Origin of the sequence: Burkholderia arboris (genome assembly GCF_902499125.1) — a bacterium.
Classification (GTDB): domain Bacteria; phylum Pseudomonadota; class Gammaproteobacteria; order Burkholderiales; family Burkholderiaceae; genus Burkholderia; species Burkholderia arboris.
In genome coordinates this window covers 1-55,549 of sequence record NZ_CABVPX010000040.1, presented here as the reverse complement: position 1 = coordinate 55,549, position 55,549 = coordinate 1, and the positions used below count along the sequence as shown (strand labels likewise).

The window sequence follows — 55,549 nt, the reverse complement described above, 5'->3', positions numbered from 1 at the left end:
ACCGGCAATCAGCAAAAGGGCTTTCTTCATGGCGCTCACCTGCTTGGGTTCGATATGAAACCCAGCATAGCGAGCGCCACCAACACCGGCTGTAAGCGATCGTTTCCCTGTTGCGCAATCCGTAACGGCGGATTATTCCGGTCACAATGACCGTAACAATTAGCCAAACAGCAGACGTTTTCAGGTGGTGACGACCCTGTTGCGCCCCGTATCCTTCGCACGATACAGCGCGGCGTCGGCGGCTTCGATCAATGCATCGGGCGTCGACAGATCGTCGGCCGACACGGTCGCGCAACCGACGCTGACGCTCACGCGCCCGGCCGGCGAGTCGGGCATCTCGAGGTCGAGCCGCAGCACGGCTTCGCGCGCTTCGTCGGCCACCACCCGCGCACCGCGCGCACCCGTGTTCGGCAACACGATCGCAAACTCCTCGCCACCATAGCGCGCGACGATATCCGCCGGCCGCCGTACCGCACCGGCGAGCGCATTCGCAACCGCGATCAGGCACGCATCGCCTTTCACGTGACCGAACGTGTCGTTGTAGGCCTTGAAGTGATCGACGTCGACCATCAGCAGCGACAGCGGTTCGCCCTGCCGCCGCGCCTGCAGGAACAGCATGTGGAAATGGTCGTTGAAGTGGCTGCGGTTGAATGCACCGGTCAGCCCGTCGCGCGCGGAAGAGCGGATCAGCGTCGCATGCGCCTCGAACAGCTGCTGGTACAGCATCGTCACTTCCCACGCGAGCACGCACACGAGCACGCCGGGCGTGAACATGCTGAACACGCGCGCGACATACCAGCCGACCGTGTAGCGGTTCGTCGTCAGAAGGTTCAGCGTCGTGTCGGTGAGGCACGCGAGCACCGCGATCGCCAGCCACAGGTCGAGGGTCGTGCGCAGCCGGCCCGTGACGAGCACCGCGACGAGCGCGAGCGCATTGAGGATCCACACGACGAGCGCGATGCCGTTGACGGGCAGTACGGCCGTGTCGCCGGGCGGATGGAACGCGGGCGGCAGCGATACGTTCAGTGCGAGCGCGCACAGGAGCGCGGCCGCGACGGCCGGCCCGCCGACGAGCGCGACCGTCCAGCGGCGCGTCTCTTTCTCGCCGACCGGTGCGCGCGTCAGCCGCTCGCGGGCGAACAGCGCGGCCATCACGAAGCACGGGAAGCCGGCATGCCAGAAGACCCACATCCACGCAGCGCTTTGCGGGCGCGCGCCGAGCAGGCCATGCGGCGCGAACACGCCGGGAAAGGTGAGCAGCTGCAGCGCGACGGCGAGCGCGGTGAACGCATAGGCGCCGCCGAGCGCGCCGAGCACGGGCTGGCGCGTCACGGTGAACTGCGCGCCGAGGAAGAACGCGGCGATGCTCGCAGTCGTGAACACGGTGAGCGCACACATCGGCATGAACGGTTCGACGGCCGGCAGCGTGACGTTCGCGTGCGGCACGGCGATCCCGAGCGCAAGCAGGATGACGAGCGCCGTCAGCGCGCCGAACCAGAGCTGACGTCGCGACGTGTGCTGGATCAGGATGCCTTCCATGGAGTCCCCCGGACACGCGTGCCCGAACGCCCGTTCTTGCGCCGGGCGGCACGCCTCCCGATCGCGGCGCGACCGGTGCGGCCCGATCCTATCGCGTTATTGGCATCCGCTCAAATGCCGAGCCCCGGGCCGAAGTTGCCGGCGACCCACTGCGTGACGGCATTGACGTCCGCGTAGTCCTGTTCGGGCAGGCCGTCGAGCATCGACAGCACCTCGTTGCTGGCGCCGGCGTCGCGTGCGGCGTCGACGATTGCATCCTTGTTCGCCGGGTAGCGGACGGCTGCCAGCACATCGGCGATCTGCAGGTCGATCGTTTCGTGAGGGATATCGTGAGCAGGGGCAGCAGGCTTGTCGTTCACGTTGGCGTCTCGCGGGTTGGGCGGGAATGGGATCGAAGCGGAAGGGTCGCGCACCGCGTGTTACCCGGCCCGGGATGGCCGGCCGGCGCGTGCTGCGAATCGAGGACGAACCGGCTCAATGACCGCGTCGCACGCGGCGCCACGGATGCTTCCAGTCGATATGCGGTGCGTCTTCGTCGCGCGGATGCTGGCGCCGGTGTTCCTGCCACAGTTCGTCGGAAAACAGCGCCGCGACAATAACGAGCGGCAGCACGAGGAATATTCCGAGTATGACTTGCTCGATCACGATAGCCTCCTTGCGGTGGCAGGAACCCTTGCTCCCATTCTAGGCTCTGAACCTCGCCCGCGTTCAATTTCTTACAGTGCGAAACGGGCCCGAACGCGGCCGTGCCGCGCGGGCGTACCGCACGTGCGCCGGCATCAAAAAGGACATGAACATGCAACTCCAGAACGATACCAACACGCTCGCGCTGCGGCCGCTGGAGCGCCAGGACCTGCGCTTCGTCCACGAGCTGAACAACGACGCGAAGATCATGCGCTACTGGTTCGAGGAGCCGTACGAAACCTTCTCGGAACTGTCGCAGCTGTACGACCGCCACGTGCACGACCAGCGCGAACGCCGGTTCGTCACGGTCGATTCGCAAGGCGAACTGGTCGGCCTCGTCGAGCTGATCGAGCTCGACTACATCCATCGCCGCGGCGAGTTCCAGATCATCATCGCGCCGCAATGCCAGGGGCGCGGCTATGCAGGCCAGGCGACGCGTCTCGCGATCGAGTACGCATTCAAGGTGCTGAACATGCGCAAGCTGTACCTGATCGTCGATACGTCGAATGCGGCGGCGATTCACGTGTACGAGAAATGCGGATTCCAGCACGAAGCCGAATTGAAGGAAGAATTTTTCGGAAACGGCGCGTATCACAACGCTTATCGGATGTGCATTTTTCAGCGCGATTATTTCGAGCGCCAGCAAACCAGCCCGAATAAGGCAGGGTAAACACGCTGGCGAAGGGCGCTTGCGGCGGGGCTTCTGCCGGCATCGAATACATTCGGGGAACTACGGATAAATACGGATTCGCTTATACCTGGCATTTTTCTTGTATCAGGTATTTGCGATTCCGCGCTGCGGTAAAGTCGAATCGTTTCGAATGACTTTATGTGCGGCGCATCAAAATGATCCGGATGACGAAATGGATTATCCAAACCGTTCAACCGTCACACTGTAACTTGGATGAAAGCCTTGCCGGATAACGCTTCTCGCCCGGCATGAAGGGTCTGTCCACCACGCAACAGGTTTTGCGCGCCGCGCGCGCCGCGTGAAAAACGGGCTGCGCACGGGGTGCGACAATCCGCCGCTATTGCGGTCGCACAACAAATGTGCTTGCTATCGTTTACCGGTCTTCTAAAGTGAAAAACGCGGGTTCACGATCATCTTTAAACGCATAGCTAACCCAAGCCTGGTGTCCGCAGCCTGGAGACAGAACATGATGAAGCGTACCGGTATCCTTTTTGCCCTTGTCGGCGCATTTTGCGCGGTGTCGATTGCCCAGGCCGGCGGCGATTCGGCCGTCAAGCCGAAGCAGGAAATCCAGTTGACGAAGAACGCCTGGGGCTGCCTGTCGAAAGACAATCTGGATTCCGTACTGAATCACGAGCGTGACGGCAAGTCGCAGGCGAAGCAGCAGTACTTCGACGACTACCGCTGCCTGTCGGTGCCGGAAGGCCAGCGCTTCCGCGTGGTGTCGGTCGACCAGGGCGACGTGCAGTTCGTCAGCGCCGACAACAGCGACCAGCAGGGTCTCTGGACCGATTCGCGCTTCGTCAAGCAGTAACCGGTCGATCCCCGCGCAGTCGCACGACGCGCGAGCGCGCCGGCCGAAGTGCCGGCGGCGCGAACCGAACACGGCCCGGCTGATGCCGGGCCGTTGTGCTGTGGCGGGAGCATGACACGCGCCGGACGGCGCGCATTCGGTATCATCACGGCCCGACCGAACCGAATGCCCGCCCGGGCCGACTCCGCATGGCGCTGAAATCCACGATCTACAAAGCCGAACTGCAAATCGCCGACATGGATCGGCATTACTACGCCGATCACGCGCTGACGGTGGCGCGCCATCCGTCGGAAACCGACGACCGGATGATGGTGCGCATCGTCGCGTTCGCGCTGTTCGCGCACGAGCGGCTCGAATTCTGCAAGGGGCTGTCGGACGTCGACGAGCCCGATCTGTGGCAGAAGGACCTGACGGGCGCGATCGACGTGTGGATCGAGGCCGGCCAGCCCGACGAACGGCGCATCTCGAAGGCGGCCGGCCGTGCCGGCCAGGTCACGGTGATCGCGTATGGCGGCAAGACGTCGGATATCTGGTGGCAAGGCGTGCGCAGCAAGGTCGAACGGCTGCGCAACGTGCAGGTGCTGTCGCTCACCGACGGCGTCGCGACCGCGCTCGGGCGGCTCGCGGAGCGCACGATGCGTCTGCAGTGCACGGTGCAGGACGGCACTGCGTGGATCTCGAGCGCCGACCATGACCCGGTCGCGGTCGAATGGACCGTGCTGAAGGCGCGCGCGGACGCGTGACGGCCCGCGCGCCGGCCGCGTTCAGCCGATCGCGGCCGGCGGCCCCTTGAATTCGACCATGTTGCCTTCGGGATCGAACAGGTAGATCGACGGCCCGTAGCCGCCGGCGCCGTAGCGTTCCGCCGGGGCGCCCGGCCGCGCGCCATGTGTGGCGAAATGGGCGATCAAAGCGTCGGGATCGAACGGCTCGACGCGCAGGCACAGGTGATCGAGGTTGCGCCCCGTGCCGGGCGGGCCGCTGTCGGGGCGGTCGATCGGGCCGCCGACCGTCAGCAGGTCGATCAGCGCATCGCCGGCGCGCAACTGCACGAGGCCCAGATCGGGCTGCTCCTTTTCCACATGGCAGCCGACGGCGTCGCAGTAAAAGCGCGTCATCGCCGCCATGTCGGTCACGCGCAGCACGATGTGATCGATCCCGCGGATGGTGGGCTTCATGAACGGATACTCCTTCGCAGTCGACGAGCATCGAGTGTAGACGCATCGCGCCTGCGCCGCCGGCCGGAACACGGCACAATCGACAGACGAAAAAAAGCCCGCTCACGCAGTGCGGAGCGGGCTTAATCCATATCAGGAGGAGACATGGAGGAGACAGTTCCAACTATACACACGGCGATGGTGCGACGCAATATTCCGAATGCAAAAAAACGTCAGGACGGCGATTTGTCGCATCCGCACTGCAGCAAAAGGGTGACGGGGCGATGACGAAAACCGCGCCGGAGCAGCCGCTTCGGGCGTTTTGTCGGATTTATTTCTGATCGATGTGTCCCCGGTTCGCCGCCGCGAATCACAGAGCAAGATTCAGGGCGCGACGGCATGCGCCGATGTCTAGAGTAGGCACCATCTACACTAGAGAGTGCGAGGTTCAGATGAAAACCGCCTATCCGACCGACGATGCCCGCTGGGGCGCCGTGACCGAGCGCGATCCGCATGCGGACGGCGCGTTCTTCTATGCTGTGCGCACGACCGGCGTGTTCTGCCGCCCCACCTGCGCGTCGCGGCTGCCGCGCCGCGAGAATGTGTCCTTCTTCGCCGATCCGGCGGCCGCACGCGCGGCCGGCTTCCGGCCCTGCAAGCGCTGCCAGCCGGAAGGGCTGCCGCGCGAGCTCGAGATCGTCAACCGCGCATGCGCGGTGCTCGACGCGCACGCGGAGCGGCTCACGTTGCAGGAACTGAGCGATGCCGTGCATGTGAGCCCGTTCCACCTGCAGCGGCTGTTCAAGCGCGTGGTCGGCGTGTCGCCGCGGCAGTACCAGGCCGCGCAGCGCGGCGCCGCGCTGCGGCAGGCGCTGCAAAGCGGGCAGCCGGTCACGCAGGCGGCCGTCGACGCGGGGTTCAACTCGCCGTCGCGGCTTTATGCATCGGTGCCGCGCGAACTCGGGATGGCGCCGTCCGCGTTCCGCCGCCAGGGCGCGGGCCTGCGGATCGAGTATGCGACCGCGCCGACGTCGCTCGGCACGGTGCTCGTCGCCGCGACCGATCAGGGCATCTGCCGGATCGCGTTCGGCGACGAACCGGCGGCGCTCGTCGGCGAGCTGAAGGACGCATTTGCCCGCGCCGAACTGGTCGAAGCGTCCACGCGGCTCGCGCCGTTCGTCGCGCAGATCCGCGCGTACCTGGACGGCACGCGGCACGCATTCGACCTGCCGCTCGACATCGCGCCGACCGCGTTCCAGCAGCGCGTGTGGGAAGCGCTGACGCATATTCCGTACGGCGAAACACGCAGCTACTCGGAGATTGCCGAGTCGCTCGGTTCGCCGCGCGCGGTGCGGGCGGTCGCGTCCGCGTGCGCGTCGAACCCGGTCGCGCTGGCGATTCCGTGCCACCGTGTCGTGCAAAAGGGCGGCGCGCTCGCCGGATATCGCTGGGGCGTGCGCCGCAAGGCGACGCTGCTCGCGTCCGAAGCGCGTCATGTCCACAACGATGAAGCCGAAGCCGTGACGGAGGGCAGTGCAGTTTGAGCATCGATCAAGCAACGATTGCGTCCATCGCGAACGGCGGCCAGGTGCCGCCGTCCGCGCAGATGGAGCTGCGCTACAAGGCGCCGTACGACTGGGCGCGCGTGCTGCGTTTCTTCAGCGGGCGCGCGATTCCGGGTGTCGAGCAGGTCGCGGACGGCGTGTACCGTCGCATCGTCGACCTGCACGGCGATGCCGGCCGGCTCACCGTCACGAAACATCCGCGCAAGCATTGCCTGATCGCGACCGTCGAAGGGGCCGTCGCGCGCCATGTCGACGATGCGTTCGCCGCGCGCGTCGCGACGATGTTCGACCTCGGCGCCGATCCGGCCGCGATCGGCGGCGGGCTCGCGCGCGATCCGTGGTTCGCGCCGCTCGTCGAGGCCGCGCCGGGGTTGCGCGTGCCCGGCGCGTGGTCGGGGTTCGAGCTGGCGGTACGTGCGATCGTCGGCCAGCAGGTGAGCGTGAAGGCCGCGACGACGATCGTCGGAAGGCTCGTCGAACGGGCCGGCGAGCGGGTGATTCATGAAGACGACGGCGCGCCGGCGTGGCGTTTCCCGGCCCCCGACGCGCTGGCCGCGTGCGATCTCGACAAGATCGGGATGCCCGGCAAGCGGGTGGCGGCACTGACGGGCGTGGCGCGCGCGGTGGCGGCCGGCGACGTGCCGGTCGATCGCGCGCATGCCGATCTCGCGACACTGCGCAGTGCGTGGCTCGATCTGCCGGGTATCGGTCCGTGGACCGTCGAATACATCGCGATGCGCGCGTGGCGCGACCCGGACGCGTGGCCCGCCTCCGATCTCGTGCTGATGCAGTCGATCGCCGCGCGCGATCCGGCGCTCGACCGGCTCGCCAGCCAGAAGCGCCGCACCGACGGCTGGCGGCCGTGGCGCGCGTATGCGGCGCTGCATCTGTGGAACGAAGTGGCCGACCGGGCGGGCGGCGCGCGCGGCGGGTGAGCGCGGCGCCCGCCCGGTGCGGCCGGGTGCGACCGGACCGGGCCGCGATGCAACCCGTTGCGCAGGCCGGGCTGGCCTCGTCAAGCTACCCGCCGAATGCGGGCCGTCGAGGCGATTCATCGAATCCGGCGCCAGCCGGAGGTCGCGCGCGCGATGCAGGCGCATGCATCGTTTTCCGGTCGGTTCGGCCGCGCGGTTGCACCTGCCGCCACCTGTTCGCTGCTCGCGTTCCGTCCGACGAATTCGGCCGGCCGGCGTGACGATCCGCGCCGCCTGGAACCGGTCGCACCGGTTACGACAACCGCGATCGCCCCGTCCGGCGGCCCGCTCCGGCCCGCGCACCGTGCCTGGAGCCACCTCAAGCGCGTGTTTCGGCGAGATGTTAAAGTGCCCGCTACCAACGAAGCGACCAACAATCCAGCCGGCCGCGCGCGGCGTTCTGCGCGCGGCCGTCACGCACTTGCGTCTCCATGTCGAACACCATGACTCACCGCCAGTCCGAACTGCTGCTGAATCGCCTCGAAGCACTGAGCTCGGGCCCGACGCGGCAGCATCTGCCCGACGGCCTGCGCGGCATCGAAAAGGAAAGCCTGCGCGTGACGCGCGACGGGATGATCGCGTTCACGCCGCATCCGCGCGCGCTCGGTTCGGCGCTCACGCATCCGGCGCTGACGACCGACTATTCCGAGGCGCTGATCGAACTGATCACGCCTGCCGAGCGCGACGCCGCGATCACGCTCGAACGCCTCGACGATCTGCATCGCTACGTGTATGCGTCGCTCGGCGACGAGATGCTGTGGAACGACTCGATGCCGGGCCTGCTGCCGGCCGACGACCAGATTCCGATCGCCGATTACGGCTCGTCGAACATCGGCCGCCTGAAGACGGTGTACCGACGCGGCCTCGCGTATCGCTACGGCCGCACGATGCAGTGCATCGCCGGCATCCACTACAACTACTCGCTGCACGAGGAAGTGTGGCGGCGCCTGCACGCGGATGAAGGCTCGACGGCCACGCTCGTCGATTACCAGTCGGAACGCTATCTCGCGCAGATCCGCAACTTCCGCCGCCGCAGCTGGCTGCTGATGTACCTGTTCGGTGCGTCGCCGGCGCTCGACACGAAATTCCTGCGCGGCAAGCCGCACAAGCTCGACACGTTCGACGCCGATACGTTGTACCTGCCGTATGCGACGAGCCTGCGGATGAGCGATCTCGGCTACTCGAACACGACGGCCCAGGCCGCGCTGCACGTCGACTACAACACGCTGCCGGGCTATCTCGACGCGCTGTCGAAGGCCGTGAGCGAACCGTATCCGGCGTACGAGGCCATCGGCACGCATCGCGACGGCGAGTGGATCCAGATCAACACGAACGTGCTGCAGATCGAGAACGAGTTCTACTCGACGATCCGGCCGAAGCGCGTCACGTATTCGGGCGAGCGGCCGCTGCATGCGCTCGCGTCGCGCGGCGTGCAGTACATCGAGGTGCGTTGCCTCGACATCGATCCGTTCGAGCCGACCGGCATCGCGCTGGAAACCGCGCGCTTCATCGATGCATTCCTGCTCGCGTGCGCGCTGGACGAAAGCGCGCCGCTCGACTGCGAGGCGTACAAGGAAGCGAACGCGAACTTCGGCAGCGTGACGATGGAAGGCCGCAAGCCGGGGCTCACGCTCACGCGCGACGGCCAGTCGGTCACGATGCAGCAGTGGGCGGACGAGCTGATGGCCGATATCGAAACCATCGGCCGCCGTCTCGACGAGATCCGCGGTGGCGACGAGCATGCGCGCGCGATTGCCGCGCAGCGCGAGAAGCTCGCCGATCCGGAACGTACGCCGTCCGCACGCGTGCTGCGCACGATGCGCGAGCACGGCCAGTCGTTCCTCGGGTTCGCGCTCGCGCAGAGCGAAGCGCATGCCGCGCATTTCCGCGCGCATCCGCCGTCGGCGGACACGCTGCGCACCGAGCAGGCGCTCGCCGCGAAGTCGCTGGCCGAGCAGGCCGAGCTCGAAGCGAAGGAGGCCGGATCGTTCGACGCGTTCGTCGCGGCCTACCGCGCTTATACGCTGAACCGCTTCAGCGTCTGACGAGCGCACACGCGGCCGGCGCAGGTGCGCCGCGCCGCTGCCGTGCGATCCATCCGGTTCCTTCAGTCATCGGTCAGTGATGCGCGTACGTGCCGCGATCGATCGCATGCGGCAGCGCCGGCTTGCCTGATTCCACGTTTGCCCGGCTGTCGCTGCCGTAGCCGGCATCCTCGCCGCGCGCCTGCGCGGCACGCTGCATGATCGCCTGCATGTTCTCCGGAAAGTCGGGACTGCTTGCGAGGCTCGTGCGGTAGCCGGCGGCCTGCAGTTCCACGAGTTCCTGGCGGACCTGCGCGCGCGTTACCGTCGAGGCCGACTGCGCATGGGCGGCGAAGGCTGCGCCGATCAGCAGGAATGCGCATGCCGCGTGTTTCATCGTCTTCATCGTGTTTGCTCCGAGCGGTTCCGGTGCCGCGCCGTGTCTGGCCCGGCCGGAATCGATGCAGCCAGTCTAGGCTTCGGATGCCAAACGAAACACCCTCGTTGCAGTCAGTCACCTTTGTCGTGCGCGCAACATTGCGCGGGCGGCGGCATGACCGGGCTGCCTGTCGAACGTGACAGCCGGCCGCCATCCACCGGTCATCGTGCGGCGCAACGGCCGCATCGGGTCGTCACGCATCGGGCTTGTCCCCCTTGTACAAGCGCCGCGCGCCTCCTAACCTTTTTTAAGCGACCGATCGGTTGGCTGTGCGATGTCGTTGCGCGCACAAGCGCCTGATCGCCGTCGTGATTGCAGGACATCGCCTTGTACCGAACCCGGGGCATCGGCATGCCAACCCGGGTCGACCGCACAAGGCATGGGACCCGAGTACGCGCTGAAGCGCCAACCCGGGTCGACCGCACAAGGCATGGGACCCGAGTATGCGCTGAAGCGCCAACTCGGGTCGACATCTGGAGACACGATGAACCCTACCGACGCCCTACCGCCCGGCATCGTCTTCGCGCAGCCGTTGACGCCCATTGCCAACTCGCTGTTGCTGTCGTTCCTCGTCGCCGCGATCCCGATTGCCGTCGCGCTGATCGCGCTCGGCGTGCTGCGTCGCCCCGCGTGGCAAGCGTCGCTCGCCGGGCTCGTGGCGGGCCTCGCGGTTGCGATCGGCGCGTGGGGTATGCCGGCCGGGCTCGCGTTCAATGCGGTCGGCGCCGGCATGGCGCTCGCGGTCGTGCCGGTGATGTGGATCGTCTTCAACGCGCTGCTGCTGTACAACATCGCGGTGAAGTCGGGCCGCTTCGACCAGTTCCGGCAGTGGATGCTCGACAACCTGCCCGACGACCGCCGCCTCGTGCTGCTCGTCGTCGCGTTCTCGTTCGGCTGTCTGCTCGAAGGGATCTCCGGATTCGGCACGCCGGTCGCGATCACGAGCGCGCTGCTGATCGCGCTCGGCTTCCCCGCGCTCGAAGCGCTCACCTATACGCTGCTGTTCAACACGGCGCCGGTCGCGTTCGGCGCGCTCGGCGTGCCGATCACCGTGCTCGGCGCGGTCACGTCGTTGCCGCCCGCGACGCTCGCGCAGATGGTCGGCCGCCAGTTGCCGTTCTTCGCGCTGCTGCTGCCGTTCTACGTGGTCGGCGCGTATGGCGGGCTGCGCTCGATCTCGAAGCTGTGGCCGGCGCTGCTCGTGTCGGGTGCCAGCTTCGCGCTCGCGCAGTTCGTCACGTCGAACTTCCTCGGCTACCAGCTTACCGACGTGCTGTCGTCGCTCACGTCGCTGATCGTGACGATCGGCTTCCTGCAGGTGTGGAAGCCGCAGCCCGATCCGCAATACGCGCTCGCGCGCAGCGTGCCTGCCGCGGCCGGCGCCGCGCGCGCGGGCTTCGGCGGCTGGCTGCCGTGGATCGTCGTGTCGGTGGTCGTGATCGTGTGGGTGCACGCGAACATCGCGGCGATCGGCGACGTGAAGATCAAGTGGCCGGGCCTGCACAACGCGGTGTTCGTGTCGCTGTATCACAAGCCGTACGCGGCGATCTGGGACTTCCAGCCGCTCGGCACGGGCACCGCGATCCTCTTGTCGGCGATCATCACGGCCGCGCTCACGCGCACCGGCGCCGGCGCGTTCGTCGAATGCGTGGTGAAGACATGGCGGCAGACGTGGATCGCAATCGTCACGGTGATGATGATCGTCGGGCTCGCGTACCTGCTGAACTACTCGGGGATCAGCTACACGCTCGGCACCGGCGTCGCGTCGACGGGGGCGCTGTTCCCGCTGGTGTCCGCGTCGCTCGGCTGGATCGCCGTGTTCCTGTCCGGCAGCGACACGTCGGGCAACGCGCTGTTCGGCAACCTGCAGGTCGTGGCCGCGCGGCAGCTCGGCCTCGATCCGGTGCTGATGGCCGCGACCAACTCGTCGGGCGGCGTGATGGGCAAGATGATCTCGCCGCAGAACATCGCGACGGGCGTGTCGACGACGGACCTGAAAGGGCAGGAAGGTGTCGTGTTTGCGCGCACCTTCTGGCACAGCGTGATTCTCACGCTGCTGCTCGGCGTGCTGGTGTTCCTGCAGCAGCACGTGCTGACGTGGATGATTCCGGCATTGCCGAAATGATGTGAGCGCAACGACAGAAGGAAGGCACGAGGAAAAACGAGGGAAGGCGCGGGAAAAGCGCCAGTCAGATGCGGAACCGGCGAACGCGCGGCAGGTCAGCGCGCGTTCGCCCGCCGCGCCGGTTGTCCGTGGTCGGATGCGCCGGCTGCTTCGGCGCCGTCCGGCAGGATGCATGCGAGGAACGCGTCGATCGCGGGGCTCTGGCGGCGCGCTTTCAGGTAGTACACGTATTCGTCGATCGTCGTATCGACGCCGCGCAGCGCGATCACGCGCAGGTCAGGATGGCGCTCGGCCTCACCGAGCGGAAACAGGCTGCCGCCTACGCCGTGCAGGATTGCCTCGCGGATCGCTTCGCGGCTGCCGATCTCGGCAACCGACACGGCTGACACACCTGCCGCCGCGAGAATCGTCTCCGTGCAGCGGCGCGTGACCGACCCTTCCTCGCGAATCAGCAGCCGCACGTCGGCGAGTTGCGCCGGATCGATCGCGTCGAACCGCGCGAGCGGATGGTTGCGGTGCACGACGAGCACGAGCGGATCGGTCGAGATCACCTTGCGTTCGAGGCCGTCGGCGTCATTGCGCTGCGACGAGACGGCGAGGTCGATGCGGAACTCCTGCAGCGCCTGCAGGATTTCCTCGGAGTTGCCGATCCGGCACGTGAGCGCGATCGACGGATGCGCGCTCGAGAACCGGCCGACCGCATCCATGATGTAGTACGGGCCCGTCGCGCCGATCCGCAGGTGGCCTTCGAACCGGCCGCCGACGTTGCGCAGCATGATGTCGGCCTGCGCCTCGAGCGCGATCATCTTCTCGACGAGCGGCAGCAGCTCGATGCCCGTTTCGGTCACCTCGAGCTTGCGGCCGCTGCGGTAGAACAGCTCGACGCCGTACACCTGCTCGACCTGCCGGATCTGCGCGGCAATCGTCGGCTGGCTGACACCCAGGTGGCGCGCGGCGCGCGTGATGCTGCCCTGCCGGACGGTCGCGTGGAACGCCTTCAGCTGATCGAACACGACTCGGCTTCTCCCCTCTGTATCGCGCGTCAGCGTAGCGCACGCGTGTGTCGGCCGCATGAAAGGTGCGTCGTGCGCCGCTTCCAAAAAATCCTGTGGGTAACCAAAAGAAACCTGCGGTAACCGGTCACGGCCGGGACATGCCGGTGCGGGGTAATAGCGGCAACGTACCACCGCCGGCCCCGCTCGACCGGCGCCCCCACTCCTATCGACAACAGGGTTCTCTTCATGTCCTCGAACAATCGACGCGATTTCCTTCGCCTCGCCGCGCAGTCGGCCGGCGCGATGGCCGCCTATGCGGGCTTCCCGCCCGCGATCCGCAATGCGCTGGCGATGCCGGCCGCCTATCGCACGGGCACGATCCGCGACGTCGAACACGTCGTGATCTTCATGCAGGAAAACCGTTCGTTCGACCATTACTTCGGCGGGCTGCGCGGCGTGCGCGGCTTCAACGACCCGCGTCCGCACCTGCTGCCGAGCGGCGCGCCGGTGTGGCAACAGCCGCCGGCATCGGTGTTCACGAAGAACTACCATTCGCGCGGCCTCGATCCGTCGGCGCCGTACGTGCTGCCGTTCTACCTCGACCCGAAGCAGACGACCGAATTCCAGCCGGGCACCAACCACGGCTGGAGCAGCGGCCACCTGTCCTGGAACAACGGCCAGTGGGACCAGTGGGTGAACCAGAAGCAGGACGTGCTGACGATGGGCTACCTGAAGCGCCAGGATCTCACGTACCACTACGCGCTGGCCGACGCGTTCACGATCTGCGATTCGTACTTCTGTTCCGCGCACGCCGACACGGCGCCGAACCGCATCTACCTGTGGACCGGCACGGTCGACCCGCGCAACATCTACGGCAACCCGCCGAACGGCCCGGGCATCGGCGAGCGCGACGACGTGAACGGCTACACGTGGACGACCTATGCCGAGCGCCTCGAGAACGCGAAGGTCAGCTGGAAGGTGTACCAGGGCGGCACGGGCATTCCGGGTGACCCGACCGACAACTACACCGACAACTCGCTGATGTTCTTCAAGAAGTTCCAGGTGAAGGAAGGCGCGAGCGGCCCGCTGGTCGACAAGGGCGCGTCGGATCACACGCTCGCCGAGCTGAAGGCCGACGTGCAGGCGAACCGGCTGCCGCAGGTATCGTGGATCGTGTCGCCGTACAAGTACAGCGAGCACCCGCAGGCCTCGCCGACGGACGGCGCGTTCTACATCAACATGGTGCTCGAGGCGCTGACGTCGAACCCGGAGGTGTGGGCGAAGACGGTGTTCATCCTCAACTACGACGAGAACGACGGGCTGTTCGACCACGTCGTGCCGCCGGTGCCGCCGGTCACGAGCGGCGTGGGCGGACAGGGCATCGTGTCGTCGAACCTGCTGTCGAACCTCGGCGACGAGCTGCTCGACCTGAACAAGTATCCGGGCGAAATGAGCCCGCTCGTGCCGGGCGCGGACCCGGGCGGCATCCAGCCGATCGGCCTCGGGCCGCGCGTGCCGCTGATCATCATCTCGCCGTGGACGAAGGGCGGCTGGGTCTGCTCGGAGACGTTCGACCATACGTCGGTGCTGCGTTTCCTCGAAGCACGCTTCGGCGTGAAGGAGCCGAACATCAGCGCCTGGCGCCGGTCGATCTGCGGCGACCTCACGTCGGCATTCGACTTCTCCGCGCGTCCCGACACGCGCACGGTGAGCTTCACGGTGCCGCAGCACATCGCGACGGCTGGCCAGGCGTACCAGGTGCCCGCGCAGCAGTCGATGCCGGCGCAGGAGCCCGGCACGCGTCCGGCGCGTGCGCTGCCGTATGAGCTGTTCGTGCACAGCCGCGTGGGCGCGCATGACGACACCGTGTCGCTCGATTTCGCGAATACCGGTGATGCCGGCGCCGCGTTCTACGTGTACGACCGCCGCAACCCGGCAACGCCGCCGCGCCGCTATGCGGTGTCCGCGCACGACCGCTTCGTCGATACGTGGAGCACGTCGGCCGCGCGCGGCGAGTACCATCTCGCCGCCTACGGCCCGAACGGCTATCTGTGCGAGTTCCAGGGCAACACGCGGCTCGCGGCGGACGGCCGCCACGCGAACCCCGAAGCGAAGATCGGCTACGACGTGCGCAACCGCCACGTGTACCTGCAACTGCGCAACAGCGGCCGCGCGACGTGCCGCGTGACGGTCGACAACGCGTACAGCCATGCGCATGCGCGCACCTACACGCTGGAGCCGGGCGAGCGCGTCGAGGGGCACTTCGAGCTGTCGTCGAGCCACGGCTGGTACGATCTGACGATTACCGCGACGACGCTGCGCGGCGGTGAGGACAAGGTCGTGCGTCGCTTCGCGGGCCACGTCGAGACGGGCCGGCCGAGCCACAGCGATCCGGGGCCGGTGAAGCACACGGCCTGACGGCCGTACGTCGCGCGGGGCGGGGCAGGTTCGCCCGCCCCGCGATCGCCGATCGCCGCCCGCCGGGTGCGTTCCGGCAGGCGGAATTGGCTATTGGAAACTGAAAACTGTTGACAATGTGCGGGGCCGAGGGTATATAAGGATCATTCGCCGATATGGCGCCCTCGTTTTCTACCGCAGCGTTGCTGCCTGCCCGACCATGACTTCCCCGAACGCGCTCAGCGCCATCGAACTCCTGCAAAGCCAGTCGCTCGCGATGATCGTCCAGGACATGCTCGAGCGCGCGATCGTCTCCGGCGAATACGCGCCCGGCGAGAAGCTCAACGAAGTCGAGATCGCGACGAAGCTGAACGTGTCGCGCGGCCCCGTGCGCGAAGCGTTTCGTGCGCTCGAGCAGGCCGGCCTGCTGCGCAACGAGAAGAACCGCGGCGTGACCGTGCGCGTCGTGCCGCTGCGCGAGGCCGAGGAAATCTACGAAGTGCGCGCGATGCTCGACGAATCTGTCGCACGCGCGCTCGCGAAACGCATCTCGCCCGATACGCTGAAGGTGTTGAAGGGTATCATCCAGTCGATGAAAGATGCCGCGAAGACGCACGACGTTACGCGCTATACCGAGCTGAACGTGCAGTTCCACGATGCGATGGTCGTCGGTGTCGGCAATACGCACCTCACCGATACCTATCGCCGGCTGGTGCGCCAGCTCGGGCTGCTGCGCCAGGCCGCGATCGAGGCCGAGGAAGATGCGATCTCGGTGTCAGCGGCCGAGCACGACAAGATCGTGCAGGCGCTGGCCGGCGGCGACGAGGAGAAGGCCGTCGCGCTCGTGCGCGAGCACGTCGCGCACGGTCTTGCGCGGATGCGCCGCACGCACGAGCAGGGGTTGCCCGCCGCGGGCAAGGCGGCGCGGGAGAAGGCCGGCGCGTGAGCGAGTGCAGTGCAGTGATGGTGAAAGAGCGTTGACCTGCCGATCATTGCCCTCTGTTCTTGCATGGCGAGTTGCGACTGGCTCGCTGGTTGCGTCGGACGGGCGTGGCGACGGTCGAAATCGACGATGCCCGGGCCGAATGCAAGGGTCGACAGCAGGCGATCATTTGCCGTGTCGTTTATCGAAGGCATCGTCCAGAACCCAGCCTGTGCCGGATTCGCAGCGCACTTGTGTGTATGCGTAGATTTTGGCAACGCGATCCGTCAATGGAACACAGGACTCACCATTCCTGATCGTAAAGATCGGTTGGGTTCTATCGTCGTTTGGCTCGGCAAACGCAGGCATGTCCTGAAGCGCCGTCCAGTTCTCATCCTTATATTTCGAGCACGCACCGATCGTCATGGTGAGTGCGGCGAATAGCAGAAAGCGCATCATTTTTTTGGATATCGTCGGATTCCAATCAGGCGTTTCGAGTGGCGCAGACCGGTCATCAAATCCGCAGGGGCTATGATACCCGGCAGTTGCCATCTTGGGTCATAAGCCAGAATTCCCGCCTTGCCCAGTAATTCGGCTATGTTCGACGAGCAATTATTGTCGACGAGCGATTATGGTTTGTTTTCATGTCACCGTCTTTTGATCTCGGAAAGGATGATTTTCTTCTCATCCTCGGAGCTAGTGAGGAGATTGCCGATGGTGTCGCGTTGCATCTTGGTTTGCTGGCGATTCAGATAGCTCAGGATGTTATCGACGTCCCATCCCGGGTGTGCCCTGCCGTATACGATTCCGTCGATCGCGATCGCGGCATGTCCGAACTGAGATCCTCTAGAGACGGATCGGGAGTCGCTAATCAGGATCTCGATGATTGATCGCGGGTGCATGAAGAATGAAGTGCATTAATTATTTTTCGAATTCACGAAACCCTATCATGGTGGTTTTGATTTTAAAATCGAGATATTAAATCAAAAAATAAATATTGGATGAATGGTGAATCTATTTGTCAGTTATGTCCGTATTGGGACATGTCTCATCGATGTGCGGTAATTCGAATAATGGGTTGCCCGTTTTGCGGGAAACACGATGTTGGAGCTTGGACTTGCGCCATGGATGGGCTTTCCTCGCTTGCGATTCGGTCGAGGCGAGGGCTCAAAAAGCTGGCGGCGGGATAGCGCCTGGCGCGTCGTCCGCGTCTCCCTGATCCCCCGCGCAGGGTGCCCTCCCGTCACGCCTTGTCGGCCTTCCCGGCCGCGCTCGCAAACTTCGCGAGCCACGTGTCGACGGTCGACGGCTGCCGGCTCTCGTCCTCCGCGCGCTCCTTGCGGCGGATCGCGTTGCGCACGACGTGCGCGCCGACATAGCGGATCGGCTCCGGGGGGAAATGGCCGAGCGGGCCGCGCACGATCGGGCTGCGCGTCCACGCGTTGTCGAGGCCGAGCACGAGCGACGACAGGATCTGCCCGCCCATGTAGGTCGGCCCGACGCCGTTGCCCGAATAGCCGAAGCCGTAGAACACGTTCGGCGCGTCGTCGAGGCGGCCGAAGAACGGGAAACCCGTGACCGAGCGATCCGACGGGCCGTTCCAGCTCGCGGTGACCGGCACGCCCGCGAGCGACGGAAAGAACTCGCGCAGGCTTTGCGTGAGCTGCGCCTCGTACGGCGAGCGCTGGTCGAACACCGGCGCGATGCGGCTGCGCCACGAGAACGTGTTGCCGCCCTTGCCGAGCATCAGCCGGCCGTCGGCGGTGGTGCGGTAGTAGTAGACGAAGATCCGCGAATCGAGCACCGACACGCCGTCCACGAGCCCGGTCTTCTCGAGCAGTGCCGGGCATTTCTCGGTGATGACCATGTCGCTCGACACGACCGCGATCGTGCGCTCGAACTGCGGAAAGCGGCTCGCCATCCACGCGTTGATCGCGAATACGAGCTTGCCCGCCGTGACGCTGCCCGACGGCGTGCGCACGACGGCCGGCTGCCCGGGCGTGAAGTCGAGCATCGGCGTGCGCTCGTAGATGCGGATGCCCATCGCAAGCGCGACGCGGCGCAGCCCGCGCACGAGCTTGCCGGGATGCACGGTGGCGGCGATCGGCGAGTAGACGCCGTCGAGATTGCGCGCGGAGCCCGAGCGGCGCGCGACTTCGGCGGCCGGCAGTGGCTCGTAGCTGTGGATGCCGCACGCGGCGAGCGCGTCGAGCACCGGCGCGAGCGTGCCGACCTGCGCGCGCGACGTCGCCGTGTACAGCGTGCCGTCGAGCCGAAGTTCGGCGTCGATGTCGTGCGCGCGGCAGAAATCGGCGATGTGCTGGACGGCCGCTTCCGACGCCTTCACGAGCCGGATTGCCTCGGCTTCGCCGAACAGGCGCCGCAGCGTCAGGAATTTCGCGGACCACGTGAGCAGGCAGCCGCCGTTGCGGCCGCTCGCGCCGGCGCCGCACAGGTCGGCTTCGACGATCGCGATGTCGAGCGCCGGGTTCTGCTGCTTCGCCTGGATCGCGGTCCAGAGCCCGGTGAAGCCGCCGCCGACGATGCAGACGTCGGCCTGCGTTGCGCCCTGCAGCGCGGGGGCGAGATCGCCGTCGTTGAACAGTGCTTGTTCGATCCAGAAGGGTCGCATCGGATGGTTCTTCAATAAGGGTCGGGGCCGTGCACGTGCACGGCCGGAAAACCTGGCTGCCGCGTGGCGAGAGGCGGCGGAGTTGGCCGCGCGCATATCGGCACGCGGCCGGGGTATCGCATCACGTCGCGTCAGGCCGCCGCTTCGGCCGATACGCGGCGCACACCCATCGCGCGCAGCGTGTCGGCGATCGCCGCGACGGCGCCCGGAATCCCGGCTTCGCCGAAGTGGCCGATGCAGCCGACGCGGAACGTTTCGACTTCGGTCAGCTTGCCCGGATACAGAATGTAGCCGCGCTTTTTGACCTCCTGATAAAACCGCTTGAAGTCGTAGTTGGGATCGTCCGGCGCGTGGAACGTGACGATGATCGGCGCCTGGATCGCCGGATCGAGGAACGGCCGGAAGCCGAGCGCGAGCATCCCGTCGATCAGCGCGCGATAGTTGCGCTGGTAGCGGCCGCCGCGCGCGGCGAGCCCGCCTTCGTCGACGTATTGCGCGACGGCCGCGTCGAGCGCTGCGACCACGTGCGTCGGCGGCGTGAAGCGCCACTGCGTCGTGCGCTGCATGTAGACCCACTGGTCGTACAGGTCCATCGCGAGCGAATGGCTGTTGCCTTCGCAGCGTTCGAGCGTGCTGCGCTTCGCGATCACGAAGCCGAGGCCCGGCACGCCTTCGAGGCATTTGCCGGACGCCGCGATCACCGCGTCGAACGGTGTCGTGCGCGCGTCGATGTCGAGCGCGCCGAACGAGCTCATCGCATCGACGATCAGCGCGCGCCCGTGCTTCGCGACGGCCTGCGCGATGTCGTGCAGCGGGTTCAGCACGCCGGCGCCGGTCTCGCAGTGCACGAGCGCGACGTGCGTGATGGTCGGATCGGCGGCGAGCGCGCGCTCGACGTCGGCCGGATCGACGCGGCGATCCTCGCGGTAGTCGATCGTCGTCAGCTTGCGGCCGAGCACGCGGCAGATCTTCGCGATGCGCTGGCAGTACGCGCCGTTGTTCGGCACGAGCACGTGGCCGTTGCGCGGCACGAGCGTGCCGAGGGCCGCTTCGACCGAGAACGTGCCGCTGCCTTGCAGCGGGACGCATTCGTGCGTGCCTTCGCCGTGCACGATCTGCAGCAGGCGTTCGCGCAGCCGCGCGGTGATCGCGTTGAAGTCGCTGTCCCACGACCCCCAGTCGCGCAGCATCGCGTCGCGCGTCGCGTCGGAGGTCGTCAGGGGGCCGGGAGTGAGCAGGATGGGCTGGGCGGCGAGCGTCATGGTGTCTCCTTGATGAAGTCGGGACGTCACGTGGATGCGGCAGGGAATCAACGGCGATGCGGGGTGCGCCACGCTTGCGTGCGACGCAGCAGGCGGTGCGAGATGCAGGCGAACAGCACGCACGCGAACGACGAGGTCGCGAGCACGAGCGTGGCCATCGCGGCGGCCGGGCCCATCTGGCCCGCGTCGTCGAGGTTCAGGATCGCGACCGATGCAGGTTGCGTGTCCGGCGAGTAGAGGAACGCGACGGCCGAGACCGTCGTCATCCCGTTGACGAACAGGTAGCGCGCGATCAGCAGGATCGCGGGCAGGCACACGGGCACCGTCACGCGCAGGAAGGTCTTGTAGAACGGCACCTTCAGCGAGGCGGACACGGCCTCGAACTCGCTGTCGATCTGCCTGAGCGCGGTAACGGCGGTGAGGTGGCTCGACGCGTAGTAGTGGACGACCGTGACGATCGCGAGCAGCCACAGCGACCCGTACAGCCCGTTCAGCGGATTGCCGGGCGCATTGAACAGGAAGATGTAGCTGATGCCGAGCACGAGCCCCGGCACGCCCATCGGCAGGATCGCGCACAGGCTGATGAAGCCGCGCAGCCAGCGCGCGCCGCGGGTCTTCTCGATCAGGTAGGCGCCGCCGAACACGACGATCGTGCCGCCGGCCGCCACCGTCGCGGCCATCCGCAGGCTGTTCTTGTACGCGTCGAAGATGCCGGCGCCGATCAGCCCCATCTTGTAGTGCTGCAGCCCGAGGCTCATCTGGTACGGCCAGAACTTCACGAACGACGCGAATACCGAGATGCCGACCACCGCGATGAAGAACGCGCACACGAGCGTGCAGTACGCGAGCATCGCGGCGTCGAAGCCGCGCGACGGCTTCGGCTGGTACGGCGTCGAGCGCGCGCCGAGCTGCGACTGCTGGCGGCGGCGGATGAAGAAGTCGACGCCGAACGCGACCAGCGCCGGACACAGCAGCATCAGGCTCACGACCGCGCTGCGGTTGAAATCCTGCAGCCCGATGATCAGCTTGTAGATGTCGGTCGACAGCACGTTGTACGAACCGCCGATCACGACCGGCACGCCGAAGTCGTTGATGCACATCGTGAACGCAACCATCGTCGCGCTGATCAACCCGTACTTCGCGCCGGGCAGCGTGATCGTGAAGAACTTGCGGATGCGGCTCGTGCCCATCGCGTCGGCGGCCTCGTAGAGCCGGCCGTCGGCGAGCGACAGCGCGGTGACGAGGATCATCAGCACGTGCGGGAACGACGCGTACACCATGCTCAGCACGATGCCCGGCAGCCCGTAGATCGAATGGCCGTGCAGCAGCGGCTTCAGCAGCCCCGCGTTGCCGAACCAGTAGATGAACGACACGGCCGACAGCAGCGTCGGCGCGAGCAGCGGCAGCAGCGCGATCGTGCGCGCGGCGTTCTTCAGCGGCATGCACGAGCGCGTCAGCGCATACGCGAACGTGAACGCCATCGGCACGACGATCATCGTGACGAGTGCGCCGACCGTCAGCGAATGCAGCATCGAGCGCAGCACGCCGCTGTCCTCGAGGTACTCGACGAAGTTGTGCGCGCCGACGAAACGCCCGTCCGCGTCGACGAAGCATTTCTGCACGACGAGCGCGAGCGGCAGCAGCAGGAACAGCGACATCAGCGCGGCCATCGTGACGAGCGCGAGCTGCGCGATGCGGTCGTGCCAGTGTGTGATCTGCCGCACGTCGGCGGGGGCGGAGGCGCCGCGGCGGCGCTCGGTCAGGACGGTGCTCATTGCAGTCGCTCCTTCGCGCACGGGAACACGCGGACATGCTCGCGATCGAGCGCGAGGTCGATGCGCGCGCCGGCCGCTACGCCGGTGCGGTCGACGTCGTGATACGACAGGTCGGCGACGATTTCCTGGCCGTCGAGCCCGTCGATCCGGAAGCTCACGCGGCAGAACGCGCCGAGGAATTCGAGCTTCTCGACGCGGCCGGCCAGCACGTTGTCGGCCGTCTCGCCCGGCACGCGGATGCGCAGGTCTTCCGGCCGCACGTAGACCGACACCGCCGCACCTTGTGCGGGGCGGGCCGTGCCATGACGGCAGTCGAGGCCGACCGCGCCCGCGCGCAGCGTGCCGTCCTGCGCGACTTCGGCGGGAATCGTGTTGACGCGGCCGATGAAGTCGGCGACGAACGGCGAAGCCGGCTGCCGGTAGATTTCGAGCGGCGTGCCGATCTGTTCGATCACGCCGTGGTTCATCACGACGATGCGATCGGCCATCGACAACGCTTCTTCCTGGTCGTGCGTGACCATGATCGTCGTCACGCCGAGCCGCTGCTGCAGCGCGCGGATTTCCTGGCGCAGCCGCACGCGCACGCGCGCGTCGAGCGCCGACAGCGGCTCGTCGAGCAGCAGCAGGCCGGGGGACGTCGCGAGCGCACGCGCCAGCGCGATGCGCTGCTGCTGGCCGCCGGACAGCTGGCCCGGATGCTTGCGATGGCTGTCGGGCAGACCGACCAGCGCGAGCAGCGTGTGCACGCGCTCGTGGATCGCCTCGCGCTTCATCTTCCGGTTCACGAGCCCGTACGCGACGTTGTCGTACACGGTGAGGTTCGGGAACAGCGCATACGACTGGAACACGATGCCGTAGTCGCGCAGTTGCGGCGGCAGCCGCGAGATGTCGCGGCCGTCCTGCATGATCTGGCCGGCGTTCTGCGTTTCGAGCCCCGCGATGATCCGCAGCAGCGTGGTTTTCCCGCAGCCGGACGGCCCGAGGAAACAGATCATCTCGCCCTTCATCACGCTCAGGTTGATGTCGGTGAGAACCTGCGTGTCGTTGTACCGCTTCTCGATGCGTTCTACGCTCAGATAAGGTGCCATGCGCGCCTCCATGCTGGGGCGGCCCGGGGGCCGGATTCGACGAGGGGAAGAGTGACGCGGGGCGGCGCGCTGCGCGGCCCCGCTGCCGGTCGCGGCGTCATGGCCGCGTCATTGCTGCGCCTTCGCCCCGTAGCGCTTCTGCCACGTATCGAGGATCGACTGGCGGTTCTTCGCCGACCACACGAAGTCGTTCTTCACGAGCAGCTCCGAATAGTTGTCGGGGATGCCGGCCAGCTTCCGCGCGACGCCCGGATACGCGACGATTGCCCACCAGCGCGCGGTGATCTGGTTCGCTTCCTTGCTCGCCATGAAATCGGCGAGCTTCTTCGCCGCATCGGGCTGCTTCGTCGTCTTCATGATCGCCGTGCCTTCCATGTCCCAGCCGAGCCCTTCCTTCGGGAACACCAGATCGATCGGCGCGCCCTGCGACTGCAGTTCGTGGCCGCGGAACTCGAACGAGATGCCGATCGGGAATTCGCCGGTGCCGGCGAGCGTGCACGGCTTCGAGCCCGAGTGCACGTACTGCGCGACGTTCTTGTCGAGCGCGTCCATGAATTTCCAGCCCTTGTCGTCGCCGAAGGTCTGCAGCCACGCGGTCACGTCGAGGTAGCCGGTGCCCGACGAGACCGGGCTCGGCATCACGATCGCGCCTTTGTAGACGGGCTTCGTCAGGTCTTCCCACGACGTCGGTTTCGGGATGTTCTTCGCCTGCGCGGCGACGCGGTTGTAGCAGATGGTCGCGCCCCACACGTCCATGCCGACCCAGTGCGGCGGCGTGTTCGCATCGCTGTACTTGCGCGTGAGCTGGTCGAAGCCGTTCGGCGTGTACGGCATCAGCATGCCCTGCAGGTCGAGCAGCGTGAGGCTCGACGCGGCGAGGCCGAGCACGACGTCCGCGCGCGGGTTGTTCTTCTCGGCGAGCAGCTTCGCGGTGACCGAGCCGGTCGAGTCGCGCACCCAGCGGATCTCGATATCGGGGTTCGCTTTCTCGAACGCGTCCTTGTAGGGCTTCATCGCCTCGTCTTCCAGCGCGGTGTAGACGAGCAGCGACGTCTTCGCGTGCGCCGCCTGCGCGGCGCCGAGCGCGACCGCCGCGGCCAGCGCGAAACGGGCCGCGCCCGCCGCCCATGCATTCAAACGCTTGTTTACCGGCACTTCGTTCATCTTCAGACCCCTTGACTGTGGCGCCGCGGCACACGGCGGATGAGTGGAGACCAGCCCTCTTGCTACACCATTGTTTTGCTTTCTGTTCTCTGCATGTTGTTGACAATCTACAAATCATCAATTTTAATGTCAAGCATGGAAAACACCTCCCTTCGGCGCGACGCGGGCGCCGACGGCTCTACCCTTCGAACTGAAAGGAATGAACGTCATGATTGAAACGCCTGTATCCGTGGAAGTGAACGGCCGCCGCTACAACTGGATGAGCCGGCCCGTGGTGGTCGTCTGCGTCGATGGCTGCGCATACGAATATCTGGAGGAAGCTGCCGAGGCCGGCGTTGCGCCGTTCCTGCGCACGCTGCTGAAGCCGGGCACGGCGCTCAAGGGCGAGTGCGTGGTGCCGAGCTTCACGAATCCGAACAACCTGTCGATCGTGACCGGCGTGCCGCCGGCAGTGCATGGCATAAGCGGCAACTACTTCTACGATCGCGACACCGGCGCCGAGGTGCTGATGAACGATCCGAAGTACCTGGTCGCGCCCACCGTGCTCGCGACCTTCGCCGAACAGGGCGCGCGCGTCGCGGTCGTCACCGCGAAGGACAAGCTGCGCCGCCTGCTCGGCAAGGGGCTGAAGGGCATCTGCTTCTCGTCGGAAAAGGCCGACGAGGCGAGCGTCGAGGAAAACGGTATCGACAACGTGCTCGAGCTGGTCGGCAAGCCGGTGCCGAGCGTGTACAGCGCGGACCTGTCGGAATTCGTGTTCGCGGCCGGCGTGCGCCTGCTCGAGACGCGCCCGATCGACCTGATGTACCTGTCGACCACCGACTATGTGCAGCACAAGTGCGCGCCCGGCACGGAAGGCGCAAACGCGTTCTACGCAATGATGGACACGTACCTGCGGCGCCTCGACGAACTCGGCGCGATCGTCGCGATCACGGCCGACCACGGGATGAACGCGAAGCACGACGACGAGACCGGCGAGCCGAACGTGATCTACCTGCAGGAGCTGTTCGACGAGTGGCTCGGCCACGACGCGGCGCGCGTGATCCTGCCGATCACCGATCCGTACGTCGTGCACCACGGCGCGCTCGGTTCGTTCGCGACCGTCTACGTGCCGGCGACGGCCGATGCCGACGCACTGCGCGCGCGGCTTGCCGCGGTCGACGGCATCGAGGTCGTGCTGACGGGCGCCGAAGGTTGCGCGCGCTTCGAGCTGCCGCCCGCGCGGATGGGCGACCTGATCGTGATCTCGAAGCAGGACGTCGTGCTCGGCACGCGCCGCATCAAGCACGACCTGTCGGGCCTCGACGTGCCGCTGCGTTCGCACGGCGGCATCTCCGAGCAGATCGTGCCACTGATCTTCAGCAAGCCGGTCGCGACCGACGTCACGGGCCGCGCGCGGCTGCGCAACTTCGACATCATCGACATCGCGCTCAACCATCTGCAGTGATACGCATGCATCCGTAAGGGGACATATTCATGAACGCCATTGCAGCATCGACGGACGTCCGCGAGATTCGTCGCGAAGCACTGCGAATCAATGGAGAGCGGATTCATCGGGACGCGGTGATCGAGGTGCGTAACCCGTACGACGGCACGCTGGTCGGCACCGTGCCGAAGGCGACGCTGGACGACGTGCGCCGCGCGTTTGCGGTCGCGCGTGCGTACCGGCCGACGCTTACGCGCCACGACCGCGCGGCGATCCTGCGCCGTGCGGCCGACATCGTGCGCTCGCGCACGGCGGAGATCGCGGCGCTGATCACGGCAGAGGCCGGCTTGTGCATCAAGGATTCGACGTACGAAGCGGGCCGCGTGGCCGACGTGCTGACGTTCGGCGCCGGTGAAGTGCTGAAGGACGACGGGCAGATCTTTTCGTGCGACCTGACACCGCACGGCAAGAAACGCCGCGTGTACACGCAGCGCGATCCGCTGCTCGGCGTGATTTCGGCGATCACGCCGTTCAACCACCCGATGAACCAGGTCGCGCACAAGATCGTGCCGTCGGTCGCGACCAACAACCGGATCGTCGTGAAGCCGTCGGAGAAGGTGCCGCTGTCGTGTTACCTCTTTGCCGACATCCTGTATGAGGCCGGCTTGCCGCCGCAGATGCTGCAGGTGATTACCGGCGACCCGAGGGAGATCGCCGACGAGCTGATCACGAACCCGGCGATCGATCTCATCACGTTCACCGGCGGCGTGTCGATCGGCAAGTCGATCGCATCGCGGATGGGCTACCGGCGCGCGGTGCTCGAACTCGGGGGCAACGATCCGATCATCGTGATGGAAGACGCCGATCTCGACGAGGCGAGCACGCTCGCGGTGTCGGGCTCGTACAAGAACTCAGGGCAGCGTTGCACGGCGATCAAGCGGATGCTCGTGCACGAGTCGGTGGCCGATCGCTTCACCGAGCTTGTTGTCGAGAAGACGCGTGCGTGGTCGTACGGCAATCCATCCGATCCGTCGGTCGACATGGGCACGGTGATCGACGAGGCGGCCGCGAAGTTCTGCGAGCAGCAGGTGAATGACGCGATTTCGCGCGGGGCGCGGCTGCTGGTCGGCAACGTGCGCGACGGCGCGCTGTATTCGCCGACGGTGATCGACCGTGTGACGCCCGACATGCCGCTCGTGAAGTACGAGACGTTCGGCCCGGTGTCGCCGATCATGCGCTTTCGCGACATCGACGAAGCGATCCGGATGTCGAACAGCACCGACTACGCGCTGTCGTCGTCGGTGTGCACGAACCGCTTCGACAACATCACGCGTTTCATCACCGAGCTGGAAGTCGGCAGCGTGAACGTGCGCGAAGTGCCCGGCTACCGGCTCGAACTGACGCCGTTCGGCGGCGTGAAGGATTCGGGGCTCGGGTACAAGGAAGGCGTGCAGGAAGCGATGAAGAGCTTCACGAATACGAAGACGTACTCGCTGCCGTGGTAAGTGGCGTGTAAGGCGCCCGCGCCGGCTTCGCAGCCGGTGCGGGCGTTATTCGATCGGCTCATATCGTTAGCCGATTTGCGTTTTTGCCGTGCTCCAACGCGTCGGTAGAATTCGCGGACTTCTCGAACGGCGCAGGCGTGCCGGCGGGATGATTCTCTCCAATCATTCGGGGTCCGCACCATGAAATTCCTCCGCTCCATCCTGATCGTCGCGCTGCTGCAGGCCACTGCGGCCACCAGTGCGCTGGCTGCCGACGACCTGTCGCAGATCAAGTCGGCCGGTGTGTTCCGGGTCGGCACCGAAGGCACCTACGCGCCGTTCACGTACCACGACGAGACGGGCAAGCTGACGGGTTTCGACGTCGATATCGCCACGGCGATCGCGCAGCGCCTCGGCGTGAAGCCGCAGTTCGTCGAAGGCAAGTGGGACGGACTGATCGCGGGCCTCGACGTGAACCGCTACGACGCGGTCGTCAATGAAGTGTCGATCACCGACGCGCGCAAGGCGAAATACGATTTCTCGTCCCCGTACATCACGTCGCACGCGGTGCTGATCGTGCGCGCGGACAACACGGCGATCCGCTCGTTCGACGACCTGAAGGGCAAGAAATCCGCGAACACGCTGACGAGCAATTTCGGCAAGCTCGCGGCCGCGCATGGCGCCGACGTGGTGCCGGTGCAGGGCTTCAACGAATCGATCGACCTGCTGACGTCCGGGCGCGTCGACGCGACGATCAACGATTCGCTGTCGTACCTCGATTTCCGCAAGCACAAGCCCGACGCGAAACTGAAGGTCGCGGCGACCGACAAGACCGGTGCCGGCGACGCGTCCGGCGTGCTGCTGCGCAAGGGCAGCCCCGCGCTGGTGGCCGCGATCGACAAGGCGCTCGCGGACATCAAGGCCGACGGCACCTACGCGAAGATCTCGCAGAAGTACTTCGGCCGCGACGTGTCGCAGCCGTGACGCGAGACTGAACGATGCCGGCCTGGCTGCACCTGATGGCGGAATCGCTGCGGCCCCTGCTCTACGCAGGGCTCGTGTTCACGGTTCCGCTCACGCTCGCGTCGTTCGCGATCGGCTTGCTGCTCGCATTCGGCGCGGCGCTCACGCGCCTGTTCGGGCCGCGCTGGGCGCAGGCCGCCGTGCGCTTCTATATCTGGCTGTTCCGCGGCTCGCCGCTGCTCGTGCAGCTGTTCGTGATCTTCTACGGATTGCCGAACGTCGGCATCGTGCTCGACCCGCTGACGGCCGCCGTGATCGGCTTCTCGCTGAACGTCGGCGCGTACAACGCCGAGGTGATTCGCGGCGTGATCGAATCGATGCCGAAGGGGCAGTGGGAGGCCGCGTACTCGATGGCGATGACGCGCGCGCAGGCATTGCGCCGCGCGATCCTGCCGCAGGCCGCACGCGTGGCGTTGCCCGCGCTGTCGAATTCGTTCATCTTGCTCGTGAAGGACACGTCGCTCGCGGCCGTGTTGACCGTGCCCGAGATTTTCCAGGCGGCGCAGCGGATCGCGGCCGTGACATACGAGCCGCTGATCCTCTATACCGAAGCCGCGCTGATCTACCTGCTGTTCAGTTCGGTGCTGTCCACGCTGCAACGCCGCCTCGAAGCCCGCTTCGGCCGTCACGCGCTGTTCCAGGCGGAGTTGCGGTGATCCGTCTCGACCATATCGACAAGTCGTTCGGCGCGCATCGCGTGCTGAGCGGCATCGACCTCGCATTGCAGCCGGGCAGCGTGACCGCGCTGATCGGGCCGTCCGGCAGCGGCAAGAGCACGCTGCTGCGGTGCGTGAACCTGCTCGAAGTGCCGGAGGCGGGCACGCTCGCGGTCGGCGATGCGCGCATTGAATTTGCGCCGGGGCGCCGGCCGTCGCGCGACGCGGTGTTCGCGGTGCGCAGGCAGACCGGCATGGTGTTCCAGAACTTCCAGTTGTTTCCGCACCTGAGCGTCGTGCAGAACGTGATGGAAGGGCTCGTGACCGTGCAGCGCTGGCCGCGCGAACGGGCGCGCGAGCGCGCGCTTGCGCTGCTGGAGAAGGTCGGCATCGCGGACAAGGCCGACGCGTGGCCCGGTACGCTGTCGGGTGGCCAGCAGCAACGCGTCGCGATTGCGCGCGCGCTTGCGCCGTCGCCGCAGGTGCTGCTGTGCGACGAGCCGACGTCGGCGCTCGATCCCGAGCTGTCCGTCGAAGTGGTCGAGGTGCTGCGCCAGCTCGCACGCGAAGGCACGACGATGCTGATGGCCACGCACGACTTGCGCCTCGCCGCATCGATCGCGCACGACGCGGTGTTCCTCGCGGGCGGTCGCATTGTCGAAGCCGGTGCCTCGCGCGACCTGTTCGGCCGGCCGCGCGACCCGCGCACCGCGAAGTTCGTCGCGACGCTCGCGCAGGGCGTGCCGGCGTTCTGATACGACTCGCGATGCCGGCGGAGGTCAGTCCGGCGCGTGCCCGTCCAGGACTGCGGCGACGATCGCCTCCGGCGCATCTTCCTGGACCAGGTGGCCCGCGTGCGGCACCGTGATCAGCTTGCCGTTCGCGATGCGATCGGCGAGCGCCTGCCCCTGTTCGAGCGGAATCCACGCGTCGTCCTCGCCCCACACGATACGCACCGGAAAATCAGGCGGCGCGTAGCGGGCCTCTGCTTCCTCGATGTAGCGCTGGCGCATCTGCGCGATCTGGCGATAGAACGCGGCCTGACCGGCGGGCGTGAGCCACGGCGCGCGGTAGATCGACAGCGCTTCGTCGCTCAGCGGCCGCGCGACCGCATTGCCGAGATAGGCCGACAGGAGCGCGTGATGCGCATACGCGGGCAGGCCGGTGAATGCGGCCTCGTGCTGCGCGACATGGCGCACGAACGGCGACCCCTGCGGCGCGATGGCGACCGGATTCACGAGGGTGAGATCCGCATACGCGATGCCGTCCAGGAAGTGCGCGCGCAGCACGGTTGCGCCGCCGTAGTCGTGTGCAAGCACGCGTGGCCGTGAAATCTTCCATTCATTCAGCATCGCGCCGAACAGCGCATTCTGGCGGCCGAGCGACACGTCCGCGTCCGGCATGTCGGACTGGCCGTAGCCGAGCAAGTCGTAGAAATACACGCGATGACGCCGCGCGAGCCACGGTGCGATCCGGCGCCAGACCTGCGACGAAAACGGCGTGCCGTGCGCGAGTACGAGCGGCGGGCCTTCGCCGAGCGTGCCCCATGCAATCCGGTGGCCTTCGAAATTGAAGCGATTCGCGAGTTCGAGCATCGGCTTCTCCGTGCTAACCTGTTTTGGTTGTTAACAGGTTACGCCGGATTGTCCGGATGTGAAACCGACAGGTGAAAATAAATGGTTACTCGATCTGAGCCGGCGCAATTCGCGCCCGCCTGGGGCGCGGCGGATTTCGTCGGGGGGCATCCGGCGCTCGACTTCCTCAACACGGTGGCCGATACGGGCAAGACGCGCGACGAGGACAAGCTCGTCGACTGGCCGGCCGTGCGCGCGTGGGCCGAACCATCCGGGTTGCTGGCGCCGGACGATCTGGCGCGGCTGCTGCGTCGTCCGCGGCTGGACGGACCTGACGAGCTGGCTGCGCTGCGCCGTTTTCGCGACGACGCGTACGCCGCGATCGTGCACCTGACGGCGGAGGAGGGGGGGAGCGCCGGTGCGCGCGCCGCGGACCGGCTTGCGATGGCGATCCGCGAAGCGATCGGCCGCAGCGCGTTCGACGCGGTCGGCGGCCGCTTTGCGTGGCGGCCTGATGCGCGCGCCGCGTCACGCTGGATCGATGCGGCCGCGCTCGGTTTCGAGCAGCTGATGCGCAGTGACGATTTCGCGCGTGTGCGGCAGTGCGGCCGGTGTACGTGGTTCTTCGTCGATCGCGGCCGTGGCGTCGGGCGGCGCTGGTGCGACATGCGCACGTGCGGAAACCGCGCGAAGGTCGAGGCGTTCCGGGAGCGGTGAAGCGCGTGCCGCTACGGTCGTCGCACGCGTCCCGTGCGCATCACTGGGCGGCTTCGTGCGGACGATGTTCGGGCCACAGCGTCGCGGCGACGAACAGTCCGGCCGCGAGGAACGGCGCACCGATCGCGAACAGGATCGCCGTGAGGCCCCAGCGATCCCAGAAACGGTCGACGATCGCGCGTTCGGGGGTGACGGGGTCGTACAGCACGTCGACCGCGTCGCCTTCGTGCAGGCCCGGATGCGACGACGCCGAGCCCTGGGCGAACGTGATCAGCCGCCCGCTGTCGGTCGTGAATGCGACGATGGCCGAATAGAGCGACGCGCGCGACCGCGACGATCGCCCGTTTTTCGCAATCTCGACGACATGGCCGGTCGAGCGCGCGTAGTGATGGACGATCTGCCATTGACGCAGCCCGGTCGCACCGGCGCCGGCGAGGAAGCCCGTGCCGATCGCGATCGGAATCAGCACGATCGCGACATCCCAGCGGCGCCTCGCTTCCTTGCGTGTGGCGCGGGTCGGCGGCGGCTCGGATTGCCGGCGGCGGCGCTCGCCGCCGATCAGCAGGCCGCCGATCGCAAACGACGCGACGGCGAGCAGCGCCGGCACGGCCACCGGAAACCAGCGTTGCGAGAAATCGTCGATCAGGGCGGGGCGGTCGGGGTGGTCGGGGTCGAGCAGCACGTCGACGTTTTCGCCGATGTCGTACGCGGGGACGGTCGATGCGGTGTTGCCGGCAATTTCGCGGCGCTGTCCGTCGTTCGACAGATACGCGACGATCGGCCGGTACGCGCGCATCGCGTCGCTGTCCTGCACGATGCGCACGACCGTGCCTGGCGCACGGACCAGACGACCGGTTTCGCCGCCGGCCGTGGCGGCGAACACGCCGGCCAGCACGAGCAGCACGACGCCGAGCAGTATCGCGACGAGCGCGTCCTTACCCGGCATGATCCGATCCAGTTTGTGCGTCGCGCGGCGGAGTCGGGTGTGATCGGGTGAGCGGCTCGTCCCGGCGGACAAGCCGATATCGGCGCAACCAGGCCCTCTGAATGGTCGCGTCTCGTTCACATGCTTCCATGTCTGACGTCCCATGTTCTCTCAGTGCCGGCGGGCAAACGACAGTGCCTGCGCCGGTCGTGTGGTATTTGTCGGACGATTCTAGCGGAAACGATGCGCGAGAGGCGTGCGGTTGCGTACCGCGAATGGCGCGCGCCGTGAATACGGCGGCGGAAAAGGAAAAGGCCGGTTAGCTTGCGCTAACCGGCCTTTGAAATTCCTGGTGGGGCGTGAGTGACTCGAACACTCGACCTACGGATTAAGAGTCCGCTGCTCTACCAACTGAGCTAACGCCCCCAACAGAAGAAAGATTATGCGTGAGTAATTAAGTCTTGGCAAGACCTTTCTGCAAATTTCCTCAAAATATTTCGTCCCGCCAACGGCAGCTGTCGGCGCGATAACGAGCGGTCGCGGTTTGCGCGCTCCCGGTATGATGACGCCACACGTGTTGCGCGGCGGTCGCGCAACGCTTTCTGGACATTCGAAGATGGACGAAAACGCAGTCCGCGAATTGCTGGATCGCCTGCTGGCCCCGTGGGTCCGCTCGCTGGGTCTGGTCCCCGTGTCGATCGGCGACGACAGCGTCACGCTGCGCCTGCCGTTTTCCGGCGAATTCCGCCATTCGGGCGGCATCATCTGCGGCCAGGTGTTCACGGCCGCCGCCGACACTGCGATGGTGGTCGCGATCTCGGTCGCGCTCGGCGAATTCCGGCCGATGACGACGGTATCGCTGAACACGAACTTCATGCGTCCCGTGCGCAAGGGCGATGTGCTCGTCACCGCGCGCGTGCTGCGGATGGGCCGCAACCTCGTGTTCGGCGAAGTCGAGCTGTTCGACGAGGACGGCAAGATGGCCGTCCACGCGACGTCGACCTACGCGCTCGTCAGCTGAGCGGCGCGATGTTCGACCAGATCGTCTTTGCGGGCGGCGGCAATCGCTGCTGGTGGCAGGCCGGCTTCTGGGATGTCGCGCGGCCGGCGCTCGACCTGCGCCCGCGCGTGATCACCGGCATCTCGGCCGGCGCGGCGACCGCGTGCATGCTGTATACGCGTGACGCCGCGTGGGTGATGCGCTATTACGAAGAGGCGCTGCGCCACAACCGCAAGAACGCGTACTGGGGCAACCTGTTCGGGCGCGAGCCCGTGTTTCCGCACTACCGGATCTATCGCCAGGCGTTGCTCGACATCTACGGCGAGCCGTTCGCGAAGCTGGCCGGCGCGCCGGAGATCCGCATCGGCGTATCGCACGTGCCGCGCTGGCTCGGCGCCCGCAGCGCGGTCGCAGCAGGCCTGGTCGCGTACAACATCGAGAAGTACGTTCGCAAGACGCTGCACCCGACGCTCGGGCGCTCGCTCGGCTTTCGGCCGGAATTCGTGCGCGCGCAGGCCTGCACGCGTGTCGACGAACTCGCCGACCTGATCCTGCAGTCGTCCTGTACGCCGCCGTTCACGCCGGTGCTGCGTCGCGGTGGCCGGCCCGTGCTCGACGGCGGGATGGTCGACAACGTGCCGGTCGATGCGCTCGACCCGTCGCCGGGTGACGTACTGGTGCTCGTCACGCGGCTGTATCCGCGGCCGCAGATGTTCACGGTCGCGCACGGCGACCAGCGGCGGTTGTACGTACAACCGTCGAGCAAGGTGCCGATTTCGAGCTGGGATTACACGAGTCCGTCGCAGATGCGGCATGCGTACGATCTCGGGCGGCGCGACGGCGAGCATTTCCTCACGCGCGTCGGCGCGATGACGGGCGGCCGCGGGGCCGCCTGACGATCGGGAAGGGAGAAGCGGGCCGCGCAACGCGCGCAGCCCGTGCGATCAGCGCTTGCGGATCGGCGTCAGCGCTTCCGGGTTGGCGACGCTCGACATGTCGCCGTCGTCGAACGCGAGGATGTTGCGGAACGCCGCGCTGAAGTAAAGCTCGTAGCTTTCGCGTTCGACGTAGCCGATGTGCGGCGTGCAGATCACGTTTTCCATGCGCAGCAGGCTGTAGCCCTGCAGGATCGGCTCGCTCTCGAACACGTCGATCGCGACCATCCCCGGACGGTTGTGCGACAGCGCGTTGACGAGCGCGTTTTCCTCGAGCAGCTCGGCGCGGCTCGTGTTGACGAGCAGCGACGTCGGCTTCATCCGCATCAGGTCTTCCTGCTTCACGATCCCGCGCGTGTCGTCGTGCATGCGCAGGTGCAGCGACAGCACGTCGCTTTGCTCGAACAGCGCCTCGCGGCTCTCGGCGGCCGTGTAGCCGTCGGCGCGCGCGGCCTCGAGCGAATGCTCGCGGCCCCAGATCAGCACGTTCATCCCGAATGCCTTGCCGTAACCGGCGACGAGGCGGCCGATCTTGCCGTAGCCCCAGATGCCGAGCGTCTGGCCGCGCAGCACCTGGCCGAGGCCGAAGTTCGGCGGCATTGCCGACGTCTTCAGGCCCGACTGCTGCCACGCACCCTGCTTCAGGTTCGCAACGTATTGCGGAATGCGGCGCTGGGCGGCCATCACCAGCGCCCAGGTCAGCTCGGCGGGCGCGACCGGCGAACCGGAGCCCTCGAGCACCGCGATGCCGCGGTCGGTACAGGCTTCGAGATCGATGTGGCTCGACACGCGGCCGGTCTGGCTGATCATGCGCAGGTTCGGCAGCTTGGCGAGCAGTTGCGAGGAAATCGGGGTCCGTTCACGAATCAGCACGAGCGCCTCGACTTCCGCCAGACGGCTCGCGAGTTGTCCCAGGCCCCGCACCGTATTGTTGAAGACCTTTACGTCGTGGCCGGCGAGCATCTCGAAGCAGTTCAGCTTGCGGACGGCGTCCTGGTAGTCGTCGAGGATGGCAATTTTCATGGTGAACGGGGTGTCGCGCGTTGAAAGCGGCAGTGGCGGCGGCGCACGTCGCGCACCCGTCCCGCCCGGCCGGGGCCGACATGATGCTACGTTGGCCGCCCGGATGGTGTCTTTTTAACAGGTTGTTACGCTCCGCCGCAATTGGCGGGAGCCTGATCCGGCGCCGCTCGCGTGCTGGGTGGAAGGGTGCGCTGTTGTGTCGCATCAAACACGTCTTTCCTGATTCAGCTACTTACTCGACGAGGTTCACCCAATTGTTGCTCCAATCAGAATAATTGGATCATCTATCCGCAGAAGGCGAGGATTTTTGACTATTTTTATCGTCAACCGGCCCCTTGTTGAGCAACTCTGCATCATTTCCGCTGTCGTAGGAGAATTACGCATTTGCTTCATCTTTTTGAAGTTGTACTAGCGGCAGGAGTCGTTTATGGATCATTTGCAGTCGATGCGCGTGTTCGTCAAGGTTGCAGATCTCGGCAGTTTCGCGCGGGCCGCGAGCGCAATGGATATTTCCAACGCGGTCGCGACGCGCCACGTCGCGGACCTGGAAGGCCGGCTCGGCACGCGTTTGCTTAACCGCACCACGCGCAGCCTCTCCCTGACGGAGTCGGGTCAGGTCTATCTGGAGCGTGCCCGCCAGATCCTCGATGAGCTCGAGGATGTCGAGCAGATGGTCGTCGCACGCAATCACGAGCCGGTCGGCACGCTGCGCATCGTCGCGCCGGTCGTGTTCGGCCTGCATAACCTCGCGCCCGTGTTGCAGTCGTACACGGAGAATTTCCCGAAAGTGGTGCCGGATCTCACGCTGGTCGACCGCCAGGTCGATCTCGTCGAGGAAGGCTTCGACGTCGGCATCGTGGTCACGCGCCAGATGCGCAGCGCGAGCATCGTCACGCGGCGCCTGACCACCGGCTGCATGACCGTGTGCGCGACGCCGAGCTATCTGGAGAAGCACGGTGTGCCGACCCATCCGGAGCAGCTCGCCGAGCACCCGAGCCTGAGCCTGCCGACCGAATACTGGGGCGACGAGCGCGTGTTCACGGGGCCGGACGGCGAAGTGCGCGTGCGCCCGACCAACGTGATCGTCGCGAACAACACTGCGATGCTGCGTCAGTTCGCGTTGCTCGGGATGGGCGTGGCGATCCTGCCGAGCTACCTGATCGGCAGCGACATCGCGCGCGGCGCGCTCGTGCGGCTGCTGCCCGAGTTCCGGCTGCCGCAGGTCGAGATCAACATCGCTTACCCGAGCCGGCGCCATCTGCCGGCGAAGGTGCGCACGTTCATCGACCACCTCGTCGAGCATTTCAGCCACTCGACCGATGCGACGATGGGCGAGCAGTGGGCCGCGCAGAGTTCGGCGCTCGCGCCGATCGGCGTCGAGACGCGTGCGGAGCAGCCGGAAGCGGCCGACCCGAACCTGTCGCCGCGCCTGCCGCGTTCGCCGCGCACGCGCGTGGCGGTGCCGTCGCCGCTGTAACGGCGCGACGGCCGGGCGGCGGTTGCCGCCGGCACAAAAGAAAAAACGCGGATCGAGCGATCGATCCGCGTTTTTTTATTGGCTGCGTGACGGAGCCTGACGCGCCGGGGGCGCCCCGGCGCGTCGGGCCGTTACGAACCCGTCTTGCGCGCCGTCGTCTTGCGGGCGGCGGTCTTGCGGGCCGGTGCCGGCTTCTCTTCGGCGCCTTCCGTCACGGTTTCGGCATCCTTCGTCGCCGATTTTGCCGTCTTCTTCGCGGCGGCAGCCTTCGGCTCCTTCTTCTCGAACTCGAAGCCGATCTTGCCGTCCGGCTGCTTCACGAGGAATGCCTTGAAGTTGCGGCCGGTGCGCGACGACTTGAAGCCCGGCAGCAGGTCCGTGCGGCCGTCGGCCAGCAGCTTGCCCATCTGCTCGCGCGTGATTTCCTGCTGCAGGATCACCTTGCCCGAGCGGAAGTCGCAGGTCTTCGGATTCGCCACCGAGTGTTCGCACACGTAGCTCATCCCGTGCTCGAACACGCGGCCCTTGCACTTCGGGCACGCGCCGACCGGTTCCTGCGCGGAGAAGTCGGGCGCTTCGCCGTCCTCGCCGCCCTGGTCCTGGCCGAAATCGAACTCGAGCTTGTAGTTCTTCGTCTCGTCGTCGAAGGACAGCTTGAGGATCGCCGAGAACGGACGGCCCATCTTGCTGCGGAACCCGGACAGCGGCCCGATTTCCTTCTTCTGCAGCAGTTCCTCGACTTCCGGGATCTCGAACTGCCGGCTGCCCGGAATCTTCGAGATCGAGAACTCGCACTTCGTGCACGCGAAGCGGCGGTAGTTTTCCTTCACCTGGCCGCCGCAGTTCGGGCAGGGCGTCTCGAGCGTCGCGTAGTCGCCGGGGATCGTGTCGGAATCGTATTCCTTCGCGCGCTTGACGATCTGCTGCGTCATGCGGGCGATTTCCTGCATGAACGCTTCACGCCCGAGATTGCCGCGCTCCATCTGCGACAGTTTGTATTCCCATTCGCCGGTGAGCTCGGGCGCGGTGAGTTCCTTCACGCCGAGGCCGCGCAGCAGTGTCATCAGTTGGAATGCCTTCGCGGTCGGGATCAGTTCGCGGCCTTCGCGCAGCAGGTATTTCTCGCCGAGCAGGCCTTCGATGATCGCCGCGCGCGTCGCCGGCGTGCCGAGGCCCTTCGCGGCCATCGCTTCGCGCAGCTCGTCGTCCTCGACGAGCTTGCCCGCGCCTTCCATCGCCGACAGCAGCGTCGCTTCCGAGTAACGTGCGGGCGGCTTCGTCACGAGCGAGACGGCGGCGATTTCGTCCGTCTTCACCTTCTCGTCCTTCTGCACCGGCACGAGGTTCGCGTCCGCGCCTTCGGCGTCGCGGCCGTACACCTGCAGCCAGCCCGGCTCGACGAGCACCTTGCCTTCGGTCTTGAAGTGGTGGCCGGCGACTTCGGTGATCCGCGTCGTGACGCGGAATTCGGCCGCCGGGAAGAACACGGCGAGGAAGCGCTTCACGACCATGTCGTACAGCTTCTGCTCCGGCTCGGACAGCGACTTCGGCGCCTGCAGCGTCGGGATGATTGCAAAGTGGTCGCTGATCTTCGAGTTGTCGAAGATCCGCTTGTTCGGCTTCACCCAGCCCTTGTCGAGCACCTGCTTCGCATGCGGCAGATAGTTGTTGCTCTCCTTGAGCATCTCGAGCGTGGACTCGACCGTCGACAGGTAGTCTTCCGGCAGCGCGCGCGCATCGGTACGCGGGTAGGTCAGCACCTTGTGCTTCTCATACAGCGCCTGCGCGAGACCGAGCGTGTTCTTCGCCGAGAAGCCGAAACGGCTGTTCGCCTCGCGCTGCAGGCTCGTCAGGTCGAACAGCAGCGGCGACAGTTGCGTCGACGGCTTCGATTCCTCGGAGACCGTGCCGACCTGGTCGCGGCATGCGGCGACGATCGTTTCGGCAGCCGGCAGGCTCCACAGGCGGGAGTCGCGCTTTTCCGGATCGAATTCGTCGCGCTTGAATTTCGGGTCGTACCACTTGCCTTCGTAGAAGCCGCCCGCGCACGCGAATTCCGCCTTCACTTCCCAGTAGTCGCGCGGAATGAAACGGCGGATTTTCTCTTCGCGTTCGACGACGATCGACAACGTTGGCGTCTGAACGCGACCGACGGTCGTTAGGAAGAAGCCGCCGCCCTTGCTGTTGAACGCGGTCATTGCGCGGGTGCCGTTGATCCCGACGAGCCAGTCGGCTTCCGAGCGGCAGCGCGCGGCGTCGGCGAGCGGCTGCATGTCCGTGTCGCTGCGCAGGTTGGCGAAACCGTCGCGGATCGCCTGCGGCGTCATCGATTGCAGCCACAGGCGCTGGACCGGCTGCTTCGCCTTCGCGTGCTGCGCGATCAGGCGGAAAATCAGCTCGCCCTCGCGCCCCGCGTCACATGCGTTGATCAGGCGGTCGACGTCCTTGCGCTTCATCAGCTTCGTGAGCACCTTGAGGCGCGACTCGCTTTTTGCGATCGGGTTCAGGTCGAAATGCGGGGGGATGACGGGTAGATGCGCGAAGCTCCATTTCCCGCGCTTGACCTCGTACTCTTCCGGGGCGGCGATTTCCAGCAGGTGGCCGACAGCGGACGAAAGGACGAAATCGTCGCTCTCGTAATACTCGTCATGCTTGGTAAAGCCGCCCAAAGCGCGTGCGATGTCGTTCGCGACAGAAGGCTTTTCCGCAATGATCAGTGCTTTGGACATGACAGGTGTGTGTTGGTAGACCGGGTTCGCCGGTTGTGGGTCCCTTTTACGACCGCTTTATAGCACACGCCGAAGCGACGGCGGCTCAGCGTGTAAAAAGCGGCTCATCATAGAGGGGGGCTGCAACGGCGGCAAGCGCCCGCCGCGGCGGGACGCGCAAACATGCGCAAAACCGCCTGGCCGGCCCGCGAATTCAGGCTTCGACGATCAGGACGTCGCGCAATTTCGGTGCGTGCGGCACGCCGGGTACCGCGCTCAGGTCGGACAGCATCCGCTCGACGATCGCCGCGTGCGGCAGCACCGTGCCGAAGAAGCGTGCGGTGTTCGCATCCTCGATCAGGATCGTCGGGAAGTTCTCGACGTCGAGATCGTCGAGCCGGTCGGCATGCGTTTCGATGTCGATCCAGGCGAAGCAGGCGTCCGGATGCGCGTCGGCGAGCTGGTCGAAGGCCGTCCGGTAGTCGCGGCACGTGCCGCACCATTCGGCGCACAGGCAGGCGACGAGCAACGTACCGGGATCGGCGAGGCGCTCGGCGATCCGATCCGCATCGGTGTCGAGGTTCAGCGCGGGCATGGAATTCCTTGGATATCGTCGGCGGCGCGGCCGCCCCTATGCCGGGGAATGTAGCACGCCGCGCGCGGCCGGGGTGGGCGCGGCGTCAAGCCGCGCGAAGCGTCCACCGGCGACGCTCGCGACACGGCCGGCCAGTTCGAGTGCGAGCAGCGCGCGGTGCAGCACGTCGTCGGACAGGCCGCTGTGCTCGGCGAGCCATTCGTAGGTAACGGGGCCGTATCCCAACGCGGCCAGCACGGCTTGCTCGGACGGGCGATCCGGCGGCGGGGCCTCGATCCGGGCCGGAACGGCGGCGGCTACGGCTACGGCTATGGCGGAATCCGCTTGCGCGACGCCGGCAGTTTCGGGTTCGCGGATTTCGCCTGCGTCCGGACCCGGATTTCCGGCGCGCACCGCGCTGCCTGCTGCGCGTGCTGCCGGTTCCGCCGGCCCGTATTCCTCGAGCACATCGAGCGGTGTCGCAGTGAGCTTCGCACCGTCGCGGATCAGCGCGTGGCAGCCCTGAGCAAGCGGCGCGTGAATCGATCCCGGCATCGCGAACACATCGCGCCCCAGTTCGTTCGCGAGCCGAGCGGTGATCAACGAGCCGGAGCGCGGCGCGGCCTCGACGACGAGTGCGCCGATCGAGAGCGCGGCGATCAGCCGGTTGCGCTGCGGGAAGTGCGCGGCGCGGGCCGGCGTACCGAGCGGCCATTCGGACAGGATCGCGCCGTGCGCGGCGATCTCGTGGGCGAGCGCGCGGTGCCGCGCCGGGTAGACGAGATCGGCGCCCGTTGCGATCACCGCGACGGTGCCCGACCGGCCATCGAGCCCGCCGCGATGCGCGGCGCCGTCGATGCCGAGCGCGAGGCCGGAGATGATCGTGAGACCCGCGTCGGACAACGTGCGTGCGAAACGCGTTGCGTCGGCGAGCCCCTGCGGCGTCGCGTGGCGGCTGCCGACCACGGCGAGGCCGCGCGCATGTAGCAGGTCGAGCCGCCCCTTTACATATAGCAGGGGCGGCGGATCGTGCAGGTCGCGCAGCCGCGGCGGGTAGGCCGAATCGTTCAGCGCGACGAGCAGGTTGCCCGGCCCGTCGAGCCAGGCGAGTGCGGCGTCGGTGCGCGCGTCGAGATCGTCGCGCTCGCTCGCGCGCACGGCTTGCGCGGTGGCGGGGCTGCTCACGGCGGCGATGGCCTGGTCGGACGCGTGCAGCAGCGCCGCCGGCGAGCCGAATGCATCGAGCAGCGCCTGCAGTACGGCGGGCGTGAGGCCGGGTGCATGGGCGAGCTGCATCCATGCGCGCAGCGCGGAGTGCGTCAGCGCTTGCGGCGACATGAGGCTGCCCTCGAATGTGGCGGCCAGCGAAGCGCGTGGCGCCATGATAAAATTTTCATCATCCGAAATACTCGACAGGGCCGCGCGCACAAGCGCCCGGCCAATTGCAGGAGGCGCGATCCGCGGCATTGATACGCCGCGCATCCGCCTCATCTTCATTGCATCCCGGCGGCGGCACCAGCCGGCCGGATGGCCGATGCGGCACGCCGCTCCACCGAATACCGAACACCATGGCTTTGCTGAACATTCTTCATTACCCCGACAAGCGGCTGCACAAGGTCGCCAAGCCCGTCGACAAGGTCGACGACCGGATCCGCAAGCTCGTCGCCGACATGGCCGAGACCATGTACGCGGCGCCCGGCATCGGCCTTGCGGCTACGCAGGTCGACGTGCACGAGCGCGTGATCGTGATCGACGTCTCCGAGGAAAAGAACGAGCTGCGCGCGTTCATCAACCCCGAGATCGTGTGGTCGAGCGACGAGAAGCAGATCTATGAAGAGGGCTGCCTGTCGGTGCCCGGCATCTACGACGAAGTCGAGCGGCCGGACCACGTGCGCGTGCGCGCGCTCAACGAGCAGGGCGAAACCTTCGAGCTCGACTGCGAAGGCCTGCTCGCCGTATGCGTGCAGCACGAGATGGATCACCTGATGGGGCGCGTGTTCGTTGAATACCTGTCGCCGCTCAAGCAGACGCGCATCAAGACGAAGATGAAGAAACTCGAACGCGCGATGTAATGCGCGCTCACGCTGCCCGACCCCGAACGCTGTCATGACCCATACGTTGCGCGTGATTTTTGCCGGCACGCCGGAATTCGCCGCGGCTGCCCTTGCCGCGATCCACGAGGCCGGTTTCCCGGTGCCGCTCGTGCTCACCCAGCCCGATCGCCCTGCAGGGCGCGGGATGAAGCTGCAGGCGAGCGCCGTGAAGCGCTACGCCGTCGAGCACGGGATGCCCGTCGCGCAGCCGCCGTCGCTGCGCCGCGCGGGGAAGTACCCGGCCGAGGCGGCCGACGCGATCGAGCTGCTGCGCGCGACGCCGCACGACGTGATGGTGGTGGCCGCGTACGGCCTGCTGCTGCCGCAGGAAGTGCTCGACATCCCGCGCGCCGGCTGCATCAACATCCATGCCTCGCTGCTGCCGCGCTGGCGCGGCGCCGCGCCGATCCATCGTGCGATCGAGGCGGGTGACGCCGAGACGGGCGTCACGCTGATGCAGATGGACGTCGGCCTCGATACCGGCGCGATGATCGAGGAAGCCCGCCTCGCGATCGCGGCGGACGATACGACCGCGACGCTGCACGACCGTCTTGCCGCCGACGGCGCGCGGCTGATCGTCGACGCGCTCGTGCAGCTCGAGCGCAACGGCACGCTGCCGGCCACGCCGCAGCCGGCCGACGGCGTGACCTACGCGGAAAAGATCGGCAAGCATGAAGCGGCGCTCGACTGGCGCAAGCCGGCCGACGTGCTCGCGCGCCAGGTGCGTGCGTTCGATCCGTTCCCGGGCGGCGTCGCGACGCTCGACGGCGCGGCGATCAAGCTGTGGGCGGCCGAGCCCGTGGCGGCGCGCGGCGACGCGGCGCCCGGCACGATCGTCGAAGCTGCGCCGGAAGGCGTGGTCGTCGCATGCGGCAGCGGCGCGCTGCGCGTCACGCAGTTGCAGAAGCCGGGCGGCAAACGACTGCCCGCGCGCGAATTCCTGGCCGGCTCGCCGCTCGCCGCGGGCCAGCGTTTCACGCTGCCCGACGTGAACTGACACGGCCTGATCGCCATTCGACACGGTCTGCCGGCGCTGCGCAATTGGCCGGACGGCCGAGTCGCGCGGCGTGGCAGGCGCGCGTAGAATTTCCTTGCGCTCACCGGTTTCGAGGTTTTCATGTTCGGCATCACCCATTTCGGCTTCTTCGTGTTCGCGGTATTCCTGCTGAACATCACGCCCGGCCCCGACACGGCCTACATCGTCGGCCGCAGCGTCGCGCAGGGTCGCGGCGCGGGGCTGATGTCGGCATTCGGCATTTCGGCCGGCTGCTGCGTTCACGCCCTCGCCTGTGCATTCGGCCTGACCGCGCTGCTCGCGGCGTCGGCCACCGCGTTCACGGTGATCAAGCTGGTCGGCGCGGCCTACCTGATCTATCTCGGCGTGCGGATGATCATCGCGAAGCAGGCCGGCGCGCCGTCGGGCGCCGAAGCCGCGCAGGCCGCCCCCGCCAAGCCGTTGCGCCAGTTGTTCATGCAGGGCTTCTGGACCAACGTGCTGAACCCGAAGGTCGTGCTGTTCTTCGTGTCGTTCTTCCCGCAGTTCGTGTCGGCCGACAGCCCGCACAAGGCCTGGGCGTTCCTGACCCTCGGGGCGGTGTTCGTCGCGATGAGCACGGTCTGGACCAGCCTGGTCGCGTGGGTCGCGGGCAGCGTCACCGAGCGCTTTTCCGGCAAGCCGGGCGTCAGGAAGTGGCTCGACCGCACGGTCGGCAGCGCGTTCGTCGGCCTCGGGCTTCGTCTTGCGACATCGCAACGTTGAGATTGAATTTTTCCGGCAAGACCTTATCTAACAAATCGCTTACAATTTTCCGCTGCGCCCTCTGATGCGTGGCGGGTCCCCTGACGGATAAGGAGTGGGTATGTTCAATTGGGTCAAAACGGCGATGCTGATGGCCGCGATCACGGCCCTGTTCATCGTGATCGGCGGCATGATCGGCGGCTCGCGCGGCATGACGATCGCGCTGCTGTTCGCGCTCGGCATGAATTTCTTCTCGTACTGGTTCTCGGACAAGATGGTGCTGCGCATGTACAACGCGCAGGAAGTCGACGAGAACACGGCGCCGCAGTTCTACCGGATGGTGCGCGAGCTGGCCACGCGCGCGAACCTGCCGATGCCGCGCGTCTACCTGATCAACGAGGACGCGCCGAACGCGTTCGCAACGGGCCGCAACCCCGAGCACGCGGCGGTCGCCGCGACGACGGGCATCCTGCGCGTGCTGTCGGAGCGCGAGATGCGCGGCGTGATGGCGCACGAGCTCGCGCACGTGAAGCACCGCGACATCCTGATCTCGACGATCACCGCGACGATGGCGGGCGCGATCTCGGCGATCGCAAACTTCGCGATGTTCTTCGGCGGGCGCGACGAGAACGGCCGGCCGGCCAATCCGATCGCGGGTATCGCGGTCGCGCTGCTCGCGCCGATCGCCGGCGCGCTGATCCAGATGGCGATTTCGCGCGCACGCGAGTTCGAGGCCGACCGCGGCGGCGCGCAGATTTCCGGCGATCCGCAGTCGCTCGCGACCGCGCTCGACAAGATCCATCGCTATGCGGCGGGTATCCCGTTCCAGGCGGCCGAGGCCCATCCGGCCACCGCGCAGATGATGATCATGAACCCGCTGCACGGCGGCGGCTTGCAGAACCTGTTCTCGACGCACCCGGCGACCGAGGAGCGCATTGCGCGCCTGATGGAGATGGCGCGTACCGGTCGCTTCGACTAAACCTCGGCTCCCCGCGCGGCTGTTGCCGCGCGGGGAGCCGTCATGCCACCCCGCACGCTTCGCGCTGCGGGGTGTTTCATTTGTGCGTGCCGTAAAGGGGCCAAAGGGGCCGCGTGGTCGCACGCTACAATGCGCGGTTTGGGATCGCGAGGCTTCGCGGCCGCCGCGATCCTGCCGTTTGCCGCATTTTTTGCTGCACGTTTTTGCCGCGCCTGATTGCCGATTCCGTACCGATGACACGAACCCGTTCTTCCGCTCCGTCCTCTTCCGGCCGCCCGGCGCGTCTGGCCGCGCTGCATCTGGCGCCCGAATCGCTCGGCTTCGCGCTCGACGCGGCCGCGCAGGCGGTCGATGCGGTACGGCGCGGCACCGCATTGCCGGCGGCACTGTCGGCGGTGTTCGCGCAGATGCCGTCCGGTGCGCAGGCGCTCGCGCGCGGCGCGACGCAGGACGTCGCCTACCGGACGATGCGCCGCCTCGGCAGCGCGGACTGGCTGATCGGCAAACTCGTCAGCAAGGCGCCGCCTGCGCACGTGCATGCGGTGCTCGCCGGCGCGCTCGCGCTGCTGCTCGATCCGGCGGACGATGCCGCGTATCCGGCGTTCACGGTGGTCGACCAGGCCGTGACCGTGATCGGCGCGCGGCGTGAATGCGCGTTCGCGAAGGGCATGGTCAACGCGGTGCTGCGTCGTTTCCTGCGCGAGCGCGACACGCTCGTCGCGGCGATGCAGGACGATCCGGTTGCGCGCTGGAATTACCGCGCATGGTGGGTCGATGCGGTGAAGCGCGCATGGCCCGATGCATGGCAGGCAATCCTCGCGGCCGGCGAACGCCAGGGGCCTTTGACGCTGCGCGTGAATGCGCGCCGCGCGAGCGTCGATGCGTATCTCGACACGCTGCGCGCGAGCGGCATCGAGGCGACCGCGATCGGCCGGCATGCGGTGCGGCTCGCGTCGGCGCTGCCGGTCGATCGCATCCCGGGATTCGCCGATGGCGTGGTGTCGGTGCAGGACGCCGGCGCGCAGCTCGCGGCCGAATGGCTCGGCGCGCGTGACGGCATGCGCGTGCTCGACGCGTGCGCGGCACCCGGCGGCAAGACGGGCCACATTCTGGAGCTGGCCGGTGCGGAAGTCGTGGCGCTCGAAAGCGACGCGGCGCGCGCGGCACGCATCGGCGAGAACCTCGTGCGCCTGTCGCTCGACGCCGACGTGCGCGTCGGCGACGCGGGCGCGCCCGACGCGTGGTACGACGGGCGGCCGTTCGACCGCATTCTGGCCGACGTGCCGTGCTCGGCGTCCGGCATCGTGCGGCGGCACCCCGACATCCGCTGGCTGCGCCGCGAGGCCGACATCCCGGCGCTCGTCGCGGAGCAGCGCCGCATCCTGTCGGCGCTGTGGCCGCTCGTGAAGCCGGGCGGCGAACTGCTTTACGTGACCTGTTCGATCTTCCCCGAGGAAGGCGAATGGCAGGCGCGCTGGTTTGAAGCGGCCTGTGAAGATGCGGTACGATTGGACGCCCCCGGCCAGCTGCTGCCGGGCGGCGTGCAGGGACGGGCGGCCGCCGGCGCACTCGACCAGAACATCGATCACGACGGATTTTTCTACGCGCGGTTTCAGAAACGGTGACGATCAAACACCTTTTTCCATTTCGGCTCGCGGCCGTCTTGCTGGTCGCGTTGATGCTATGCCTGGCCGTCGTCCGGCCGGCGCATGCCGAATCGATCGCCGTACAGCGCGCGTCGCTCCAGTCCGACGGAAGCGGCTGGAGCCTCGACGCGCGTTTCGACTTCGAGCTGAATCCGAACCTCGAGGATGCCGTCAACAAGGGCATCCCGCTTTACTTCACGACCGACTTCGAACTGAGCCGCGCGCGCTGGTACTGGTTCGACGAGCAGCCGGTGGCGGTGACGCAGACGATCCGCCTGTCGTTCCAGCCGCTCACGCGCGAGTACCGCGTGTCGACGGGCGGCCTGCAACTCGGCTTCCCGTCGCTGAAGGATGCGCTCGCGGTCGTGCGGCACATCACGTCGTGGCACGTGATCGACCGCAACCAGGTGCGCCTGGGTGAAACCTACACGGCGTCGGTGCGGATGCAGCTCGATACGGCGCTGATGCCGAAGCCGTTCCAGGTCGATGCCGTGAACAACCGCGACTGGACGCTCGGGTCGGACTGGAAGCGCTTCAACTTCACGGTGACCGAACGTGCTAAATAAAGTGCGCCGCGCGGCCAGCGGGAAGAGCCTCCTCGTTCGCGTGATCGTCTCGACCGTCGCGCTCACCGCGCTGCTGCTGCTCGTGCTGCTCGCGGCCGCGAGCGCGAACACCGAATTCTTCGACCGCTACTACTCGTGGCTGTACGCGATGAACATCATCGTCGCGCTGGTGTTCCTGCTCGTGGTGCTCGGGCTGATCGGGATGATCATCGTGCGCCTGAGGAAGGGCAAATTCGGCACGCGGCTGCTCGCGAAGCTCGCGGTGTTCTTTGCGCTCGTCGGCGTGGTGCCGGGCGGGATCATCTACGTGGTGTCGTACCAGTTCGTGTCGCGCAGTATCGAGTCGTGGTTCGACGTGAACGTCGAGACCGCGCTGACGGCCGGCCTGAACCTCGGCCGCGGGATGCTCGATGCGTCGCTGTCCGATCTGCAGACGAAGGCGCGGCTGATGTCCGACCAGCTCGCGAGCGTCGACGCGAACACGAACGGCACGACGCTCACGCTGCTGCGTCTGCGAGACCAGTTCGGCGTGCAGGATGCGACGATCGTCGAGCCGAGCCGCGGCGGCTCGGGCGCGGCGCCCGACCTGCACATCGTCGCGCAGGCGTCGGGTAATTTCGCGGCGCTGATCCCGGACGACCTGCCGACGTCGCTGATGCTGAGCCAGGCGCGCGAACACGGCGCCTATGCGGCGATCGAAGGCGAAGTCGACGGTGACCCGCGCACGCACGGCGCGAAGGGCGCGCTGCGGCTGCGCGTCGTGCGGCCGATCCCCGATGCGACGACGTCGCTGCTGCAGCCGGCGGAGCGCTTCCTGCAGCTCACGCAACCGGTGCCCCCGACGCTCGCGCACAACGCGGATGCCGTGCAGCGCGCGTATCGCGAGTACCAGGAAAAGTCGCTCGGCCGCACGGGGCTGCGCAAGATGTACATCGGTACGCTGACGCTCGCGCTGTTCCTCGCGACCTTCATCGCGATGATGCTCGCGCTCGCGCTCGGCCAGCAGCTCGCCCGGCCGCTGTTCCTGCTCGCGCAGGGCACGAAGGAGGTCGCGGAAGGCGACTACACGCCGAAGCGCGAGATCAAGACGCGCGACGAGCTCGGCTTCCTCACGCAGTCGTTCAACGCGATGACGCGCCAGTTGTCCGAGGCGCGGCTCGCGGTCGAGAAGAACCGTATCGCGCTCGAGCATTCGAAGACGTATCTCGAGAGCATCCTCGCGAACCTGACGGCCGGCGTGTTCGTGCTCGACCGCCAGTTCCGGCTGACGACGGCCAATCGCGGCGCCGAGCGGATCTTCCGGCAGCCGTTCAACGCGCTGATCGGCACGACGCTCGACCGGATCGGCGTGGCCGCCGGGTTCGGCGCGATGGTGCGCAAGGCGTTCGCCGATCGCGAGGCGGCATCCGACGGCGGCAGCGGCGATCGCGGCCACTGGCAGCAGCAGTTCGCGATCGAGATGCCGGGCGAAACCGAACCGCTGACGCTGCTCGTGCGTGGCGCGCGCCTCGTGTCGACGGTCGAGGGGCAGGCCGACGATCCGCAGACGTCCGGCTATGTCGTCGTGTTCGACGACATCTCCGACGTGATTTCCGCGCAGCGTTCGGTCGCGTGGGGCGAGGTCGCGCGGCGGCTCGCGCACGAGATCAAGAATCCGCTGACGCCGATCCAGCTGTCGGCCGAGCGGCTGCAGATGAAGCTGTCCGACAAGCTCGCACCGCCTGATGCGGATGTGCTCAAGCGCGGCGCGACGATGATCGTGAACCAGGTGGCGGCGATGAAGCGGATGGTCGACGATTTCCGCGAATACGCGCGCACGCCGCCGGCGGTGCTCGCGAACCTGCAGCTGAACGAACTGGCGAGCGAGGTGCTCGGGCTGTATGGTGTCGGCGAAGGCAAGAGCCCGATCGTCGCCGAGCTCGCGCCGTCGTTGCCGGTGATTCGCGGTGACGCGACGCAACTGCGCCAGGTGATTCACAACCTGCTGCAGAATGCGCAGGATTCGGTCGCGGAGTCTGCGCATCCGCGTGTGTTGATCGAAACCAAGACAGTAGAATATGGCGATCCCGACGCCGAGGGCAAAACGCGCGTCGCGGTACGTCTGACCGTGTCCGACAACGGGCCCGGTTTTCCGGCACGCATCCTGACCCGCGCGTTCGAGCCTTACGTGACGACGAAGGCGAAGGGCACGGGGCTCGGGCTGGCCACGGTCAAGAAAATCGTCGACGAGCACGGTGCGCGGATCGATCTGCGCAACCGCATGCACGGCGAGACCGTCGAGGGTGCGCAGGTGTCGATCCTGTTCCTGCAGATGGCGAGCGATACGCCAGGCACCGAACCGGGTGCGCAGGACGGGACGACCCCCGCCAAGACAAAAGCAAGTGAGCAGACAAAGGCAGCGTAAATGGCAACCATCCTGGTGGTAGATGATGAAATGGGCATCCGGGAATTGCTCTCGGAGATCCTCAGCGATGAAGGACATGTCGTCGAGGCGGCGGAGAACGCGCAGGCCGCGCGGGAATACCGGCTGAAGCAGGCGCCCGATCTCGTGCTGCTCGATATCTGGATGCCCGATACCGACGGCGTCACGTTGCTCAAGGAATGGGCGGCGCAGGGGCTGCTGACGATGCCCGTGATCATGATGTCCGGGCACGCGACGATCGATACGGCCGTCGAGGCGACGAAGATCGGTGCGCTCGATTTCCTCGAGAAACCGATCGCATTGCAGAAGCTGTTGAAGTCCGTCGAGCATGGTCTTGCCCGCGGGGCGGCGCCGGTGTCGGCGAATGCGGCGGCGAAGGCCGGCGCCGGGCAGGCCGCAGGGCCCGCGGCGGTCGCGTCCGCGGCTGCGCTGCCGACGCTCGGCGACGACATGGTGTCGGCCCTCGGCCTTGCGGGCCAGACGGCCGCGATCCCGTTCGACATCCCGTTGCGCGAAGCGCGCGATGCGTTCGAGCGCGCGTACTTCGAATATCACCTCGCGCGCGAGAACGGCAGCATGACGCGCGTCGCGGAGAAGACGGGCCTCGAGCGCACGCACCTGTATCGCAAGCTCAAACAGCTCGGCGTGGAGCTCGGCAAGAAGCCGGCCGAAGGCGCGCTATAAAATATTTTGCGAAAGCACTTGCTCAAGTGAAGAAGGGTCGCTATACTTTCTCTTCTTCGTTGGCCCGGTAGCTCAGTTGGTAGAGCAGCGGATTGAAAATCCGCGTGTCGATGGTTCGATTCCGTCCCAGGCCACCAGCATTTAAAACCCCAAGAATCGGAAGGTTCTTGGGGTTTTTCGTTTGTGGTGGGTATGGCGTGTCGTTGGCGGCGTGGCCGGCAGCATTTGCCGGGGCATGATAAAATCCGTGCCCGCTCAATGACTTAGCGCATCGCTTCATGCGCACGGCAGGCCGCGTGTCTCGCGCCGCCGTGACGCGCGGCAACGATGCCGCGCGATGGGCGGTATAAGCGCGCCGCCGCGTTCGCGGCCAATCGCGCTGCCTATACTGGTCGAGCCGGCGCAGGCCGGCCGCGTCGGGCCGCCCGGCGGCAGCCGGCCTTGGGGCGCAGCGCGACGCGAGCCTACACATTCACGGAGTATCACGGTGATTCGGACAGACGCTAAAGACGGCGCGCTCGTGTTGTTTTCCGGCGGGCAGGACTCGGCCACGTGCGTGGCATGGGCGCTCGAACGCTACCAGACGGTCGAGACGCTCGGCTTCGACTACGGCCAGCGCCATCGCGTCGAGCTCGAATGTCGCGAAGGCGTGCGCGAAGCGCTGAAGCGCGATTTTTCCGCCTGGTCGGACCGGCTCGGCGACGATCACATGATCGACCTGTCGGTGCTCGGTGCGATCAGCGATACCGCGATGACGCGCACGATCGAGATCGAGACAACGGCGAACGGCCTGCCGAACACGTTCGTGCCGGGCCGCAACCTGATGTTCATGACGATCGCCGCGGCGATCGCCTATCGCCGCGGGTTGCGCGTGCTGGTCGGCGGGATGTGCGAGACCGATTTCTCGGGCTATCCCGACTGCCGCGACGACACGATGAAGGCGCTGCAGGTCGCGCTGAACCTCGGCATGGACACGCGCATCGTGCTCGAGACGCCGCTGATGTGGCTCGACAAGGCGCAGACGTGGCAGCTCGCCGAACAGCTCGGTGGCGAGGCGCTCGTCGAACTGATCCGCGTCGAGACGCACACGTGCTACGTGGGCGAGCGCGCGGAACTGCACGACTGGGGTTTCGGCTGCGGCGAATGCCCGGCCTGCAAGCTGCGCAAGCGCGGCTACGAGGCTTACCTGAAGGGCGAGCGGGTGACCGAGGCGCCGCTGTGAGCAGGTGCCGGCAGTGCCGGCTGGATAACGGATTCTGATCGACAACGAGCGGCGCGAGCCGGACGAAGCACGATGACTTACGCGGTCAAGGAAATTTTCTACACGTTGCAGGGCGAAGGCGCGAATGCGGGCCGGCCGGCCGTGTTCTGCCGGTTCGCCGGCTGCAACCTGTGGTCGGGCCGCGAAGAGGATCGTGCGGAGGCCGTGTGCCGCTTTTGCGATACCGATTTCGTCGGCACCGACGGCGAGAACGGTGGCAAGTTCAAGGACGCCGAAGCACTCGTCGCGACGATCGCCGGCCTGTGGCCGGAGGGCGAAGCGCACCGCTTCGTCGTCTGCACGGGCGGCGAGCCGATGCTGCAACTCGACCAGCCGCTCGTCGACGCGCTGCACGCGGCCGGCTTCGAGATCGCGATCGAGACCAACGGCTCGCTGCCGGTGCTCGAATCGATCGACTGGATCTGCGTGAGCCCGAAGGCCGACGCGCCGCTCGTCGTCACGAAAGGCAACGAACTGAAGGTCGTGATCCCGCAGGACAACCAGCGGCTGGCCGACTACGCGAAGCTCGACTTCGAGTACTTCCTGGTCCAGCCGATGGACGGCCCGTCGCGCGATCTCAATACGAAGCTCGCGATCGACTGGTGCAAGCGTCATCCGCAGTGGCGGCTGTCGATGCAGACCCACAAATATCTGAACATTCCCTGAGCCACGGCTTTTGACATCGTGCTGATTACCCGAAAACTCGAATTCGACGCGGGCCACCGCATCCCCGATCACCGCAGCCAGTGCAGGAACCTGCACGGCCATCGCTACGTGCTCGAAATCACGCTGCGCGGCGATCTCGTCGATACCGAAGGGGCGCCCGACCGCGGCATGGTGATGGATTTCGCCGACGTGAAGGCGCTCGCGGTCGAGCACCTCGTCAGCAAGTGGGACCACGCGTTCCTGGTCTACGCGCGCGACGACGTCGTACGCTCGTTCCTCGAACAGATGGCCGACCACAAGACCGTCGTGATCGACCGGATCCCGACCGTCGAGAACCTTGCCGCGCTCGCGTTCGACCTTCTCGCGAACGTGTACGACGCGCACTACGGCGTGAACCTGCGCCTCGAACGCGTGCGTTTGTACGAAACGCCGAACTGTTGGGCCGACGTCGAGCGCCAGCCCGGCCGCTGATCCCGCCTTCCCGGCAGCCCCCGCCATCCGGCGTGGGCTGCCCGTCACTGTGCCGTGCCGGCCCCGTCCCGCGTCGGCAACGCTTCCCTGGCTGTTCCCGCATTCCGCGCAACGCCGCGCTATGATCGTTGAGTGGCACCGGAAAATGCTTCCGCGCGCCGTTGTACGCCATGCGCTGTCAGATCGGCTGCCCGTCGCCGACTAACGTTCCAGGGTGCGATCCGGTGCAGCCGCCGTGCTGCGCTGCACGACGTGTCGCATTCCGCTTGGCCAGTTGCTTGTCCCGTTCGATTGCCGTTCCGTCCAGGAGGCCGTATCGATGAGCACGCTCACCAATTCCCTCAAACAACGCCTGCGTGACGGCGACGATCCGCTGTACGGCCTGTGGCTGTCGCTCGGCAGCGAATCGGCTGCGGAAGCGCTGGCGCATGCCGGTTACGACTGGCTCTGCGTCGACATGGAGCACGCGCCGAACGACAGCCGCGACGTGGCCTCGCAGCTGCGCGCGATTGCTGCTGCGCACCTGCCGAGCGAACCCGTCGTGCGCGTGCCGGCGCGCGAGCCGTGGCTCGTGAAGCGCGCGCTCGACGCCGGCGCGCGCACGCTGATGTTTCCGTCGATCGAGACGCCCGACGAAGCCGCGCATGCGGTGCGGCTCACGCGCTATCCGTCGCCCGATTCGCCGGACGGGCTGCGCGGCGTCGCGGGCATGGTGCGTGCGGCGGCGTTCGGCATGCGCCGCGATTACGTGCAGACGGCGAATGCGCAGGTCGCGGTGGTCGTGCAGATCGAATCGGCGCGCGGCGTCGACGAAGTCGAGCGGATCGCGGCGACGCCCGGCGTCGACTGCCTGTTCATCGGCCCGGCCGATCTCGCGGCAAGCCTCGGGCATCTCGGCGACATCCGCCACCCGGACGTCGAAACCGCGATGGCGCGCGTGCTCGCAGCCGGCCGACAGGCGGGCGTCTCGGTCGGTATTTTCGCGGGCGATACGGCAGCCGCGCGCCAGTACCGCGAGGCCGGTTACCGGATGATCACGGTGTCGGCCGACGTGAGCTGGCTGCTGCGCGCGACGCGGCAGGCGCTGCAGGAGGTACGGTCATGAACGGCGGCGACGGTGCGTGCCGCGGGCGCGCGCAGATCGGTATGGTGTTCGGCCTGTGGGCCGTGTGTGTCGCGGCCATCGCGCAGGGTGCGCCGCAAGCGAAGCCCGATCCGTCGCACGAGACGCAATCGGCGGTCGCCGACTACAACGCCGGCGACTTTCGCGCGGCGCTGGTGCAGTTCCACGACGCGGCCGAGCGCGGCGATCGTCTCGCGCAATTCAACTACGCGATGATGCTGCTGACGGGCGAAGGCGTGACCGCGAACGTCGACGAAGGGCTGCGCTGGCTGAAGCGCGCGGCCGACGCGAACATGTCGCATGCGCAGTACGTGTACGGCCGGATGTTCGACGACGGCGAGTTCGTCGCGCGCAATCCGGCCGAAGCGCATCGCTGGTTCTTGCGGGCGGCGAAGCAGGGGCACGTGCAGGCCGAGCTGTCGCTCGCGAACCAGTTCCTCGACGGGCGCGGTACGCCGCGCGACAACCGGCAGGCGTTCGCGTGGTACAAGCAGGCCGCCGACGCGGGCGAGCCGACCGCGCAGTACGTGACCGCGTCGTTTTACGAGCGCGGCGGCGACGGCGTCGCGCAGAACCTGAACATCGCGCGCGCGTATTACGCGGCGGCGGCCGCACAGGGCGACGAGACGGCCGGGCTGAAGTTCAAGGAGCTGAGCGCGCGGCTGAAGGCGCAGGAGCCGGCAACGGGCGGCGGAGCGGAACAAGGCGGGCCGCACGCGCCACCGCAGTAAGCGGCCGCGTCCGGCCTTCTGGCCCATGAAAAACGGCGCCAGGGGGCGCCGTTTTCTTTGGCTGCGGTGCAGGCCGCGCGGTCAGCTCTTCATTAACCGCCGCTGCCGCCCGACGCTCATGATCATCCCGATCGCGATGCCGAGCGTCGTAAGCGCGGTGCCGCCGTAACTCATGAACGGCAACGGCACGCCGACGACCGGCAGCACGCCGCTCACCATCCCGATGTTGACGAACGCATAGACGAAGAACGCGAGCGTGAGCGAGCCCGCGAGCAGGCGCCCGAACAGCGTCGCGCCCTGCGCGGCGATGTAGAGCCCGCGCGCGATCAGCGCCATGTACAGCGTCAGCAGCACGAGCCCGCCGGCGAGCCCCCATTCCTCCGAGAACACCGCGAAGATGAAGTCGGTGTGCTTCTCCGGAATGAATTCGAGGTGAGCCTGCGTGCCTTTCAGGTAGCCCTTGCCGAGCACGCCGCCCGAGCCGATCGCGATCACGGCCTGGATCGTGTGGAAGCCCTTGCCGAGCGGATCGGAAGTCGGGTCGAGCAGCGTACACACGCGGTGCTTCTGGTAGTCGTGCATCAGCGGCCACTGCACTTCGGGCTGGCAGATGCGTTCCTCGAACACGGCGATCGAGCCGACCGCGATCACGCCGGCGACGAGCACCGGCACGATCAGCTTGAACGACAGGCCGGCGAGGTAGATCACGAAGAAGCCGGCCGCGAACACGAGCAGGCCCGTGCCGAGGTCGGGCTGCTTCGCGATCAGCCCGACCGGCACCAGCAGGATTCCGAACGCGGCAATGAAGTCGTACCAGCGCAGCCCGCCTTCGCGGCGCTGGTAGTACCACGCGAGCATCAGCGGTGTCGCGATCTTGAGGATTTCCGACGGCTGGATCACGACGCCGACGTTCAGCCAGCGCTTCGCGCCCTTCTTGGTCATCCCGAACAGCGCGACGGCTATCAGCAACGCGACCCCGAACGTATAGAGCGGGACCGCGAAGCGCATCAGCGTGGTCGGCGGGATGTTGGCGATCACCCACATCAGCACGAACGTCAGCAGGATGTTGCGCAACTGGTCCTCGACGCGGCCGGGCATGTCGATCGCCGCGCTGTACAGCGTGACGATGCCGACGCACAGCAGCAGGAACACGATGAGGGCGAGCGGGCGGTCGAAGCCCGCGAACATCTGCTTGATCTTGTCGAGCCAGGCGCGCTTGTCGAATTGCATGCCTTTCTCCGTTAATGAGCGGTGCCGGCGTCCGCCGCCTTCGCGGGGGCCGTCGCACGGTGGTTGTCGTCCCGCGGCGTGGCGACGAGCGGCTGCGCGTCGCTGGCGGGCCGGCGCGGCCGGTGCGGGCGCCGGATCGGCGGCAGGCTCGCGGCCATCGGCGCCGCGGC

The 55,549-nt window shown here is 66.8% G+C and carries 52 protein-coding genes and 2 tRNA genes (1 of these 54 cut by a window edge); 33 read left to right on the top strand and 21 right to left on the bottom strand.

Annotated elements, in window-relative coordinates; all coding sequences use genetic code 11:
- The 4 genes from BLA15945_RS37905 to BLA15945_RS33300 all read right to left on the bottom strand — a co-directional run.
- Positions 1-30 carry the beginning of a hypothetical protein gene (locus BLA15945_RS37905; protein WP_256085370.1) on the bottom strand. The gene continues 93 nt to the left of window position 1, outside the view, so 30 of the gene's 123 nt are visible here — the first part of the coding sequence; its start codon is at positions 28-30; the stop codon falls past the left edge of the window.
- A gap of 150 nt (positions 31-180) precedes the next feature.
- Entirely contained in the window at positions 181-1,539 is a 1,359-nt protein-coding gene (locus BLA15945_RS33310; protein ID WP_059232869.1) for a sensor domain-containing diguanylate cyclase, read from the bottom strand.
- 110 nt (positions 1,540-1,649) lie between these two features.
- A complete protein-coding gene (locus tag BLA15945_RS33305) occupies positions 1,650-1,898 on the bottom strand; it encodes a DUF2795 domain-containing protein (RefSeq protein WP_059232870.1) in 249 nt (82 codons plus the stop codon).
- Between the two features lie 115 nt (positions 1,899-2,013).
- Complete coding sequence (locus BLA15945_RS33300) at positions 2,014-2,184, bottom strand: hypothetical protein (protein WP_174994352.1); 171 nt, start codon at positions 2,182-2,184, stop codon at positions 2,014-2,016.
- Between the two features lie 151 nt (positions 2,185-2,335).
- Here BLA15945_RS33300 and speG point away from each other — a divergent pair, with 151 nt between their 5' ends.
- The 3 genes from speG to BLA15945_RS33285 all read left to right on the top strand — a co-directional run bounded on the left by speG (position 2,336) and on the right by BLA15945_RS33285 (position 4,471).
- Positions 2,336-2,893: a spermidine N1-acetyltransferase gene (gene speG / locus BLA15945_RS33295; protein ID WP_059236565.1), complete on the top strand. Its 558-nt coding sequence runs from the start codon at positions 2,336-2,338 to the stop codon at positions 2,891-2,893.
- Between the two features lie 487 nt (positions 2,894-3,380).
- Positions 3,381-3,728, top strand: coding sequence for a surface attachment protein Sap1 (sap1, locus tag BLA15945_RS33290; RefSeq protein ID WP_059232871.1), 348 nt, complete (start codon positions 3,381-3,383; stop codon positions 3,726-3,728).
- A 188-nt stretch (positions 3,729-3,916) separates the two neighbouring features.
- On the top strand, positions 3,917-4,471 hold the full coding sequence (locus BLA15945_RS33285) for a YaeQ family protein (protein WP_059232872.1): 555 nt from the start codon (positions 3,917-3,919) through the stop codon (positions 4,469-4,471).
- 21 nt (positions 4,472-4,492) lie between these two features.
- Here BLA15945_RS33285 and BLA15945_RS33280 read toward each other — a convergent pair whose 3' ends face one another.
- The gene (locus BLA15945_RS33280) at positions 4,493-4,906 is read right to left on the bottom strand and encodes a VOC family protein (RefSeq protein ID WP_174994351.1); all 414 of its coding nucleotides are present in this window, start codon (positions 4,904-4,906) and stop codon (positions 4,493-4,495) included.
- Between the two features lie 431 nt (positions 4,907-5,337).
- Between BLA15945_RS33280 and ada the strand changes: the two genes are divergently transcribed.
- From ada to gshA, 3 genes are all read left to right on the top strand, one after another.
- Positions 5,338-6,429: a bifunctional DNA-binding transcriptional regulator/O6-methylguanine-DNA methyltransferase Ada gene (gene ada, locus BLA15945_RS33275; protein ID WP_174994350.1), complete on the top strand. Its 1,092-nt coding sequence runs from the start codon at positions 5,338-5,340 to the stop codon at positions 6,427-6,429.
- Entirely contained in the window at positions 6,426-7,385 is a 960-nt protein-coding gene (locus BLA15945_RS33270) for a DNA-3-methyladenine glycosylase family protein (protein ID WP_174994349.1), read from the top strand. Before ada ends, BLA15945_RS33270 begins: the two co-directional genes overlap by 4 nt.
- A gap of 470 nt (positions 7,386-7,855) precedes the next feature.
- Complete coding sequence (gshA, locus tag BLA15945_RS33265; protein WP_059232876.1) at positions 7,856-9,469, top strand: glutamate--cysteine ligase; 1,614 nt, start codon at positions 7,856-7,858, stop codon at positions 9,467-9,469.
- A 73-nt stretch (positions 9,470-9,542) separates the two neighbouring features.
- Here the strand turns inward: gshA and BLA15945_RS33260 are convergent, their stop codons facing one another.
- On the bottom strand, positions 9,543-9,854 hold the full coding sequence (locus tag BLA15945_RS33260) for a DUF4148 domain-containing protein (protein WP_059232877.1): 312 nt from the start codon (positions 9,852-9,854) through the stop codon (positions 9,543-9,545).
- A 517-nt stretch (positions 9,855-10,371) separates the two neighbouring features.
- Here BLA15945_RS33260 and BLA15945_RS33255 point away from each other — a divergent pair.
- Positions 10,372-12,012 carry an L-lactate permease gene (locus BLA15945_RS33255; RefSeq protein ID WP_059232878.1) on the top strand — a complete coding sequence of 547 codons (1,641 nt, stop codon included), beginning with the start codon at positions 10,372-10,374 and terminating at the stop codon, positions 12,010-12,012.
- Between the two features lie 95 nt (positions 12,013-12,107).
- Here the strand turns inward: BLA15945_RS33255 and BLA15945_RS33250 are convergent, their stop codons facing one another.
- Entirely contained in the window at positions 12,108-13,025 is a 918-nt protein-coding gene (locus BLA15945_RS33250; protein ID WP_174994348.1) for a LysR family transcriptional regulator, read from the bottom strand.
- Between the two features lie 228 nt (positions 13,026-13,253).
- Here BLA15945_RS33250 and BLA15945_RS33245 point away from each other — a divergent pair, with 228 nt between their 5' ends.
- Entirely contained in the window at positions 13,254-15,425 is a 2,172-nt protein-coding gene (locus BLA15945_RS33245) for a phosphocholine-specific phospholipase C (protein WP_059232880.1), read from the top strand.
- A 199-nt stretch (positions 15,426-15,624) separates the two neighbouring features.
- Positions 15,625-16,350: a phosphonate utilization associated transcriptional regulator gene (locus tag BLA15945_RS33240; protein WP_174994347.1), complete on the top strand. Its 726-nt coding sequence runs from the start codon at positions 15,625-15,627 to the stop codon at positions 16,348-16,350.
- Positions 16,351-16,512: 162 nt separating this feature from the next.
- On the opposite strand, the gene BLA15945_RS33235 is transcribed toward BLA15945_RS33240, so the two are convergent.
- Positions 16,513-16,785 carry a hypothetical protein gene (locus BLA15945_RS33235; protein ID WP_174994346.1) on the bottom strand — a complete coding sequence of 91 codons (273 nt, stop codon included), beginning with the start codon at positions 16,783-16,785 and terminating at the stop codon, positions 16,513-16,515.
- A 185-nt stretch (positions 16,786-16,970) separates the two neighbouring features.
- Between BLA15945_RS33235 and BLA15945_RS33230 the strand changes: the two genes are divergently transcribed.
- Positions 16,971-17,216, top strand: coding sequence for a hypothetical protein (locus tag BLA15945_RS33230; protein WP_174994345.1), 246 nt, complete (start codon positions 16,971-16,973; stop codon positions 17,214-17,216).
- A gap of 353 nt (positions 17,217-17,569) precedes the next feature.
- Here the strand turns inward: BLA15945_RS33230 and BLA15945_RS33225 are convergent, their stop codons facing one another.
- From BLA15945_RS33225 to BLA15945_RS33205, 5 genes are all read right to left on the bottom strand, one after another.
- Complete coding sequence (locus tag BLA15945_RS33225) at positions 17,570-18,958, bottom strand: FAD-dependent oxidoreductase (protein ID WP_174994344.1); 1,389 nt, start codon at positions 18,956-18,958, stop codon at positions 17,570-17,572.
- Between the two features lie 131 nt (positions 18,959-19,089).
- The gene (locus tag BLA15945_RS33220) at positions 19,090-20,220 is read right to left on the bottom strand and encodes a 2-aminoethylphosphonate--pyruvate transaminase (RefSeq protein WP_174994343.1); all 1,131 of its coding nucleotides are present in this window, start codon (positions 20,218-20,220) and stop codon (positions 19,090-19,092) included.
- A 47-nt stretch (positions 20,221-20,267) separates the two neighbouring features.
- Positions 20,268-21,995, bottom strand: a complete 1,728-nt coding sequence (locus BLA15945_RS33215) for a putative 2-aminoethylphosphonate ABC transporter permease subunit (protein WP_174994342.1) — start codon at positions 21,993-21,995, stop codon at positions 20,268-20,270.
- Positions 21,992-23,083: a putative 2-aminoethylphosphonate ABC transporter ATP-binding protein gene (locus tag BLA15945_RS33210; RefSeq protein ID WP_059236568.1), complete on the bottom strand. Its 1,092-nt coding sequence runs from the start codon at positions 23,081-23,083 to the stop codon at positions 21,992-21,994. The genes BLA15945_RS33215 and BLA15945_RS33210 overlap by 4 nt, the downstream gene beginning before the upstream one ends.
- A gap of 108 nt (positions 23,084-23,191) precedes the next feature.
- Complete coding sequence (locus BLA15945_RS33205; protein WP_174994341.1) at positions 23,192-24,247, bottom strand: putative 2-aminoethylphosphonate ABC transporter substrate-binding protein; 1,056 nt, start codon at positions 24,245-24,247, stop codon at positions 23,192-23,194.
- Positions 24,248-24,455: 208 nt separating this feature from the next.
- On the opposite strand from BLA15945_RS33205, the gene phnA reads away from it, so the two are divergent.
- From phnA to BLA15945_RS33180, 5 genes are all read left to right on the top strand, one after another.
- Positions 24,456-25,694: a phosphonoacetate hydrolase gene (gene phnA, locus BLA15945_RS33200; RefSeq protein ID WP_059236570.1), complete on the top strand. Its 1,239-nt coding sequence runs from the start codon at positions 24,456-24,458 to the stop codon at positions 25,692-25,694.
- Positions 25,695-25,723: 29 nt separating this feature from the next.
- Positions 25,724-27,178: a phosphonoacetaldehyde dehydrogenase gene (gene phnY / locus BLA15945_RS33195; RefSeq protein ID WP_174994340.1), complete on the top strand. Its 1,455-nt coding sequence runs from the start codon at positions 25,724-25,726 to the stop codon at positions 27,176-27,178.
- Between the two features lie 180 nt (positions 27,179-27,358).
- Positions 27,359-28,141 (top strand): amino acid ABC transporter substrate-binding protein, encoded by a 783-nt coding sequence (locus tag BLA15945_RS33190; protein WP_059232886.1) that lies wholly within the window; start codon positions 27,359-27,361, stop codon positions 28,139-28,141.
- Between the two features lie 14 nt (positions 28,142-28,155).
- The gene (locus BLA15945_RS33185; RefSeq protein WP_174994339.1) at positions 28,156-28,836 is read left to right on the top strand and encodes an amino acid ABC transporter permease; all 681 of its coding nucleotides are present in this window, start codon (positions 28,156-28,158) and stop codon (positions 28,834-28,836) included.
- Positions 28,833-29,591, top strand: coding sequence for an amino acid ABC transporter ATP-binding protein (locus BLA15945_RS33180; RefSeq protein ID WP_174994338.1), 759 nt, complete (start codon positions 28,833-28,835; stop codon positions 29,589-29,591). Before BLA15945_RS33185 ends, BLA15945_RS33180 begins: the two co-directional genes overlap by 4 nt.
- Positions 29,592-29,615: 24 nt before the next feature.
- Here BLA15945_RS33180 and BLA15945_RS33175 read toward each other — a convergent pair whose 3' ends face one another.
- Positions 29,616-30,431 (bottom strand): alpha/beta fold hydrolase, encoded by an 816-nt coding sequence (locus tag BLA15945_RS33175; protein WP_174994337.1) that lies wholly within the window; start codon positions 30,429-30,431, stop codon positions 29,616-29,618.
- Between the two features lie 81 nt (positions 30,432-30,512).
- Between BLA15945_RS33175 and BLA15945_RS33170 the strand changes: the two genes are divergently transcribed.
- Positions 30,513-31,127 (top strand): CGNR zinc finger domain-containing protein, encoded by a 615-nt coding sequence (locus BLA15945_RS33170; RefSeq protein WP_174994336.1) that lies wholly within the window; start codon positions 30,513-30,515, stop codon positions 31,125-31,127.
- Between the two features lie 40 nt (positions 31,128-31,167).
- On the opposite strand, the gene BLA15945_RS33165 is transcribed toward BLA15945_RS33170, so the two are convergent.
- On the bottom strand, positions 31,168-32,073 hold the full coding sequence (locus BLA15945_RS33165; protein WP_404823619.1) for a DUF3592 domain-containing protein: 906 nt from the start codon (positions 32,071-32,073) through the stop codon (positions 31,168-31,170).
- 329 nt (positions 32,074-32,402) lie between these two features.
- Positions 32,403-32,478 (bottom strand) — tRNA-Lys (locus BLA15945_RS33160).
- Between the two features lie 190 nt (positions 32,479-32,668).
- On the opposite strand from BLA15945_RS33160, the gene BLA15945_RS33155 reads away from it, so the two are divergent.
- Positions 32,669-33,073, top strand: coding sequence for a PaaI family thioesterase (locus BLA15945_RS33155; RefSeq protein ID WP_059232891.1), 405 nt, complete (start codon positions 32,669-32,671; stop codon positions 33,071-33,073).
- An 8-nt stretch (positions 33,074-33,081) separates the two neighbouring features.
- A complete protein-coding gene (locus BLA15945_RS33150; protein WP_174994335.1) occupies positions 33,082-33,948 on the top strand; it encodes a patatin-like phospholipase family protein in 867 nt (288 codons plus the stop codon).
- Between the two features lie 48 nt (positions 33,949-33,996).
- Here BLA15945_RS33150 and BLA15945_RS33145 read toward each other — a convergent pair whose 3' ends face one another.
- Positions 33,997-35,010 carry a D-2-hydroxyacid dehydrogenase family protein gene (locus tag BLA15945_RS33145; protein WP_174994334.1) on the bottom strand — a complete coding sequence of 338 codons (1,014 nt, stop codon included), beginning with the start codon at positions 35,008-35,010 and terminating at the stop codon, positions 33,997-33,999.
- 427 nt (positions 35,011-35,437) lie between these two features.
- Here BLA15945_RS33145 and BLA15945_RS33140 point away from each other — a divergent pair, with 427 nt between their 5' ends.
- The gene (locus BLA15945_RS33140) at positions 35,438-36,487 is read left to right on the top strand and encodes a LysR family transcriptional regulator (protein WP_059232894.1); all 1,050 of its coding nucleotides are present in this window, start codon (positions 35,438-35,440) and stop codon (positions 36,485-36,487) included.
- 131 nt (positions 36,488-36,618) lie between these two features.
- Here BLA15945_RS33140 and BLA15945_RS33135 read toward each other — a convergent pair whose 3' ends face one another.
- The 3 genes from BLA15945_RS33135 to dprA form a co-directional block, all read right to left on the bottom strand.
- On the bottom strand, positions 36,619-39,216 hold the full coding sequence (locus tag BLA15945_RS33135) for a DNA topoisomerase III (RefSeq protein ID WP_174994333.1): 2,598 nt from the start codon (positions 39,214-39,216) through the stop codon (positions 36,619-36,621).
- Positions 39,217-39,409: 193 nt separating this feature from the next.
- Entirely contained in the window at positions 39,410-39,790 is a 381-nt protein-coding gene (locus BLA15945_RS33130) for a thioredoxin family protein (RefSeq protein ID WP_059232896.1), read from the bottom strand.
- Positions 39,791-39,826: 36 nt separating this feature from the next.
- On the bottom strand, positions 39,827-41,152 hold the full coding sequence (gene dprA, locus BLA15945_RS33125) for a DNA-processing protein DprA (RefSeq protein WP_233464350.1): 1,326 nt from the start codon (positions 41,150-41,152) through the stop codon (positions 39,827-39,829).
- Positions 41,153-41,337: 185 nt separating this feature from the next.
- Between dprA and def the strand changes: the two genes are divergently transcribed.
- From def to BLA15945_RS33055, 14 genes are all read left to right on the top strand, one after another.
- On the top strand, positions 41,338-41,841 hold the full coding sequence (gene def / locus BLA15945_RS33120; protein WP_011353573.1) for a peptide deformylase: 504 nt from the start codon (positions 41,338-41,340) through the stop codon (positions 41,839-41,841).
- Positions 41,842-41,875: 34 nt separating this feature from the next.
- Positions 41,876-42,859 carry a methionyl-tRNA formyltransferase gene (gene fmt / locus BLA15945_RS33115; protein ID WP_059232898.1) on the top strand — a complete coding sequence of 328 codons (984 nt, stop codon included), beginning with the start codon at positions 41,876-41,878 and terminating at the stop codon, positions 42,857-42,859.
- Positions 42,860-42,979: 120 nt separating this feature from the next.
- Entirely contained in the window at positions 42,980-43,621 is a 642-nt protein-coding gene (locus BLA15945_RS33110; RefSeq protein WP_174994331.1) for a LysE family translocator, read from the top strand.
- A gap of 100 nt (positions 43,622-43,721) precedes the next feature.
- Positions 43,722-44,579: a zinc metalloprotease HtpX gene (gene htpX / locus BLA15945_RS33105; RefSeq protein WP_059232900.1), complete on the top strand. Its 858-nt coding sequence runs from the start codon at positions 43,722-43,724 to the stop codon at positions 44,577-44,579.
- 233 nt (positions 44,580-44,812) lie between these two features.
- A complete protein-coding gene (rsmB, locus tag BLA15945_RS33100; RefSeq protein ID WP_174994330.1) occupies positions 44,813-46,204 on the top strand; it encodes a 16S rRNA (cytosine(967)-C(5))-methyltransferase RsmB in 1,392 nt (463 codons plus the stop codon).
- Positions 46,201-46,791, top strand: coding sequence for a DUF4390 domain-containing protein (locus tag BLA15945_RS33095; protein WP_059232902.1), 591 nt, complete (start codon positions 46,201-46,203; stop codon positions 46,789-46,791). Before rsmB ends, BLA15945_RS33095 begins: the two co-directional genes overlap by 4 nt.
- Positions 46,781-49,195, top strand: a complete 2,415-nt coding sequence (esaS, locus tag BLA15945_RS33090; protein WP_059232903.1) for a sensor histidine kinase EsaS — start codon at positions 46,781-46,783, stop codon at positions 49,193-49,195. Before BLA15945_RS33095 ends, esaS begins: the two co-directional genes overlap by 11 nt.
- Positions 49,196-49,897, top strand: coding sequence for a response regulator transcription factor EsaR (gene esaR, locus BLA15945_RS33085; RefSeq protein ID WP_059232904.1), 702 nt, complete (start codon positions 49,196-49,198; stop codon positions 49,895-49,897). It abuts the gene before it with no gap.
- Positions 49,898-49,958: 61 nt separating this feature from the next.
- Positions 49,959-50,034 (top strand) — tRNA-Phe (locus tag BLA15945_RS33080).
- Between the two features lie 350 nt (positions 50,035-50,384).
- On the top strand, positions 50,385-51,119 hold the full coding sequence (gene queC, locus BLA15945_RS33075) for a 7-cyano-7-deazaguanine synthase QueC (RefSeq protein WP_059232905.1): 735 nt from the start codon (positions 50,385-50,387) through the stop codon (positions 51,117-51,119).
- A gap of 72 nt (positions 51,120-51,191) precedes the next feature.
- On the top strand, positions 51,192-51,824 hold the full coding sequence (gene queE / locus BLA15945_RS33070; protein ID WP_021163976.1) for a 7-carboxy-7-deazaguanine synthase: 633 nt from the start codon (positions 51,192-51,194) through the stop codon (positions 51,822-51,824).
- 18 nt (positions 51,825-51,842) lie between these two features.
- Entirely contained in the window at positions 51,843-52,295 is a 453-nt protein-coding gene (gene queD, locus BLA15945_RS33065) for a 6-carboxytetrahydropterin synthase QueD (protein ID WP_059232906.1), read from the top strand.
- 319 nt (positions 52,296-52,614) lie between these two features.
- Positions 52,615-53,400 (top strand): HpcH/HpaI aldolase family protein, encoded by a 786-nt coding sequence (locus BLA15945_RS33060; RefSeq protein ID WP_174994329.1) that lies wholly within the window; start codon positions 52,615-52,617, stop codon positions 53,398-53,400.
- The gene (locus tag BLA15945_RS33055) at positions 53,397-54,149 is read left to right on the top strand and encodes a tetratricopeptide repeat protein (RefSeq protein WP_059232908.1); all 753 of its coding nucleotides are present in this window, start codon (positions 53,397-53,399) and stop codon (positions 54,147-54,149) included. Before BLA15945_RS33060 ends, BLA15945_RS33055 begins: the two co-directional genes overlap by 4 nt.
- Positions 54,150-54,230: 81 nt before the next feature.
- On the opposite strand, the gene rodA is transcribed toward BLA15945_RS33055, so the two are convergent.
- On the bottom strand, positions 54,231-55,379 hold the full coding sequence (gene rodA / locus BLA15945_RS33050) for a rod shape-determining protein RodA (protein WP_059232909.1): 1,149 nt from the start codon (positions 55,377-55,379) through the stop codon (positions 54,231-54,233).
- Positions 55,380-55,549 lie beyond the last annotated feature (170 nt).

What these genes read in the sequence shown, in the direction of transcription:
- BLA15945_RS33310 (WP_059232869.1), bottom strand. Translation starts at nt 1,539, where the DNA reads ATGGAAGGCATCCTGATCCAGCACACGTCGCGACGTCAGCTCTGGTTC.
- speG (WP_059236565.1), top strand. Translation starts at nt 2,336, where the DNA reads ATGCAACTCCAGAACGATACCAACACGCTCGCGCTGCGGCCGCTGGAG.
- sap1 (WP_059232871.1), top strand. Translation starts at nt 3,381, where the DNA reads ATGATGAAGCGTACCGGTATCCTTTTTGCCCTTGTCGGCGCATTTTGC.
- BLA15945_RS33285 (WP_059232872.1), top strand. Translation starts at nt 3,917, where the DNA reads ATGGCGCTGAAATCCACGATCTACAAAGCCGAACTGCAAATCGCCGAC.
- BLA15945_RS33280 (WP_174994351.1), bottom strand. Translation starts at nt 4,906, where the DNA reads ATGAAGCCCACCATCCGCGGGATCGATCACATCGTGCTGCGCGTGACC.
- ada (WP_174994350.1), top strand. Translation starts at nt 5,338, where the DNA reads ATGAAAACCGCCTATCCGACCGACGATGCCCGCTGGGGCGCCGTGACC.
- gshA (WP_059232876.1), top strand. Translation starts at nt 7,856, where the DNA reads ATGTCGAACACCATGACTCACCGCCAGTCCGAACTGCTGCTGAATCGC.
- BLA15945_RS33260 (WP_059232877.1), bottom strand. Translation starts at nt 9,854, where the DNA reads ATGAAGACGATGAAACACGCGGCATGCGCATTCCTGCTGATCGGCGCA.
- BLA15945_RS33255 (WP_059232878.1), top strand. Translation starts at nt 10,372, where the DNA reads ATGAACCCTACCGACGCCCTACCGCCCGGCATCGTCTTCGCGCAGCCG.
- BLA15945_RS33245 (WP_059232880.1), top strand. Translation starts at nt 13,254, where the DNA reads ATGTCCTCGAACAATCGACGCGATTTCCTTCGCCTCGCCGCGCAGTCG.
- BLA15945_RS33240 (WP_174994347.1), top strand. Translation starts at nt 15,625, where the DNA reads ATGACTTCCCCGAACGCGCTCAGCGCCATCGAACTCCTGCAAAGCCAG.
- BLA15945_RS33235 (WP_174994346.1), bottom strand. Translation starts at nt 16,785, where the DNA reads ATGATGCGCTTTCTGCTATTCGCCGCACTCACCATGACGATCGGTGCG.
- BLA15945_RS33230 (WP_174994345.1), top strand. Translation starts at nt 16,971, where the DNA reads ATGTCACCGTCTTTTGATCTCGGAAAGGATGATTTTCTTCTCATCCTC.
- BLA15945_RS33225 (WP_174994344.1), bottom strand. Translation starts at nt 18,958, where the DNA reads ATGCGACCCTTCTGGATCGAACAAGCACTGTTCAACGACGGCGATCTC.
- BLA15945_RS33220 (WP_174994343.1), bottom strand. Translation starts at nt 20,220, where the DNA reads ATGACGCTCGCCGCCCAGCCCATCCTGCTCACTCCCGGCCCCCTGACG.
- BLA15945_RS33215 (WP_174994342.1), bottom strand. Translation starts at nt 21,995, where the DNA reads ATGAGCACCGTCCTGACCGAGCGCCGCCGCGGCGCCTCCGCCCCCGCC.
- BLA15945_RS33210 (WP_059236568.1), bottom strand. Translation starts at nt 23,083, where the DNA reads ATGGCACCTTATCTGAGCGTAGAACGCATCGAGAAGCGGTACAACGAC.
- BLA15945_RS33205 (WP_174994341.1), bottom strand. Translation starts at nt 24,247, where the DNA reads ATGAACGAAGTGCCGGTAAACAAGCGTTTGAATGCATGGGCGGCGGGC.
- phnA (WP_059236570.1), top strand. Translation starts at nt 24,456, where the DNA reads ATGATTGAAACGCCTGTATCCGTGGAAGTGAACGGCCGCCGCTACAAC.
- phnY (WP_174994340.1), top strand. Translation starts at nt 25,724, where the DNA reads ATGAACGCCATTGCAGCATCGACGGACGTCCGCGAGATTCGTCGCGAA.
- BLA15945_RS33190 (WP_059232886.1), top strand. Translation starts at nt 27,359, where the DNA reads ATGAAATTCCTCCGCTCCATCCTGATCGTCGCGCTGCTGCAGGCCACT.
- BLA15945_RS33185 (WP_174994339.1), top strand. Translation starts at nt 28,156, where the DNA reads ATGCCGGCCTGGCTGCACCTGATGGCGGAATCGCTGCGGCCCCTGCTC.
- BLA15945_RS33175 (WP_174994337.1), bottom strand. Translation starts at nt 30,431, where the DNA reads ATGCTCGAACTCGCGAATCGCTTCAATTTCGAAGGCCACCGGATTGCA.
- BLA15945_RS33170 (WP_174994336.1), top strand. Translation starts at nt 30,513, where the DNA reads ATGGTTACTCGATCTGAGCCGGCGCAATTCGCGCCCGCCTGGGGCGCG.
- BLA15945_RS33165 (WP_404823619.1), bottom strand. Translation starts at nt 32,073, where the DNA reads ATGCCGGGTAAGGACGCGCTCGTCGCGATACTGCTCGGCGTCGTGCTG.
- BLA15945_RS33155 (WP_059232891.1), top strand. Translation starts at nt 32,669, where the DNA reads ATGGACGAAAACGCAGTCCGCGAATTGCTGGATCGCCTGCTGGCCCCG.
- BLA15945_RS33150 (WP_174994335.1), top strand. Translation starts at nt 33,082, where the DNA reads ATGTTCGACCAGATCGTCTTTGCGGGCGGCGGCAATCGCTGCTGGTGG.
- BLA15945_RS33145 (WP_174994334.1), bottom strand. Translation starts at nt 35,010, where the DNA reads ATGAAAATTGCCATCCTCGACGACTACCAGGACGCCGTCCGCAAGCTG.
- BLA15945_RS33140 (WP_059232894.1), top strand. Translation starts at nt 35,438, where the DNA reads ATGGATCATTTGCAGTCGATGCGCGTGTTCGTCAAGGTTGCAGATCTC.
- BLA15945_RS33135 (WP_174994333.1), bottom strand. Translation starts at nt 39,216, where the DNA reads ATGTCCAAAGCACTGATCATTGCGGAAAAGCCTTCTGTCGCGAACGAC.
- BLA15945_RS33130 (WP_059232896.1), bottom strand. Translation starts at nt 39,790, where the DNA reads ATGCCCGCGCTGAACCTCGACACCGATGCGGATCGGATCGCCGAGCGC.
- dprA (WP_233464350.1), bottom strand. Translation starts at nt 41,152, where the DNA reads ATGGCGCCACGCGCTTCGCTGGCCGCCACATTCGAGGGCAGCCTCATG.
- def (WP_011353573.1), top strand. Translation starts at nt 41,338, where the DNA reads ATGGCTTTGCTGAACATTCTTCATTACCCCGACAAGCGGCTGCACAAG.
- fmt (WP_059232898.1), top strand. Translation starts at nt 41,876, where the DNA reads ATGACCCATACGTTGCGCGTGATTTTTGCCGGCACGCCGGAATTCGCC.
- BLA15945_RS33110 (WP_174994331.1), top strand. Translation starts at nt 42,980, where the DNA reads ATGTTCGGCATCACCCATTTCGGCTTCTTCGTGTTCGCGGTATTCCTG.
- htpX (WP_059232900.1), top strand. Translation starts at nt 43,722, where the DNA reads ATGTTCAATTGGGTCAAAACGGCGATGCTGATGGCCGCGATCACGGCC.
- rsmB (WP_174994330.1), top strand. Translation starts at nt 44,813, where the DNA reads ATGACACGAACCCGTTCTTCCGCTCCGTCCTCTTCCGGCCGCCCGGCG.
- esaR (WP_059232904.1), top strand. Translation starts at nt 49,196, where the DNA reads ATGGCAACCATCCTGGTGGTAGATGATGAAATGGGCATCCGGGAATTG.
- queE (WP_021163976.1), top strand. Translation starts at nt 51,192, where the DNA reads ATGACTTACGCGGTCAAGGAAATTTTCTACACGTTGCAGGGCGAAGGC.
- BLA15945_RS33060 (WP_174994329.1), top strand. Translation starts at nt 52,615, where the DNA reads ATGAGCACGCTCACCAATTCCCTCAAACAACGCCTGCGTGACGGCGAC.
- BLA15945_RS33055 (WP_059232908.1), top strand. Translation starts at nt 53,397, where the DNA reads ATGAACGGCGGCGACGGTGCGTGCCGCGGGCGCGCGCAGATCGGTATG.
- rodA (WP_059232909.1), bottom strand. Translation starts at nt 55,379, where the DNA reads ATGCAATTCGACAAGCGCGCCTGGCTCGACAAGATCAAGCAGATGTTC.